Source organism: Methylorubrum zatmanii (assembly GCF_014845115.1).
GTDB classification, from domain to species: domain Bacteria; phylum Pseudomonadota; class Alphaproteobacteria; order Rhizobiales; family Beijerinckiaceae; genus Methylobacterium; species Methylobacterium zatmanii.
Genome location: NZ_NKUI01000112.1, coordinates 1 through 52,312, shown reverse-complemented (window position 1 = coordinate 52,312; position 52,312 = coordinate 1). Strand labels below are relative to the sequence as shown.

At 70.6% G+C, this 52,312-nt stretch carries 44 protein-coding genes and 1 pseudogene; 29 read left to right on the top strand and 16 right to left on the bottom strand.

The window, feature by feature from the left end; genetic code table 11:
- Positions 1-246 precede the first annotated feature (246 nt).
- From MZTS_RS14570 to guaD, 3 genes are read left to right on the top strand one after another with little or no spacing between them, the layout of a single operon-like run.
- A complete protein-coding gene (locus MZTS_RS14570) occupies positions 247-1,062 on the top strand; it encodes an FAD binding domain-containing protein (RefSeq protein WP_192284393.1) in 816 nt (271 codons plus the stop codon).
- A complete protein-coding gene (locus tag MZTS_RS14565; RefSeq protein ID WP_192284392.1) occupies positions 1,059-3,824 on the top strand; it encodes a molybdopterin-dependent oxidoreductase in 2,766 nt (921 codons plus the stop codon). The genes MZTS_RS14570 and MZTS_RS14565 overlap by 4 nt, the downstream gene beginning before the upstream one ends.
- Positions 3,821-5,194 carry a guanine deaminase gene (guaD, locus tag MZTS_RS14560; protein ID WP_192284391.1) on the top strand — a complete coding sequence of 458 codons (1,374 nt, stop codon included), beginning with the start codon at positions 3,821-3,823 and terminating at the stop codon, positions 5,192-5,194. Before MZTS_RS14565 ends, guaD begins: the two co-directional genes overlap by 4 nt.
- A 167-nt stretch (positions 5,195-5,361) precedes the next feature.
- On the opposite strand, the gene MZTS_RS14555 is transcribed toward guaD, so the two are convergent.
- The 5 genes from MZTS_RS14555 to MZTS_RS14535 all read right to left on the bottom strand — a co-directional run bounded on the left by MZTS_RS14555 (position 5,362) and on the right by MZTS_RS14535 (position 9,765).
- Complete coding sequence (locus tag MZTS_RS14555) at positions 5,362-6,285, bottom strand: LysR family transcriptional regulator (protein WP_192284390.1); 924 nt, start codon at positions 6,283-6,285, stop codon at positions 5,362-5,364.
- A gap of 70 nt (positions 6,286-6,355) precedes the next feature.
- On the bottom strand, positions 6,356-6,604 hold the full coding sequence (locus tag MZTS_RS14550; protein WP_192284389.1) for a hypothetical protein: 249 nt from the start codon (positions 6,602-6,604) through the stop codon (positions 6,356-6,358).
- 245 nt (positions 6,605-6,849) lie between these two features.
- Entirely contained in the window at positions 6,850-7,098 is a 249-nt protein-coding gene (locus MZTS_RS14545) for a hypothetical protein (protein ID WP_192284388.1), read from the bottom strand.
- Positions 7,099-7,391: 293 nt separating this feature from the next.
- Complete coding sequence (locus MZTS_RS14540; RefSeq protein ID WP_192284387.1) at positions 7,392-8,765, bottom strand: cytosine deaminase; 1,374 nt, start codon at positions 8,763-8,765, stop codon at positions 7,392-7,394.
- Positions 8,766-8,859: 94 nt separating this feature from the next.
- Positions 8,860-9,765 carry a LysR family transcriptional regulator gene (locus MZTS_RS14535; RefSeq protein WP_009866091.1) on the bottom strand — a complete coding sequence of 302 codons (906 nt, stop codon included), beginning with the start codon at positions 9,763-9,765 and terminating at the stop codon, positions 8,860-8,862.
- Positions 9,766-10,127: 362 nt separating this feature from the next.
- On the opposite strand from MZTS_RS14535, the gene MZTS_RS14530 reads away from it, so the two are divergent.
- The 12 genes from MZTS_RS14530 (at position 10,128) to MZTS_RS14475 (ending at position 22,040) form a co-directional block, all read left to right on the top strand.
- Positions 10,128-11,105, top strand: a complete 978-nt coding sequence (locus tag MZTS_RS14530) for an ABC transporter substrate-binding protein (protein ID WP_192284386.1) — start codon at positions 10,128-10,130, stop codon at positions 11,103-11,105.
- A 7-nt stretch (positions 11,106-11,112) separates the two neighbouring features.
- Complete coding sequence (locus MZTS_RS14525; RefSeq protein WP_192284385.1) at positions 11,113-12,015, top strand: ABC transporter ATP-binding protein; 903 nt, start codon at positions 11,113-11,115, stop codon at positions 12,013-12,015.
- Positions 12,012-12,806 carry an ABC transporter permease subunit gene (locus MZTS_RS14520; protein WP_009864746.1) on the top strand — a complete coding sequence of 265 codons (795 nt, stop codon included), beginning with the start codon at positions 12,012-12,014 and terminating at the stop codon, positions 12,804-12,806. The genes MZTS_RS14525 and MZTS_RS14520 overlap by 4 nt, the downstream gene beginning before the upstream one ends.
- A 60-nt stretch (positions 12,807-12,866) precedes the next feature.
- On the top strand, positions 12,867-13,940 hold the full coding sequence (locus MZTS_RS14515) for an aromatic ring-hydroxylating dioxygenase subunit alpha (RefSeq protein WP_192284384.1): 1,074 nt from the start codon (positions 12,867-12,869) through the stop codon (positions 13,938-13,940).
- 83 nt (positions 13,941-14,023) lie between these two features.
- The gene (locus tag MZTS_RS14510; protein ID WP_192284383.1) at positions 14,024-15,034 is read left to right on the top strand and encodes an ABC transporter substrate-binding protein; all 1,011 of its coding nucleotides are present in this window, start codon (positions 14,024-14,026) and stop codon (positions 15,032-15,034) included.
- Between the two features lie 128 nt (positions 15,035-15,162).
- Positions 15,163-16,533, top strand: coding sequence for an FAD-binding oxidoreductase (locus tag MZTS_RS14505; protein WP_192284382.1), 1,371 nt, complete (start codon positions 15,163-15,165; stop codon positions 16,531-16,533).
- 5 nt (positions 16,534-16,538) lie between these two features.
- Positions 16,539-17,126 carry an NAD(P)H-dependent oxidoreductase gene (locus MZTS_RS14500; RefSeq protein ID WP_192284381.1) on the top strand — a complete coding sequence of 196 codons (588 nt, stop codon included), beginning with the start codon at positions 16,539-16,541 and terminating at the stop codon, positions 17,124-17,126.
- 48 nt (positions 17,127-17,174) lie between these two features.
- Positions 17,175-18,725 (top strand): class I adenylate-forming enzyme family protein, encoded by a 1,551-nt coding sequence (locus tag MZTS_RS14495; protein WP_009865734.1) that lies wholly within the window; start codon positions 17,175-17,177, stop codon positions 18,723-18,725.
- Complete coding sequence (locus MZTS_RS14490) at positions 18,725-19,543, top strand: creatininase family protein (RefSeq protein ID WP_192284380.1); 819 nt, start codon at positions 18,725-18,727, stop codon at positions 19,541-19,543. The genes MZTS_RS14495 and MZTS_RS14490 overlap by 1 nt, the downstream gene beginning before the upstream one ends.
- Positions 19,533-21,179 carry a CocE/NonD family hydrolase gene (locus MZTS_RS14485; protein WP_192284379.1) on the top strand — a complete coding sequence of 549 codons (1,647 nt, stop codon included), beginning with the start codon at positions 19,533-19,535 and terminating at the stop codon, positions 21,177-21,179. Before MZTS_RS14490 ends, MZTS_RS14485 begins: the two co-directional genes overlap by 11 nt.
- Before the next feature lie 195 nt (positions 21,180-21,374).
- On the top strand, positions 21,375-21,581 hold the full coding sequence (locus MZTS_RS14480) for a hypothetical protein (RefSeq protein ID WP_192284378.1): 207 nt from the start codon (positions 21,375-21,377) through the stop codon (positions 21,579-21,581).
- Between the two features lie 180 nt (positions 21,582-21,761).
- Entirely contained in the window at positions 21,762-22,040 is a 279-nt protein-coding gene (locus MZTS_RS14475; protein WP_192284377.1) for a hypothetical protein, read from the top strand.
- An 81-nt stretch (positions 22,041-22,121) separates the two neighbouring features.
- Here MZTS_RS14475 and MZTS_RS14470 read toward each other — a convergent pair whose 3' ends face one another.
- From MZTS_RS14470 to MZTS_RS14450, 5 genes are all read right to left on the bottom strand, one after another.
- Positions 22,122-23,195, bottom strand: a complete 1,074-nt coding sequence (locus tag MZTS_RS14470; RefSeq protein WP_192284376.1) for a BMP family ABC transporter substrate-binding protein — start codon at positions 23,193-23,195, stop codon at positions 22,122-22,124.
- Between the two features lie 516 nt (positions 23,196-23,711).
- On the bottom strand, positions 23,712-24,638 hold the full coding sequence (locus tag MZTS_RS14465) for an ABC transporter permease (protein ID WP_192284375.1): 927 nt from the start codon (positions 24,636-24,638) through the stop codon (positions 23,712-23,714).
- 94 nt (positions 24,639-24,732) lie between these two features.
- Positions 24,733-25,824: an ABC transporter permease subunit gene (locus tag MZTS_RS14460; protein ID WP_192284374.1), complete on the bottom strand. Its 1,092-nt coding sequence runs from the start codon at positions 25,822-25,824 to the stop codon at positions 24,733-24,735.
- Between the two features lie 98 nt (positions 25,825-25,922).
- On the bottom strand, positions 25,923-27,527 hold the full coding sequence (locus tag MZTS_RS14455) for an ABC transporter ATP-binding protein (protein WP_192284373.1): 1,605 nt from the start codon (positions 27,525-27,527) through the stop codon (positions 25,923-25,925).
- Positions 27,528-27,608: 81 nt separating this feature from the next.
- A complete protein-coding gene (locus tag MZTS_RS14450) occupies positions 27,609-28,619 on the bottom strand; it encodes a hypothetical protein (RefSeq protein WP_192284372.1) in 1,011 nt (336 codons plus the stop codon).
- Between the two features lie 539 nt (positions 28,620-29,158).
- On the opposite strand from MZTS_RS14450, the pseudogene MZTS_RS14445 reads away from it, so the two are divergent.
- The 4 genes and pseudogenes from MZTS_RS14445 to hpxZ form a co-directional block, all read left to right on the top strand.
- A pseudogene (locus MZTS_RS14445) lies at positions 29,159-29,335 on the top strand (cysteine hydrolase); the annotation flags it as partial.
- Between the two features lie 95 nt (positions 29,336-29,430).
- Entirely contained in the window at positions 29,431-29,634 is a 204-nt protein-coding gene (locus MZTS_RS14440) for a DUF4089 domain-containing protein (RefSeq protein ID WP_009866714.1), read from the top strand.
- On the top strand, positions 29,631-31,046 hold the full coding sequence (locus tag MZTS_RS14435) for an AtzE family amidohydrolase (RefSeq protein WP_192284371.1): 1,416 nt from the start codon (positions 29,631-29,633) through the stop codon (positions 31,044-31,046). Before MZTS_RS14440 ends, MZTS_RS14435 begins: the two co-directional genes overlap by 4 nt.
- The gene (gene hpxZ / locus MZTS_RS14430; protein WP_192284370.1) at positions 31,043-31,444 is read left to right on the top strand and encodes an oxalurate catabolism protein HpxZ; all 402 of its coding nucleotides are present in this window, start codon (positions 31,043-31,045) and stop codon (positions 31,442-31,444) included. The genes MZTS_RS14435 and hpxZ overlap by 4 nt, the downstream gene beginning before the upstream one ends.
- Before the next feature lie 122 nt (positions 31,445-31,566).
- Here hpxZ and uraD read toward each other — a convergent pair whose 3' ends face one another.
- A complete protein-coding gene (uraD, locus tag MZTS_RS14425; protein ID WP_009865882.1) occupies positions 31,567-32,451 on the bottom strand; it encodes a 2-oxo-4-hydroxy-4-carboxy-5-ureidoimidazoline decarboxylase in 885 nt (294 codons plus the stop codon).
- A gap of 183 nt (positions 32,452-32,634) precedes the next feature.
- Here uraD and MZTS_RS14420 point away from each other — a divergent pair, with 183 nt between their 5' ends.
- Positions 32,635-34,020 (top strand): nucleobase:cation symporter-2 family protein, encoded by a 1,386-nt coding sequence (locus tag MZTS_RS14420; protein ID WP_192284369.1) that lies wholly within the window; start codon positions 32,635-32,637, stop codon positions 34,018-34,020.
- 149 nt (positions 34,021-34,169) lie between these two features.
- Here the strand turns inward: MZTS_RS14420 and MZTS_RS14415 are convergent, their stop codons facing one another.
- Positions 34,170-34,391, bottom strand: coding sequence for a hypothetical protein (locus MZTS_RS14415; protein ID WP_192284368.1), 222 nt, complete (start codon positions 34,389-34,391; stop codon positions 34,170-34,172).
- Positions 34,392-35,142: 751 nt separating this feature from the next.
- On the opposite strand from MZTS_RS14415, the gene MZTS_RS14410 reads away from it, so the two are divergent.
- The 9 genes from MZTS_RS14410 (at position 35,143) to MZTS_RS14370 (ending at position 46,377) form a co-directional block, all read left to right on the top strand.
- Positions 35,143-36,000, top strand: a complete 858-nt coding sequence (locus MZTS_RS14410) for an FAD binding domain-containing protein (RefSeq protein WP_192284367.1) — start codon at positions 35,143-35,145, stop codon at positions 35,998-36,000.
- Between the two features lie 12 nt (positions 36,001-36,012).
- Entirely contained in the window at positions 36,013-36,555 is a 543-nt protein-coding gene (locus MZTS_RS14405) for a (2Fe-2S)-binding protein (RefSeq protein WP_192284366.1), read from the top strand.
- Between the two features lie 14 nt (positions 36,556-36,569).
- Positions 36,570-38,957: an aerobic carbon-monoxide dehydrogenase large subunit gene (gene cutA / locus MZTS_RS14400; RefSeq protein WP_192284365.1), complete on the top strand. Its 2,388-nt coding sequence runs from the start codon at positions 36,570-36,572 to the stop codon at positions 38,955-38,957.
- A gap of 221 nt (positions 38,958-39,178) precedes the next feature.
- Entirely contained in the window at positions 39,179-40,264 is a 1,086-nt protein-coding gene (locus tag MZTS_RS14395; RefSeq protein WP_192284364.1) for a BMP family ABC transporter substrate-binding protein, read from the top strand.
- A gap of 229 nt (positions 40,265-40,493) precedes the next feature.
- Positions 40,494-41,606 carry a BMP family ABC transporter substrate-binding protein gene (locus MZTS_RS14390; protein ID WP_192284363.1) on the top strand — a complete coding sequence of 371 codons (1,113 nt, stop codon included), beginning with the start codon at positions 40,494-40,496 and terminating at the stop codon, positions 41,604-41,606.
- 70 nt (positions 41,607-41,676) lie between these two features.
- A complete protein-coding gene (locus MZTS_RS14385; protein WP_192284362.1) occupies positions 41,677-43,197 on the top strand; it encodes an ABC transporter ATP-binding protein in 1,521 nt (506 codons plus the stop codon).
- Positions 43,190-44,335 (top strand): ABC transporter permease, encoded by a 1,146-nt coding sequence (locus tag MZTS_RS14380; RefSeq protein ID WP_192284361.1) that lies wholly within the window; start codon positions 43,190-43,192, stop codon positions 44,333-44,335. Before MZTS_RS14385 ends, MZTS_RS14380 begins: the two co-directional genes overlap by 8 nt.
- A gap of 127 nt (positions 44,336-44,462) precedes the next feature.
- On the top strand, positions 44,463-45,398 hold the full coding sequence (locus MZTS_RS14375) for an ABC transporter permease (protein ID WP_192284360.1): 936 nt from the start codon (positions 44,463-44,465) through the stop codon (positions 45,396-45,398).
- Between the two features lie 121 nt (positions 45,399-45,519).
- A complete protein-coding gene (locus MZTS_RS14370) occupies positions 45,520-46,377 on the top strand; it encodes an IclR family transcriptional regulator (protein WP_009865516.1) in 858 nt (285 codons plus the stop codon).
- A gap of 157 nt (positions 46,378-46,534) precedes the next feature.
- On the opposite strand, the gene MZTS_RS14365 is transcribed toward MZTS_RS14370, so the two are convergent.
- The 4 genes from MZTS_RS14365 to MZTS_RS14350 all read right to left on the bottom strand — a co-directional run bounded on the left by MZTS_RS14365 (position 46,535) and on the right by MZTS_RS14350 (position 51,966).
- Positions 46,535-47,350 (bottom strand): creatininase family protein, encoded by an 816-nt coding sequence (locus MZTS_RS14365; protein ID WP_192284359.1) that lies wholly within the window; start codon positions 47,348-47,350, stop codon positions 46,535-46,537.
- Positions 47,343-47,945 carry an SRPBCC family protein gene (locus MZTS_RS14360; protein ID WP_192284358.1) on the bottom strand — a complete coding sequence of 201 codons (603 nt, stop codon included), beginning with the start codon at positions 47,943-47,945 and terminating at the stop codon, positions 47,343-47,345. The genes MZTS_RS14365 and MZTS_RS14360 overlap by 8 nt, the downstream gene beginning before the upstream one ends.
- A gap of 65 nt (positions 47,946-48,010) precedes the next feature.
- Positions 48,011-49,903, bottom strand: coding sequence for a hydantoinase B/oxoprolinase family protein (locus MZTS_RS14355; protein ID WP_192284357.1), 1,893 nt, complete (start codon positions 49,901-49,903; stop codon positions 48,011-48,013).
- 11 nt (positions 49,904-49,914) lie between these two features.
- Positions 49,915-51,966 (bottom strand): hydantoinase/oxoprolinase family protein, encoded by a 2,052-nt coding sequence (locus tag MZTS_RS14350; RefSeq protein ID WP_192284356.1) that lies wholly within the window; start codon positions 51,964-51,966, stop codon positions 49,915-49,917.
- Between the last annotated feature and the right edge of the window lie 346 nt (positions 51,967-52,312).

Genomic DNA, 52,312 nt, shown 5'->3' with positions numbered 1-52,312 from the left:
CGGCGGCCAGAAAAAGGCTCAACCCGGACCCTCAACGATCCCCGCCGTCGCGTTTGTCACGCCTCCCGAATGCATGATGACCGAGACCGCCCCGCCGCTCGCCCCCTCCGGCGGCCCCGACCAGCCCGTCATCGCCCGCAGGCCCGAAAGGACCGGCGAGAGGACCAGCGAGGGAATCTGTGAGGGGATCTGGACGCAGGCCGTGACGGCGGCCGAAGGTCGGTAGAACGCACGAGCGGCCTCCCCATGGATCTCGACACGATCACCGCCGTCCTGAGACCGCGCAGCCTGGACGCGCTGCCCGAGTGGCGCGCGGGCGATGCCTGGCTCGCGGGCGGCACGTGGCTGTTCTCCGAGCCGCAGCCCGCCCTCGCCCGGTTGATCGACCTGTCCGCCCTCGGCTGGCCGGCGGCCGAGCTGTCGGAGGCGGGCCTGCGCCTTTCGGCGACGGGCACCATCGCCGAACTCGACCGGCTCGCCCTGCCGAAGGAGTGGATCGCCGCGCCGCTCGTCGGACAATGCTGCCGGGCGCTGCTGGGCTCGTTCAAGATCTGGAATCGGGCGAGCGTCGGCGGCAATCTCTGCATGGCCCTGCCGGCCGGCCCGATGATCGCGCTGACGGCGGCGCTCGACGGCGCCTGCGTGGTGCGCCGGCCCGATGGCGGCGAGCGCCGCCTGCCTGTCACCGCATTCGTGCTCGGGCCGCAGCGGACGGCGCTTGCCCCCGGCGAGATCCTGCTCGGCATCGACCTGCCGGCGGCGGCCCTGCGGCGGCGCACGGCCTTCCGCCGCATCGCCCTCTCCCCCGAGGGTCGCTCCGGGGCGCTGGTGATCGGGACGCGCGACCGCGCGGGGGGCTTCACCCTGACGATCACGGCCGCGACGCCGCGCCCGGTGCAACTGCCCTTCGCGACCGTGCCGGCCGCGGCGGCGCTGCGGCAGGCGATCGCGGCGGCGATCCCCGAGGATGGCTGGTACGACGACGTCCACGGCGCGCCGGACTGGCGCCGGCACGTGACCGGGCTGCTCGCCGAAGAGATCCGAGAGGAGCTGGCCCGATGAGGCTGACCGTCAACGGCCAGATCCAGGAGGCCGCGCCGCGCCCCGGCCAGTGCCTGCGCACGCTGCTGCGGGATCTCGGCTGGTTCGGGGTCAAGAAGGGCTGCGATGCGGGCGATTGCGGCGCCTGCACCGTCCATCTCGACGGGGAGCCGGTGCATGCCTGCCTGCTGCCCGCCTTCCAGGCGGAGGGGCGCGCGATCACCACCATCGAAGGCCTCGCCGGCCCCTGCGCCCCCGGCGACGGGCCTCCCGAACGGCTTCACCCGATGCAGGAGGCCTTCTGCGCGGCCCAGGGCTTCCAATGCGGCTTCTGCACCCCCGGCATGATCATGACGGCCGCAGCCCTCGACCAGGGCCAGCGGCAGGATCTCGGCACGGCGCTCAAGGGCAATCTGTGCCGCTGCACCGGCTACCGGGCGATCCGCGACGCGGTGGCCGGGATCGCTCACACCGACTTGGCCGACGGGGCGGAGGCCGGTCCGGTCGGGCGCAGCCTGCCCGCTCCGGCGAGCCGGGCCGTCGTCTCCGGCCGGGCGGCCTATACCTTCGACGAAGCGGTGCCGGGCCTGCTGCACCTGAAGGTCTTGCGCGCGCCCCATGCCCATGCCCGGATCCTTCGCATCGACCGGGCCGAGGCCCTCGCCGTGCCGGGCGTGGTCGCGGTGCTGACCCACGCGGACGCGCCGCGCCGCCGCTTCTCGACCGGGCGGCACGAGAACCCGCTGGACGACGCCGCCGACACCGCGGTGCTCGACCCGGTCATCCGCTTCCACGGCCAGCGGGTCGCGGCGGTGGTCGCCGAGAGCGAGGCGGCGGCCTTGGCCGGCCTGCGGGCGCTGCGGGTGGAGTACGAGATCCGGCCCGCCGTCCTCGATCCCGAAGCGGCGTTGGGGGCCGACGCGCCCCTCGTCCACGATCCCGCCGACCGGGAGCCGCCCCGGCCGGGCGAGGATGCGCCGCCGCTCCTGTCGCATCCGAACCTCGCCGCCGAGGCCCATGGCGCCATCGGCGATGTCGAGGCGGGTTTTCGCGAGGCCGACCGCATCCACGAGGCCGAGTATGTCTCGCAGCGGGTGCAGCACGTCCATCTCGAGACGCACGGCGCCCTCGGCTGGCTCGATGCCGAGGGCCGGCTGACCCTGCGCTCCTCGACCCAGGTGCCCTTCCTCACCCGCGACGCCCTGTGTCGCCTGTTCGATCTCGGCCGCGACCGGGTGCGGGTGCTGTGCGGACGGGTCGGCGGCGGCTTCGGCGGCAAGCAGGAGACGCTGACCGAGGATCTGGTGGCGCTGGCGGTGCTGCGCACCGGGCGGCCGGTCAAATACGAGATGACCCGCGAGGAGAATTTTTCGGCCGCCACGACGCGCCACCCGATGCGGGTGCGGGTGAAGGTCGGGGCGCGGGCGGACGGGCGCCTCACCGCGCTCTCGCTTCGGGTTCTCTCGAATACCGGCGCCTACGGCAACCATGCCGGCGGCGTGCTGCACCACGGCTGCAACGAGAGCATCGCCGCCTATGCCTGCCCCAACAAGCGGGTGGAGGGCTATGCCGTCTACACCCATACCCTGCCGGCCGGGGCCTTTCGCGGCTACGGCTTGAGCCAGACGATCTTCGCCGTGGAATCGGCGCTGGACGAACTGGCGCGGGATCTCGGGATCGATCCGTTCGCGATGCGCCGCCTCAACGCCGTGCGGCCGGGCGATCCGATGGTCTCGACCAGCCTGGAGCCGCACGACGTGGTCTACGGCTCCTACGGGCTCGACCAATGCCTCGATCTCGCCCAGGCCGCCCTCGCCCACGGCAGCGGCGAGGCGCCGCCGGGCCCCGACTGGCGGGTCGGCCAGGGCATGGCGCTCGGCATGATCGACACGATCCCGCCGCGCGGCCACGTCGCCCATGCCCGCATCCGCCTGGAACCGGACGGGGCCTACGCCCTCTCGGTCGGCACCGCCGAGTTCGGCAACGGCACCAGCACCGTGCACGGGCAGATCGCCGCCGAGGTCCTCGGCACCACACCCGACCGCATCCGTCTGATCCAGGCCGACACCGATGCCGTCCCCCACGATACCGGCGCCTATGGCAGCACCGGCACCGTGGTGGCGGGTCAGGCGAATTTTCGCGCGGCCACGGCGCTGGCGCAGCGGATCCGCGCGGCGGCGGCGGAGCGGGCCGGCGTCGCGCCGGCCGAGTGCCGCCTGACCCGCGACGGGGTCGAGACCCCGGCCGGGCTCATCCCCCTTGCCGTCCTCGCCGAAGCGGCGGCGTTCGAGGCCGTGGGCGAGGCCGATGGCAGCCCGCGCTCGGTCGCCTTCAACGTCCAGGCCTTTCGCGTCGCCGTGCATCCGCCGACCGGTGCGATCCGCATCCTCAAGAGCATCCAGGCGGCGGATGCCGGCGTCGTCATCAACCCGATGCAGTGCCGGGGGCAGATCGAGGGCGGCGTGGCGCAGGCGCTCGGTGCGGCCCTCTACGAGGATGTCCGCTTCGACGAAGCGGGCGGGGTGGTCACGCGGACCCTGCGCAACTACCACATCCCGGCCATGGCCGACGTGCCGCTGACCCAGGTGCTGTTCGCCGACACCCACGACACGGTCGGGCCCATGGGCGCCAAATCGATGAGCGAAGCCCCCTACAACCCCGTCGCCGCCGCCCTGGGCAATGCGATCCGCGACGCCACCGGCGTGCGGCTGACCGCGACGCCGTTCGCCCCCGACCGGATCTTTCAAAAGCTCGCGGCCGTCCCGGAGAAGGCGGGCGCATGACCGGGGCAGCGGCCCGGATACGGGCGATCCGCGGCCAGGCGGTGAGCCTGACCGGCAACCCGTTCCTGGCGGAGGGCTGCCTCCAGCACGTGGCCGACGCCCTGATCCTGATCGAGGACGGGCGCATCGCCGCCTTCGGCGACTTTTCGGACCTGTCGGATAGGATCCCGGCCGGCGTCGCGGTCACGGCCTACGACAATGCGCTGATCCTGCCCGGCCTGATCGACACCCATGTCCACTACCCGCAATTGCAGATGATCGCCTCCTACGGCGAGCAATTGCTGGCTTGGCTCGAGAAATACACCTTTCCCGCCGAGTTGCAGTTCGCCGACCAGGGCCATGCCGAGCGGGTGGCCAGGCTGTTCTTCCGCGAGATCCTGGGGGCGGGCACCACCACGGCGGTGGTCTATTGCACGGTCCATCCCGGCTCGGTCGAGGCGTTCTTCGCCGAGTCGGCGCGGTTCAACACCCGGATGATCGCCGGCAAGGTGCTGATGGACCGCAACGCCCCGGCCGGCCTGCTCGACACGGCGCAACGTGGCTACGACGAGAGCAAGGCCCTGATCGCCCGCTGGCATGGGCGCGGCCGCCAGCATTACTGCGTCACCCCGCGCTTCGCCCCCTCCTGCACGCAAGGGCAGCTCGATGCCGCCGGCACGCTGATGCGGGAGCATGACGACCTCTTCCTCCAGACCCATCTGTGCGAGAACACCGACGAGATCGCCTGGGTGCGCGAGCTGTTCCCCGAGCGGGCGAGCTATCTCGACGTCTACGCGCAATCCGGATTGGTCGGCCCGCGCACGGTGTTCGGCCATGCGATCCACATGTCGGAGGAGGATTTCTGCACCTGCCACACGAGCGGGGCGGCGATCGCCCATTGCCCGACCTCGAACGGGTTCCTCGGCAGCGGCCTGTTCCGGCTGTTCGACGCCCTCGATCCGCGCCGTCCGGTGCGGGTCGGACTCGGGACCGATGTCGGCGCCGGCACGACCCTGTCGCTGCTCAAGACGCTCGGCGAATCCTACAAGGTCGCGGCCCTGCGCGGCACCAAGCTCGACGCGGTGCGGGCGTTCTGGCTCGCGACGTTGGGCGGGGCCGAGGCCCTGCGGCTCGACGACCGGATCGGGCGGATCGCGCCGGGCCATGACGCCGATCTCTGCGTCCTCGACCTCGCGGCCACGCCGCTGCTCGGCTTCCGCACCGCCACCTGCGGCGGCATCGAGGAATTGCTGTTCGTGCTGATGACCCTCGGCGACCACCGCACCGTGCGCGCCACCTGGGTCGCGGGCGAGCTGGTCTACGACAACCGGCGGGCGGGCGATCCGCTGCGCTACCCGGAGACGGAGGGAACGGTCGGCCCTGGCGTCTGAGCGAGGTCCAAATCCGTCATCCCGGAGGGATCGACAGGATTTGGTCTGATACGGATCCCGCTTGATCGGAGCGGGCTCCGTATCGGCAAGCCCGCGCGGCGTCTGAGCGAGGTTCAAATCCGCCATCCCGGAGGGATCGACCGGATTTGGTCTGAGTCCCTCGCCGCTCAGGCCGCCCGTGCCGCGGCCTCGCGCTCCGCCTGCTCGACGAAGCGCCGGATCAGCCAGCGTCCGGCCGGGCCCGGAGGATGGTCGGTGCGATGGATCATGGTCAGGGGTAGCCGGCGGCGCGTGGCTTCGGGGAGGTTCAGCTCGACGAGGCGGCCGGCGGCGAGGTCCGCCTCGACCATGTGCGCGGGCATGCTGCCCCAGCCGATCCCGGCCAGCAGCAGCGTGTGCTTGGTGCTGAGATCCGACAGCCGCCACGTACGGTTGGCGATGACGCCGAATTCCTGATCCTGCGACAGCGGCGAGCGATCGGTGATGACGAGCTGAACATGCTCGCGCGCCGCGCCCGGGACGAGGCCGCCGGCCCCGGCGAGGGGATGGCCCGGCGCGGCGACGGGCAGCATCTCGACCTCGCCGATGGCGATGAGTTCGAGCGGGTCGCTGTCGCGGGTCCAGAGTTCGACGGTGATTCCGAGATCGGCCCGGCCATCGCTGATGGATTGCTGCGCCGCCCCGAGCGCCTCGACGTTGAGGCGCAGGGACACGGTCGGGAACTCGGCCTGGAACGCGGTGAGGGCATCGACGAGCCGCGCGCCGGGCATCAGCACGCTCGACACGAAAGAGAGTTCGGCTTCGAGGCCGCCGAGCAGGCCGCTGACCTTGGCCCGCAGCGTGTCGATGCCGTGGGCGACGGTCCGCGCCTCCGTCAGCACGGCGCGGCCGGCTTGTGTGAGCTGGGGCCGGCGCGTCGCCTCGCGATCGAACAGCGGCAGCCCGAGCTGAAGCTCGAGATTAGCGATCGTGTAGCTGATCACCGAGGTCGCGCGGTTGAGCCGGCGCCCGGCCGCCGCGAAGCTGCCGGCCTCGACCACGGTGAGGAAGACCCGGAGCTGGTCGAGTGTCGGCGTTCCCGGTCCTTGCATCGCTTGGCTCCCCCACGCGGCACATCCGGGCCGCGTGGGGTCGACAAGCAAGCCCGAAGCCGGCCCGAGATCAGCGGGCGCTGCGGCGGTGGTGGATCGAACCGGTCGCCTCGACGCCCTCGGCCGCGACGGCGGCGGACTGGCCGGCGCGCTCGGCGCGATACCGCACGGTGTCGGACCCGGCGGTGGCGTTCAGGCCGCCGGGTGCGGCCACGGCGGGGATGCCGGCGGGAGCGTTGTAGCTTTGGGCGGAGGCGGCCCCGGTCAGGCCGGCGGCGAGGGAGAGGGCGAGGGCGGACACGGTGAGGATGCGGGACATGGGATGCTCCATCGGTTGCTTGCGGTGACGGCCGGTGCGTCCGTCATCTGATGAAAGGAAGATGGCCCCGCCTGAGCTTTCCGAAAACTGGAATAAGATCGAACGAAACGTTCGATGAAATCGAAAAGCTGGCGGCAGGGATCGTGCGATGGGTCCGGGCGAAACGAAGAAGGCCGGCCGCGTCGCGACGCGGCCGGCCTTCCCTGGTCGTCGCCGGATGTCGGCCGGCAGGCCGACGCCCGGATTTAGCGCCCGCGCTCGGTGCGCGGCGCGCGAGCGGCCGATCCGGTGGTGTAGACGCCCTCGACCGAGACGGTGCCGTAGCGGCTGTCGCCGTCCATGTAGCGCTGCACGTTGCCCGGGCCGGCGAGGCCGGTGAGGCCGCCCGGAGCGGTGACGGCGGGGATGCCGGCCGGCGCGTTGTAGCTCTGGGCCGAAGCGGCGCCGGACAGGCCGAGGGCGAGAATCGTGCCCGTGGCGATGCGTGAAATCATGACGTCAATCTCCGAGACTTGCGTCGGCGTCGCGGTCGGAACGGCGACGCCGCATGTCCCACAAACTGAGCATCGATGCCGCGCGAAACAACAGGTGCTGCTCGGGGCCTGTGCATATAGATACGGCACGACGACAATGCGCGTCAGGGGGCTGCCGCTTTCGTGTCCGGGAAATAGCAATATTCGCTGATAGTTAGCGCCCCTTTGTCGAATTTTTCGACAAAATCGAGGTCTTGGCACGTCTCTTTCGCGGCGGGTGCCTTTGCGCACCCGCCGCGTCGGTTGGCGGGCGCCTACCAGGGGGCCGTCTCGCCGGTCAGGGCCTCGTAGGCCGGCACCCGCGCCGCGACGGGCCGGCCCGCGACCAGGACGAGTCGATCCGCGTGGGCGCGCGCAACAACCTCGTTGAGGCTGCGCGCGGGCAGGAGGATCAGGTCGGCGGGCGCGCCCTCGCGGATCGTGCCGGCATGGGGAAGGCCCATCATCGCCGCCGGGACCGGCCCGGCGAGGGCGGGCGCGCCCGCCAGGGGATGATCGAGATGGAGGATGCGCACCGCGGCCCGGATGGTGTCGAGCATGTCGTGGTCGCCGTAGGCGTAGAAGGCGTCGCGGCAATTGTCCCCCGCCACCGCCACCGGGATGCCCGCCGCCATCAGCTCCTGCACCGGCGCGACGCCGCGCCAGCGCGGGGTGCGCCCCCGCTGCCGGTCCTGGAGGTACATGTTGACGGTGGGCAGCGTCACGATGCGGATCCCCGCCTGCTTCACCCGGGCGATGGTGGCGGTTGCCTGCGCCTCCGGCTGGAGCGCGAGGCTGCAGCAATGCCCGCAGGTGACGCGGCCCTCGTAGCCGTGGCGCAGGGTGGCGCGGGCGACCGCGTCGAGGGAGGTCGCGGCGGGGTCGCCGGTCTCGTCGACATGCAGGTCCACGTCGAGATTCCGGTCCCGGGCAAGGCCGAACAGGCGGTCGAGCAGGGCGTCGATCTCGGCGAGCGCGCCGCCATGCAGGCCGCCGGTCGGCCGTGTGACGCCGCCGATCAGGCCGTCCGAATCCGCGATCAGGTCGGCGAGCCGGCGCCCGTAATCGGTGGCATAGGCGTCGATCGGCGTCAGGCCGACGCCCTGCAGCGTGATCCGCCCGGCCCAGGCCTCGCGCATCTCGCGGAACACCCCCCAACTGGTCGCCGCCTGATCGCGCTGCGACCCGCCCTCGGGCCCGCTCTCCTGGCTGTCGAGATGGGTGCGGATCGCCCCCGTGCCGTGCGCCCAGGCGCAGGCGAGGCCGAAGGCCATGCGGCGGCGCAGATCCTCCGCGTCCCAGTAGCGCGTCCGGTCGGCGCTGGTCGCATCGCGGGCGCCGGCGAAGTCGCCGTCCGGATTGGGGGTGCGGGCGACGGTGTGGCCCTTGTCGAGATGGGTGTGCCCGTCGACGAGGCGCGGCCATGCCTGCCGCCCGGCCAGATCGGCGGCCGGCAATTCCTGCGGGGAGGATCCGGCCGGCCGAAGCGGGCCGAAGCGGCCATCCGCGATCACGATGTCGATGGCGGCGCAGCCCTCCGCATCGAGGAGCGCGCCGGCGGGCACGCCATCCGTCAGGAAGGCGGCGGGGACGCGGGCATTGCGCAGGACGAAGGCGCTGGCCTCGGGCAGGAACGGCGAATCGGGCATGGTTCGGTCCTTCAAGGAAAACCCGGCCGTTGGAGCCGGGAGAGGGATTGGGACGGGGCGGCGTCTTCGCCCGGACGCCGCGTGGAATTCCTGATCAGTCGATGGTGCTCTGGCGCTCGAACTCCGCCTGGATCCGCAGGGCGAGGAGGTGGGCGGGCCCGTCGAGGGCCGAGCGGGCGCGCTGCATCAGCGAGGCCCTCTGGATGATGGCGCTGGCATCGGACAGGGGCGTGAAGGCCAGCACGCCGCGGCGGATCTCCTCGCCGACATCCGAGAGGTTGATGAAGGTGAGGTGCGGCGATGTCTGCGCGAGGCGCTTCATCAGCTCGATCGAGTTCGTCTCGACCACGGGCGTGAAGCTCGTTCCCTCGGGCACGAGGAGTTCGAGCACGTCGCGCAGCGTCATCGAGCGGTCGGCGACGACGAGGGGATAGGCGAGGCAATCGGCCATCCGCACGTGATAGCGGCCGTTGAGGGGATGGTCGGGGGCCATCACCGCGCCGAGCCGATGCTCGAACTCGGCGATGCAGCGCATGCGCGGGTCGGGTGGAAGCCGGTAGGCCAGCGCGAGATCGGCCTCGCCCGCGAGCAGGGCGGCGGCGATCTGGTCGACCGGCAGGACCAGAACCTTGACGACGATGCGCGGATGGGTCTCGCGGAAGGTGCGGATCACTCCGGGCAGCACCCCGGCGGCGATGCTCGCCATCGTCGCGATCGTCACCTCGCCCCGGGTCAGGCCCTTGAGCGAGGCGACCTGCGCCAGCATGCGCTCGTGGCCGTTCAGCGTGTCGCGCACGTGCCGCACCAGCACCTCGCCCGCCGCCGTCAGGCGCAGGCCCCGCGGCAGCCGCTCGAACAGCGGTGTGCCCATCTCCTCCTCGAGCGAGAGGATCTGGCGGTTGACCGCGCTCGACGCGACGTTGAGGCGCGTGGCCGCCCGACGGATCGAGCCGCTGCGGGCCACCTCGTCGAGATAGCTCAACAGGCGATGATGCAGCATGGGGAAGCGGCCTCCGCGCCGTTTGGCCGTCGCGCCGGTCCGGCGCCACGCATCGGCCGCGTCTGCACGGAGCTTGCCAACTGGCCCCTCCGGTCGCGCGCGCGACCCCTGAAGCGGGCCGGCACGGTGCGGCGCCCGTCAGGGCACAAATTCTACCTGCGCGGGAGGACGCCGAACGCATAGCCAAGCGCACAGTCATGGGGCAGCGCGCGCATTTTGCGAGCGTTCCGCGCGGAAAACGATGCTTTTCGCGCAGCACTGCATCCGCTTTCCTGCGGTCCGAGGAGCCGGACGGATCCGACGCGGCACGACCTATGCGTCGCGAAAACCGTTCTGGGACAGCGCGGCAGGGGGCTTTATCGATGCGACCGATCCGGTTCGAGACGAAGGCGTGCGGTGTGCTGGCGGCGCTGATCCTGGCCGGACCGGCCCAGGCAGCGGACAAGATCGTGTTCCTGACCAGCTGGTACGCCCAGGCCGAGCATGGCGGCTTCTACCAAGCCAAGGCGGCCGGTCTCTACGAGAAGGCTGGGCTCGACGTCGAGATCCGCATGGGCGGGCCGCAGGTCAACGGCATGCAGCTCCTGCTTGCGGGCGAGGCCGACGCGATCATGGGCTTCGATTTCCAGGTTCTGCAGGCGGTCGAGAAGGGCCTGCCGGCGGTCACGGTCGCCGCCTCCTTCCAGTACGACCTCCAGGGCATGATGACCCACGAGGACGTGAAGAGCCTCGCCGGGGTCAAGGACAAGACCATCCTGGTCGCGGGCTCGGGCATGACCTCGTGGTGGCCCTGGCTGAAGAAGAAGTACGCGCTCTCCGATTCCCAGGTGAAGGCCTACACCTTCAACCTGCAGCCCTTCTTCGCCGACAAGACCATCGTCCAGCAGGCCTATCCCTCCTCCGAGCCGTTCCAGGCGCAGGAGAAGGGCGTGCCGGTGAACTTCTACCTCTTCGCCAAGGACGGCTACCCGCCCTACGGCACCACGATCGTCACCACCCGCAGGATGATCGAGACCAAGCCCGACGCGATGCGCAAGTTCGTGGCCGCCTCGATGGAGGGCTGGAAGAGCTACATGGCCGATCCGGCGCCGGGCAACGCGCTGATCAAGAAGGACAACCCGAAGATGACCGATGGCCAGATCGCCTTCGGCATCGCCAAGCTGAAGCAACTCAAGGTGCTCGGCGGCGACGCCAACGTCCCGATCGGCACCATGACCGAGGCTCATTGGAGGGCGAGCTACGACTATCTCGTCGAAGCCGGCCTGCTGAAGCCCGAGACCGACTGGAAGAAGGCCTACAGCCTCGAATTCATGCCCGTGCTGACGGCGAAGGCGGAGTGAGGACGAGATGGCGGCGCTCGCGCAACCGGCCTATCCACGGGCGATGCAGGGGGAGTCTGCCTGTCCCGCACCGGAACGGGTGCCGGAGCGGATGACCCGGCCGGCCGCCAACGCGGCGCCGGCCATCGAGGTCCTGTCCGCCGAGAAGGTGTTCGCGGACGGCACCCGCGGCCTCGCGCCCGTCGACCTGACGGTGCGCGAGGGCGAGTTCTTGTCGCTGATCGGCCCCTCGGGCTGCGGCAAGAGCACCCTGCTCTCGCTCATCGCCAACCTCGCCGAACCGAGCGACGGCCGCCTGCTGTGGTGGCGCGGCGGCTTCGAGGGCGTCGGCGCCGAGGGCCGGCGCATGTCGGTGGTGTTTCAGGACGCGACGCTGATGCCCTGGCTGCGCATCGCCGCGAATGTGCGCCTGCCCCTCGATCTCGCGGGGGTGAAGAAGGTGCAGGCCGCGCCCCGCGTCCAGGCGGCGCTGGATCTGGTCGGCCTCGGCGAGAAGGGGCGAAGCTACCCGCGCCAGCTCTCGGGCGGCATGCGCATGCGCGCGGCCATCGCCCGCGGTCTCGTCACCGAGCCGAACCTCCTGCTCATGGACGAGCCGTTCGGCGCGCTGGACGAATTCACCCGCAACAAGCTCGATGCCGACCTCGTCGACCTGTGGTGGCGGCGCTCGCTCACGGTGCTGTTCGTGACCCATTCGATCTACGAAGCGGTGTTCCTCTCGACCCGCATCGTCGTGATGGCGGCCCGACCGGGCCGGATCTTCGCCGAGCTGGCCATCGACGAGCCGCATCCGCGCGGCGACGCCTTCCGCCGCTCCCCACGCTTCGCCGACTATTGCCAGCGTCTCTCGGCGCTTCTCACCGAGGCCTCGCTCGCGAGCGATCCCTCCAACGCGGAGGCGCATCCGTGAAGACGCCGCTGATCCAGGATCCCCGCGTCCAGGCGGCGCTGCCGCCGCTCCTCGTCGGGATCGCGGTGCTGAGCCTCTGGGAGGTCGCCTGCCGCGGCTTCGCCATCCCCGACTACCTGTTCCCGGCCCCTTCCGTGATCGCCGCCTCGCTGGTGCAGAACGGGCCGGACCTGATGCGCGCCCTGTGGAGCACGATCCGCGTGACGCTGATCGCCTTCGCCCTCTCCACGGTGCTCGGCACGGCCGTCGCCTTCCTGTTCGTGCAGAGCCGCTTCATCGAGCGCGGCTTCTTCCCCTACGCGGTGATGCTGCAGGTCACCCCCGTGGTGGCGGTGGCCCCGCTCATCATTATCCTGGTGCGGGACACCCAGATCGCCCTGGTGATCTGCGCCACCATCATCGCGATCTTCCCCGTCATCTCGAACACCACGGTCGGCCTGCGCAGCGTCGATCCGGGCCTCGTCAACCTGATGCGGGTCTACCGCGCCAGCCGCCTGCAGACGCTGCTGCGCCTGCGCATCCCGAGCGCGCTGGGTTACTTCTTCGCCGGCCTGCGCATCTCCTCGGGGCTCGCCCTGATCGGCGCGGTGGTGGCGGAGTTCGTGGCCGGGACCGGCGGGCGCAGCGCGGGACTGGCCTACGAGATCCTCCAGGCCGGGTTCCAGCTCGACATCCCGCGGATGTTCGCGGCGCTCTCGCTGATCACCGCCGCCGGCATCCTGCTGTTCCTCGCCATGAGCGGCCTCAGCCGCCTCGCGCTCGGCTCCTGGGGCGATCCCGAGCGGGCCTGAACGCCTCATCCCCAACCATGCCGGAGGGCTTCACGCCGGGCATTCCTTCGGAGAGCTTTCATGCTGACGACCCGACAGAAGCTGTGGCGCCACTACTGGTACGCGACTCTACGCCTGACCGACCTCGCGGACGGCCCCAAGCCCTTCACCCTGATGGGCGAGAAGATCGTGCTGTTCCTCGACGGCGAGGGCGAGCCCGCCGCGATGATGGACCGCTGCTGCCACCGCACGGCCAAGCTCTCCAAGGGCTGGTGCGAGGACGGTCTGATCGTCTGCGGCTATCACGGCTGGGCCTATGACCGGCACGGCGCGCTCGCCCGCATCCCGCAATTCAGCCCGGAGCAGGTGGTGCCGCGGCTCGCGGTGAAGGCCTATCACTGCACCGCGAAGTACGGTTACGCCTGGGTCTGCCTGGAGGAGCCCTACGCGCCGATCCCCGAGATCCCCGAGGACACGATGCCCGGCTACCGGCGCATCCAGCAATTCCACGACGTGTGGAAGACCTCGCCGCTGCGCCTGATGGAGAATTCCTTCGACAACGCGCATTTCGCCTTCGTGCACCAGAACACGTTCGGGCAGATCGACCAGCCGATCCCGGAGAAATACGAGATCACCGAGACCGATGACGGCTTCGAGGCGGAGACGATCGTCACCATCGCCAACCCGCCGATGGCCCACCGCATCACCGGCACCACCGAGCCGACCACCAAGCGCCACATGCGCAACAAGTGGTTCATGCCGTTCTGTCGCCGGCTCGACATCGAGTATCCGTCGGGGCTGCGCCACATCATCTTCAATTCGGCGACGCCGATCGACGACGGCACGATCCGGCTGGCGCAGATCCTCTATCGCAACGACGTGGAAGAGGAATGCTCGGCGGAAGAGCTGATCGCCTGGGACGCGGTGATCGTCGAGGAGGATCGCGACATCCTCGAATCGACCGACCCGGACGCGACCATCGACATGAGCCGCAAGGTCGAGAGCCACATGCCCTCCGACCGCCCCGGCATGATCATGCGCCGCCGCCTGCTCACGCTGCTGCGCGAGCACGGCGAGGAGGAGGTTTCGGAAGCGGTGCCGGCGGTCTCGGTGCCGGTGGCGCCGACCCTGATGCCGCACGAGCGGGTGGCCTGACGCCCCTTCCCGGCAGTTCCCGAAGCCCGGCCCGTGCGGGGCTTCTCCCGCACGAGATCCCTTCCCCCCTGGAGACCACCGCCATGCCTGCTGCCGTCCCCTCCGCCGCGCGCCGCTCCTGGCGACCGGGCCGCCTGCTCGCGGCAATGGCGGCGGCGGCGGGGCTGGCCGCCTCCCCCGCCCGCGCCCTGGAAAAGGTCAGCTTCGGCCTCAACTGGGTGCCGGAGGCGGAGCATTGCGGCTTCTTCCAGGCCAAGGCCCGGGGCCATTACGAGGCGGCGGGGCTCGATGTGGAGCTGAAGCCCGGCAACCCGAACGTGAACATGCCGCTCCTCGTCGCCTCGGGCGAGATGAACATGGGCATGGGCTCGAGCTTCACCACGCTCAACCTCGTCGCCAAGGGCGTGAAGGCGCGCACCGTCGCCTCGTTCTTCCAGAAGGACCCGCAGACGCTCGTCGCCCATGCCGGCCAGGGCGTGGCGACGCTGCAGGATCTCAAGGGCAAGCCGATCATGATCGGCGGGTTCTCGCGCAACGAGTTCTGGCAGTTCCTGAAGGTGGCCTACGGCTTCGACGACGGGCAGCTGCGGCCCTACGCCTATTCCGCCGCGCCCTTCCTGGCCGACAAGAAGGCGGTGCAGCAGGGCTACATCACCGACGACGCGGCGACGCTCGGCAAGGTCCTGCCCGAGCCGCCGGTCTCGATCCTGCTCGCCGATTACGGCTACGACAATTACGCGACCACGGTCTTCGCCACCGACGCCTATCTCGACGCCCACACGAAGACCGTGCAGGCCTTCCTGGACGCCAGCCGCAAGGGCTGGGCCGAGTGCATGAGCGGCGACTACGCGCCGGCCATGAAGGCGGTGCTCGACCTCGTGCCGACCGGCGGCGAGGAGCTGTTCCACTTCAAGATGGACCAGATGAAGAAGCGCGGCCTCGTCGAGGGGGGCGACGCGGAGACCCTCGGCATCGGCGCCATGACCGATGCGCGCTGGAAGTCCTTCTTCGACGTGATGGTCAAAGCCGGCATCTACCCGGCCTCCCTCGATTTTACCCAGGCCTACACCCTCGCCTTCATCGGCAAGAAATAGCCCCGGAGAGGCCGGGGATGGACCTGCCGACCGCCGCCATCGTCCCCCCTCCCCCAGGGACGCCGCCCGGCACGAGCCGGTGGAGGCCTGAGCCCGATGCGCATCCTGAGACGACGAGCCAAAGCCGCATGACCCGCCATCCCTCGCCCGAAGCCCTGGCCGCGCTCCGCAGCGACCTTGACGGCCGCGTCGCCCTCGTCGAGGAGCCCGCCCGGGTCCGGAAGCGCTCGCGGGACTTCTTCTGGTACTCGCCGGTGCTCAACGCCCAGCTCAACGGCCTGTCCGGCGATCTCGTCGCCGAGCCCGCGAGCGAGGCCGAGGTGATGGCGGTGGCCTCTTCCTGCGCCCGGCACGGCGTGCCGCTCACCGTGCGCGGCGGCGGCACCGGCAATTACGGGCAGGCGGTGCCGCTGCAGGGCGGCGTGGTGCTCGATGTCTCCGGGCTCGACCGGATTGCGTGGCAGCGCGACGGCGCGGTGCGCACCGGCCCCGGCCTGCGCATGAACCGCCTCGACGCCCTCCTCGCGGCGGGGGGCGAGGAACTGCGGATGCATCCCTCGACGAAGCGCACGGCGACCATCGGCGGTTTCGTCGCCGGCGGCTCGGGCGGCATCGGCTCGGTCAATTACGGCCAGCTGCGCGAGCGCGGCAACATCCGCGCCGCCCGCGTGGTGACGCTGGAGGCGGAGCCGCGGGTGCTGGAACTGACCGGCGATGCGGTCAACGGCATCGCGCATGCCTACGGCACCACCGGCATCGTCACGGAGCTGGAGATGCCGCTCGCGCCCGTCCACCCTTGGATCGACGTCATCGTCGCCTTCGACGACTTCCTCACCGCCGCCGAATGCGGGCTGGCGGTCGGCCGGGATGGCGCGGTCACCAAGAAGCTGATCACGCCGATCGCCTGGCCGCTGCCGCAATGGTTCACCCCGCTCAAGGCGCATTGCCCCGCGGGTCGGGCGATCCTGATCGCGATGATCTCGGAGGCGACGCTGCCGGCCTTCCGGGCGCAGGTGGCGCGGGCCGGCGGCACGATCACCCTGGAGACGCCGCTGGACGAATCTCCGGGCCATACCCCGCTCTACGAGTACAGCTGGAACCACACCACGCTGCAGGTGCTCAAGACCGACCGGAGCTGGACCTATCTCCAGAGCCTGCACCCGGCCGACCGGCTGATGGAGAGCGTCGCCGAGATGGCCGCCCTCTTCCCCGACGAGATCGTGCCGCATCTCGAATTGATCGAGTTCGCCGGCCGGCTCACCTATGCCGGCATCCCGCTCCTGAAATTCACCGACGCGGACCGGCTGAACCACATCATCGCCGCGCATGAGGCGCGCGGCGTCTTCATCGCCAATCCCCACGTCTACACCCTGGAGGACGGCACCCGGCACAAGCGGGCCGAGACCGACCAGCTCGGCTTCAAGCGCCTCACCGATCCGCTGGGCCTGATGAATCCCGGCAAGATGCGGAGTTTCACGCCCGCCGCCCCGCAGGCGTGACCGCCGTGAAGCGCATCCTCTACGTCTATTGCCACCCGCTGCCGGAGAGCTTCCACGGGGCCATCCGCGCCGCCGCCCTCGACGGGTTGAGGCAAGCCGGCCACCAAGTCGACCTGCTCGACCTCTACGCGGAGGGCTTCGATCCGGTCCTGACCGCGGACGGGCGGCGCAACTATCACGACGTCACCGTGAACCAGCGGGGGCTCGAGGAGTACGTCGCCCGCCTGCGGGCGGCCCAGGTGCTGGTCGTGCAGTTTCCGACCTGGTGCTTCGGCCCGCCCGCCATGCTCAAGGGCTTCATCGACCGGCTGATGATGCCGGGCGTGGCCTTCGACCTGTCGGATCCGAAGCATGTCCGGCCGATTCTCGATTCGCTCGAGCAGATCGTCGGAATCGTCACCTATGGCCGTCCGCGCTGGATGGCGCTGGCGATGCAGGACCCGCCCCGCCGGATGGTGACGCGCTATCTCCGCTGGTTCGCGGCGCGCCGGGCCTCCGCCGCCTATCTCGCGCTCTACCACCTCAACATCGCCTCCGACGCCCGCCGCAGCGCCTTCCTGGAGAAGGTGCGCCGGCGGATGGCGCGGCTGTGACCTCGGACCGCGCCTGCCTCGCCCCTCTCTCCGGACTGGAGTCCCGCCATGCTGATGCATCGTCTTCTCACGCTCGGCGCCGAGCGCCATCCCGACCGGCCCGCCTTCCATTGGGTCGACCGCGACCGGGGCCTCACCTATGCCGGCGCGGTGGACGCGATGGAGCGCATGGCGGGCGCCCTGCATGATCTGGGCGTGGGCAAGGGCGAGCGCGTCACGATCTTCGCCCATAACGGGCTCGACTACATCGTGGCGATGCTGGGGGCGTGGCGGATCGGCGCCGTCGCGGCCCTGGTGAACGTGAAATTCGCCGACGACCTCACCGATTACATCGCCGACCATACGCCGAGCGCGGTGGTCTATACCCACGACATGGAGGCGCAGGTGGCCGCGGCCTGCGCCGCCATCGGCACGGTCCGCGCCCGCCTGTGCATGGACGGGGCGCAGGACGGCGCCCTGTCCCTGCCGGAGATGCTGGCGGCGGGCCTGCCGGCCCCGCCCGATCCCGGCGACGAGAGCGCGATCGCCCATCTCTCCTACACCTCCGGCACGACCGGCAAGCCGAAGGGCGCCTGCCTGCGCCACGAGCCGACCGTGCGCGCCTGCCGCTGCATCGGCGAGCGCCTGCGGCTGCGGCCGGGCGACGTGTCGTTCGGGCCCTCGGCGCTCTCCAGCTCCTACCAGCTCGTCGCCAACCTGCTGCCGCCGCTGGCGGTCGGCGCGTCCGTGAACGTGATGCGGTTCTGGACGCGGGAGGGCGGCTACGACGCGCTCACGGCCCGCGGGGCGACCAGCTTGGTGGCCAATCCGCCGATCCTCGACGATCTGCTGCAGGAATCCCGCCGCCGCGGCGCCCCGCCCCCCGGCCTGCGCCTCGGCATATCCGGCGGCGGCCCGGTGCCGCCGACCCTCAAGGCGGCTTGGCGCGACGAACTTGGCCTGCCGCTCGTCGAGAGCTACGGCCAGAGCGAGCTCGGCGGCTTCGTCGGTCTCGGCTACCCGGAGCTGGAGCCCGACGACGCCAAGCTCGGGCGGGTCGGACCGCCGCTGCCCGACAAGGAGGTGTTCATCCTCGGGCCCGACGACCGCGTCCTGCCGCCGGGCGAGATCGGCGAGATCGCCCTGACGGGCGGCTTCATGGCCGGTTACTGGAACAGGCCGGAGAAGACCGAGGAGGCGACCCGCGGCGGCTATCTGCGCACCGGCGATCTCGGGCTCCTCGATGCCGATGGCTGCGTCACCCTGCGCAGCCGCCGGGCGGAGCTGGTCGAGGTGGCGGGGCGCCTGTGGTACCCCCGCGACGTGGAAGAGGCGCTGATGGCGCAGGCCGGCGTCGCCCAGGCCGCCCTCGTCGGCGTCGCCGAGGCCGGGCTCGGCCAACGGCCGGTGGCCTTCGCGCAGGCCCAGCCCGGTGCCGCGCTCGATGCGGCGGCGCTGAAGCGCGCGATCGCCGGAGCGGTCCCCTACGACCTCGGCCCCCTCGTCGTCGTGCCGGTGCCGGAGATGCCGATGACCCCGACCGGCAAGATCGCCAAGGCGGAGCTGGCCCGGTCGGACCTCGCCCTGAAGGCGGCCCAAAGCGCGGCGGAGGCGGCGTGATGCACTCTCTCTCGCGCTGGTGGTGGGATCTGACCACGGAGGAGTTTTCACGCCTCGATTGGGACGGGCTCGTCGCGATCCTGCCGGTGGCGGCGGTCGAGCAGCACGGGCCGCACCTGCCGGTGCGGGTCGATGCGGCGATCAATGCCGGCATCCTCGCCCGGGCCGTGGCGCTGATGCCCGACGATCTGCCGGCCCTCGTCCTGCCGATGCTGCCCATCGGCAAGTCGAACGAGCACCATGCCTTCCCCGGCACGCTCAGCCTGTCCTACGAGACCCTGGCGCGCCTCTGGATCGAGACGGCGGAAAGCGTGCACCGCGCCGGTTGCCGCCGCCTCCTCATCCTCAACAGCCATGGCGGGCAGCCGCAGGTGATGGAGATCGTGACCCGCGAACTGCGCGTCCGGCTCGGCATGCTCGCGGTCGGCTGCGGCTGGAGCGGGATCACGCCGATGGACGACCTGTTCTCCCAGGCCGAGCGGCGCCACGGCATCCATGGCGGCGAGATCGAGACCAGCGCGATGCTGGCGCTCCACCCCGACCTCGTCCGCATGGAACGGGCGCAGGATTTCGTGCCGCTCTCGGTCGCGATGGAGCGGAGCGGCGGCTTGCTGACCCCGGAGGGGCGGGTCGGCTTCGGCTGGATGGCGCAGGATCTCCACCCCGCCGGCGTCAGCGGCGATGCGGCGGCGGCGGATGCCCGGCGCGGGGCCGAACTCGTGGAGCGCGCCGCCTCGGGCGTGGTGCGATTGGTGCGCGAGATCTCGGACTTCCCCCTCGAACGCCTCGGCTCCGGGACCGCCTTCGATGTCCGCTGAGACCCTCCTGCCGGTCGCCGAGCCCGAGACGGCGCGGCTGACGCTGCCGGACGGGATCGGGCTCGTCGCCGATCTCTGGCGTCCCGCCGGACCGGGCCGCCATCCGGTCCTGCTGATGCGCCAGCCCTATGGCCGCGCCATCGCCTCGACGCTGACGCTCGCGCATCCGGCCTGGTACGCCGCCCGCGGCTACCTCGTCGTGGTCCAGGACGTGCGCGGTCGCGGCGGCAGCGGCGGCGCGTTCCGCCTGTTCGAGAACGAGGCCACGGACGGTGCGGCGACGCTGGCCTGGGCGGCGGACCTTCCCGGATCGGACGGCCGGGTCGCGACCTACGGCTTCAGCTATCAGGCGGTGACGCAGTTCCTGGCGCTGGCGGGCGCCCTGCGCGCGGGCACCAAGCGGCCCGACGCGATCGTGCCGGCGATGGGCGGATGGGACATCCGCGACGACTGGGCCTTCACCGGCGGCGCCTTCGGGCTCGCGGGCAATCTCGGTTGGGCCGGCCAGATGGGCGCGGAGGTCGCACGCCTGCGGGGCGACGCGCCCGCCTTCGAAGCACTGGCCGGGATCGCGCGCGGCACGCCCTGGAACGGCCCGGTCGCGGCCCGGCCCGATGGGCTCGCGCGCTACGCCGCCGATCACCATTACGGCGACTGGATCGGCGACGATCCGGCCTACTGGGACCGGATCGCGCCGGCCCGCCTCCTCGCCGGGAGCGCGCCGGCCGTGCCCGGCCTGCATGTCGGCGGCTGGCAGGACTTCCTGCTCGACGGCACGCTCGGCGCCTACGACGCCTTCCGGGCCGGGCCGTCACCGCAGCGCCTTCTCGTCGGTCCCTGGACGCACGCCCCGTGGGGCCGCCGGGTCGGCTGCCTGGATCTCGGGCCGGAGGCCGTCACGCCGGTCGACCGCGCCACCCTCGCCTTCCTCGATCACGTGCTGCACGGGCGCGGGGATCCCGGAGCGCCCGTGCGCCTGTTCGATGTCGGGGCCCGCGGCTGGATCGGCTTTCCCGCCTGGCCCGAGCCGGAGCCGACCGCCCTCTATCTGGCCTCGGACGGTCTCGCGGCGACCGCCGCGAGCGGTCGCCTCGCGACCGAGCCGGCGGATTCGGGCGAGGACCGTCTCGTGCACGATCCCTGGCGCCCGGCACCGATCCTCGGGGGGGCATGGGGGACGCCCCCCGGCTATCAGGACCGCGCCGCCCTGGACGACCGTGCCGATGTCGCGGTCTATGACGGCCCGATCCTCGCGAAGAGTCTGCGGCTGGCCGGACGCGTCGCGGCGGAGCTGTTCGTCGAGACCGCGGCGGCGAGCCACGACCTGCACGCGACACTCTCCCTCGTCGAGCCGGATGGACGCGCCATCACCCTGACCGCCGGTCATCTGCGGGTGGCGGATGCGGCGGCGCCGGGACCGCGGCGCATCGCCATGCGGGCGGTGTGCTGCACGCTGCAACCGGGCCAGCGCCTGCGTCTCTCGCTCCAGGCCGCCGCCTGGCCGGCCTTCGCGGTCAATCCGGGCACCGGTCACAGCCCGGAGGCGGCCGGGACGATGCAGGCGCACATCATCGTGCTCGCCCTGCGTCACGGCGCCGGGCGAGCGTCGCGGTTGCTGCTGCCGGCCCTCGATTGATCCCGCTTCCGGTCAATCCGACCGCATGCGGGATCAGCGAGCCCGCGGGGTGCCTGAACGAAGCCCAGAGCCGCCATCCCGAAGGGATCAATCGGATGTGATCGGACTGAGTCCCTCCGCCTCGGCGGCGGCATGGCCCTTGCTGCCGCGGATCGTGGAAGCGGTGGCCATCGCGGTCCCGCGGGAGTGTCCACGATGCGCGCGAAACGGGCCGGTCTCGGCCTCAGCCTTCCCCTCCTTGCTTGGATCGTCGCCGCCTTCTGCCTCGGCAGCGGCGTCGCGACGGCGCCCGGTGCCCGTGCCCAGGGGACGGTGACGCCGCCGGCGGGCCAATCGCGCGTGACCGCTCCGGGCGGGCGGCGCGGCAAGGCCGCTCGATCCCACAGGAAGCGGCATCGCTGAGACGGGCTCCGCTTGCCTCAAGCGGTCCCGGATCGGCCAGCCCGCGCGGCGCCTGAGGAGGGCCCCCATCGCGCCGGCGCGATGGGATCAACCGGATTTGGTACGAGTCCGGGAAGGCCCACGGCCCAGGCGGCCCGACGACGCGCTCATTCCCTCGTCGCAACCGGAAAGTCAGTCCCCATGCGCCTCATCACGACAGCTACGCTCGCCCTGTGCGCCCTCGCCGGTCTCGGCCATGCCGCCTTCGCCCAGGGATCGACCGGCGCCCCGGCCGGAACCCCGGGGGCGACCGCCCCGGGCGGTACGGAAGGGGCGGCTGCCCTCCCGAACGAGCGGGAGGCGATCCGCTCCGGCGATGCCCTTCCGGCGGCACCCGGCATCGGCATCCCGGCCGAGACGCCGCCCCCGCCGCCGGCCGATGCACGCACCCTGCCGCCCGCGCCGCCGCCGCGTCCCTGATCGGCCTCGCAACGCGAAGAGGCGCCGCCGGATCGCTCCGGCGGCGCCTCTCTTCTCGGGAAGCGTGGTTCCGCCCCGCCTCTACTGGGTCAGCTTGTCGTCGATCCCCTTCACGTACCAGTTCATGCCGAGGATCATCGGATCGGGCGCCTGCTCGCCCTCCTTCACGGCGACCGAGCCGTCCTGCTTGATCACCGGTCCCTGGAACGGGTGGATCCTGCCCTCGGCGATGCCCTTCTTGGTCTCCTCGGCGAGCGCCTTCACGTCGTCGGGCATGTTGGTGAAGGGCGCCAGCACGACCATGCCGTCCTTGATGCCGCCCCAGCTGTCATGGCTCTTCCACGTGCCGTCGAGCACGGCCTTGGCCTCCCCGATCACGTAGCCGTTCCAGTCGTCGACGATCGAGGTGAGCTGGGCCTTCGGGGCGAAGCGGTACTGGTCGGAGGACTGGCCGAAGGCGAGCTTGCCCGCCTTCTCCGCCTCCTGCAGCGGCGCGGCGGAATCGGTGTGCTGCGTGAGGATGTCGGCGCCCTGCGCCAGCAGCGCCTTGGCGGCCTCCGCTTCCTTGCCGGGGTCGAACCACGTGTTCACCCAGACGATCTTGACCTTGATGTTCGGATTGACCGACTGCGCGCCGAGCATGAACGCGTTGATGCCGCTCACGACCTCGGGGATCGGGAAGGAGGCGATGTAGCCGACGGTGCCCGATTTCGACAGCTTGCCCGCGATCTTTCCGCAGATGTAGCGGCCCTCGTAGAAGCGCGCCGAGTAGGTGGAGACGTTGTCGGCCCGCTTGAAGCCGGTGGCGTGCTCGAACTTCACCTTCGGAAACTTCTTGGCGACCTTCAGGGTCGGCTCCATGAAGCCGAAGGAGGTCGTGAAGATCAGGCCGGCGCCCGAGCGGGCGAGCTTCTCGATGGCGCGTTCGCTGTCGGCCTCGGGCACGTTCTCGACAAACGTCGTCTCGACCTTGTCGGGCAGCGCCTCGGCCAGCGCCTTGCGGCTGAGATCGTGCTGGTAGGAGTAGCCGTAATCGGCGATAGGGCCGACATAGACGAAGCCGACCTTGAGCTTGTCCGCCGCCCGTGCCGGAGCCAGCGCGCATGTCGCGCACAGGAGCGCCCCGGCCAATCGCGTGACGATGCTGCCCATCATGGATGTTGCCCCTTTTCGGCGGCGTTGCCCGCCGCGATTTGTCGGCGCCGCGCGCGGTCGCCCCGGGATGTCCGGAGCAAGACCAGGGCCAGGACGGCCACAGGGATCGTCCCTTCGGCGGGGGGGCGGGCGCAAGCCCGACATTTCCAGGGCTTTGCCCCGGACCCACGAAGGGCTTGCCCTTCGAACCCTACATGTTCGGCGGGACGGTTCGTTCGTGATGCCCGGCCTGTAGCGGCCGATCACGCCGGCCTCGGCCGTGGCGGCCGCCCGCGCTGCCGAGAAGATGGCTGCGAGAGCAAGAGGGGGCTGGCGCGGAAGGCGGTCCGTCTTGTCGGGGCGGCTTCAAGCTTTGTTGGGATTGGACCTGTCCAATCCTCAAGAGGAGGCCAACGTTTCGGCACCGACCGGAGGCGGTTTTACCTTCGAAAATTCGGGATCGGCGGCGCGGGCGCCCAAAAAGACATCCGCGCCTGCACGCTTTCGCGTCATGCCCCGACCCCTCTCGGTAGGGCCTCACCGGCTCGGGGCGAAGACGCGGCCGAGGGCGGCCGGTGCCGGCGAACCGCCCCGGCGGCGCCCGAGCGACAGCAGCACCAGGGCCAGGATGGTGGCGAGATAGGGCATGGCCGAGAGCAGCTGGCCGGGCAGGCCGAGCCCCGCCGCCTGGGCGTGAAGCTGGAGGACGGTGGCCCCGCCGAAGAGCAGCGCCCCGGCGGCGACCCGCAGGGGCTGCCAGGAGGCGAAGACCACGAGCGCCAGGGCGATCCAGCCGCGTCCGGCGGTCATCGCGGGTGCCCAGAACGGGGTGTAGGCGAGGGAGAGATACGCGCCCGCGAGCCCGGCGCAGGCGCCGCCGAACAGCACGGCGAGGAAGCGGATTCTGCGCACCTTGAGCCCGAGGGCATGGGTCGCGGTGTGGTCGTCCCCGATGGCCCGCAGGCTCAGCCCGGCGCGGCTGCGCCACAGGAACCACCAGGTTCCGGCCACGAGCAGGAGGGCCGCGTAGACGAAGGCGTCGTGCCCGAACAGCAAGTGCCCGATCCCCGGCAGGTCGGTGAGGCCGGGCAGGTGGAGATGCGGCGCCGGATCGCGCTTCATCCCGACATAGCCGGCGCCGACGAGACCCGAGAGGCCGAGGCCGAGGATGGTCAGGGCCAGCCCCGCGGCGACTTGGTTGGCCGCCAACCCCACGGTGAGCAGGCCGAACAGGGCCGCGAGCAGCAGGCCCGACCCGGCTCCGCCGAGGGCGCCGAGCAGGGTCGATCCGGTCTCGGTGGCGACGGCGAAGCCCGCGGCCGCGCCGAGCACCATCATGCCCTCGACCCCGAGATTGAGCACGCCGGAGCGTTCGACGACGAGTTCGCCGATGGCGGCCAGGATCAGCGGCGTCGCCGCCGTCAGCACCGTGACGAGCACCATCTGGAGGATGTCGAGGCTCATGGCGGCGCTCTCCGGCCTTGTCTCGGGGGCAGGGTCTTGAAGGTCGAGATCTTGGATGTCGGGGGCTGGGTGGCGGAATGCCGGGCCGGGGCGCTCACGGCAGCGCCCCGCCGCCCGCGCCGCCCGGCACGATCCGGATGTGGTAGCGCGTGAGCACATCGGCCCCGAGCACGAGGCAGAGCAGCAGGCCCTGGAAGGCGCGGGTCAGATCGAGCGGCAGCTTCAGGTCGATCTGCGCCCCCTCCCCACCGATCGTCGTCACCGCGATCACGAGGGCCGCGAGGAGAATGCCGGGCGGGCTGAGGCGGCCGAGGAAGGCGACGATGATCGCGGTGAAGCCGTAGCCGGGGGAGATCTCGGGTTGGAGCTGGCCGATCCGGCCGGCCACCTCACAGATGCCGGCGAGCCCCGCCGCCCCGCCGGAGATCGCGAAGACCGCGAGGGTCAGGCGCGCGTCCGAGAAGCCGGCGAAGCGCGCCGCCCGCGGGCTCGCGCCGACGGCGCGCACCTCGAAGCCGAACAGGGTGCGGGCCAGGACCAGTGTCGCCAGCAGGACCGCCAGGAGGGCGATCGGCGCCCCCGCATGGAGCGATTCGCCGGTCATCAGGGCGGGCAGCCGGGCCGCCTCGTCGAAGCCGACGCTCTGCGGGAAATTGTAGCCCTGCGGATCGCGCAAGGGGCCGCGCACCATGTAGTCGAGCAGCAGCTGCGCGACGTAGACGAGCATCAGGCTGGTCAGGATCTCCGAGACGCCGAGCTTCACCCGCAGCAGCGCCGGGATCATCGCGTAAGCGAGGCCGGCCGTCGTGCCGGCGAGCAGCATCGCCGGCAGGATCCAGACGGTGGCGCCCTCGCTGCCATGGGCGGCGATGGCGACCCAGCCGCCGGCGAGGCCGCCGATCACGACCTGGCCCTCCGCCCCGATGTTCCAGAGGTTGGCACGGTAGCAGAAGGCGAGGCCCGTCGCGATCAGCGCCAGCGGCGCGGCCTTCAGCGCGACCTCCTGCAGCGACCACGCCTCGCTCAGGGGGGCGACGAAATAGGCGAGGAAGGCCTGTCCCGGCGGGACGCCGAAGGCGGCCACCGCCAGCCCGCCGATCAGGACCGCGGCGGCGAAGGCGAGGGCGGGCGAGAGCAGGTCGAGCCAGGGCGACCGGCGCGCACGGGGGAGAAGATCAAGGCGCACCGCGCATTCCTTTCGTTCCTGTTTCCCAATCGCAGCTCACGCGCAGCGCCTTCCGGGTCCGTTCGAATCCGGCGCAAGGGCACCGCTCAAGGCACCGCTCAAGGCACCTGCACGAGGGCTCGGCGCGCCGGAGCGGCCGGGGTTTCGCCGGCCTCCGCCCCGGTCTCCTCGGCCCCGCCCATCAGGAGACCCACCGCCGCGCGGCTGGTGGCGCCGGCCGGCACGGGCGGCGAGAGCAGGCCGTCATGCAGGACGGCGATGGAATCGGCGATCTCGAACAGCTCGTCGAGATCCTGGCTGATCACGACCACCGCGCAGCCCCGCCCGGCGAGGTCGAGCACCGCCTGCCGGAGCTGGGCGGCGGCGGCGGCATCGACGCCCCAGGTCGGCTGGTTGATGACGAGGATGCCCGGCTCGGCAAGGATCTCCCGCCCGACCACGAATTTCTGCAGGTTGCCCCCCGAGAGCGTGCCGGCGGCCGGGTCGGGACCTGCCTTGCGCACGTCGAAGGCCTCGATCACGCGCCGCGCGAGCTCCCGCGCCCGCGCCCGCCGCAACAGGCCGAAGCGGCTGAGCGGGGCCGTGGCATGGCGGGAGAGCAGCGCATTGTCCGACAGGCTCATCTGCGGAATCGCGGCATGGCCGTTGCGCTCCTCGGGCACGAAACCGGCCCCGAGCCGGCGCCGGGCGTTGATGCCGAGATGGCCGACGGGCCGGCCGTCGAGGCGGACGGCCTCAGGCACGGGGGCCTGGCTCTCGCCCGACAGGGCGTCGAACAGCTCCGGTTGGCCGTTGCCGGCGATTCCCGCGATCCCCAGGATCTCGCCGCCCGCGACGGACAGCGAGATGTCCCGCAACGGCGTGGCATGCAGGCCCGGCGCGGGCAGCGACAGGCGGTCGAGCACGAGGCGCACCGCGCCGGCCCTGCGGGCTGCCCTCGGCTGCACCTCGTTCACCTGGGTGCCGACCATCATCGCGGCGAGCGAGCGGGCCGTCTCCGCGCGGGGGTTGCAGCTGCCGACGACCCGGCCGGCGCGCAGGATCGTGGCCCGGCTGCAGAGGCGGCGCACCTCGTCGAGCCGGTGCGAGATGTAGAGCAGCGCCCGGCCCTCGTCGCGCAGGCGCTCCAGCACCGAGAACAGCGCCTCCGCCTCGCCCGGCGTCAGCACCGAGGTCGGCTCGTCGAGGATCACCAGCTTGGGATCCTGGAGCAGGCAGCGCACGATCTCGATGCGTTGGCGCTCGCCCGCCGAGAGCGACCAGACCGGCCGCGCCGGATCGAGATGCAGGCCGTAATCCTGCCCGAGCCGGGCGATGCGCTCCGCCAGCGCCCGGCCGGTCAGCGCGGCCGGCATCACGAGGGCGATGTTCTCGGCCACCGTCAGGTTCTCGCACAGCGAGAAATGCTGGAAGACCATGCCGATGCCGAGCGCCCGCGCGGCTTCCGGATTGGCCAGCCGCACGATGTCGCCCTGATGCGTGACGACGCCCTCGGTCGGCTCCAGCAGGCCGTAGAGGATCTTCATCAGGGTCGATTTGCCGGCGCCGTTCTCACCGAGCAGGGCGTGGATCTCGCCCGCGCGGATCTCCAGATCGATGCGGTCGTTGGCGGTGAAGTCGCCGAAGCGCTTGACGATGCCGTAGGCGCCGAAGAGCGGCGTCGGCCCCTCCCGGGGGCCCGGCGGAGCGGGAGCGGCGTCCATCGGGTCGATTTCACACTCCTCTCGATGGAGCCCGTGCTGCGGGTCGGCAGCACGGGCGGCCTGGCGAATCCGGCCGGGTGATCAGAAGATATGGAAGGCGACGCCGGCGAGGAAGCTCTTCTCCTCGGTGCCCTTGAAGGTCGCGGTTTCCTGGTTACCGAATTTGTTGAGCCAGTACTGGAAGCCGATGAAGACATCGACCTTGTTGGGCTGATCGTAGACGAGCTTGCCCAGATCGAGCACGAGGTTGGTGCGCGAGAGGAATTCGAGCCCGCGCGGCGGGTTGAAGGCGTAGGCCGCCGGATTGCCGCTGATGCCGCGGCCCTTGGGCAGGACGATGTTGTTGAAGCCCGCCAGCGTCAGCGGCAGCCCGGTGAAGGTCAGCGGGAGGCTGTAGACGATCTCGAACTCGGGCACCGTGTTGAAGCTCTGGTCGCGGTCGGGCTGCGTGTTGAAGCCGTTGCGGTTCCATTCCTTGTAGGCGTGCACCGAGAGGTTGAGGAAGCCGGCGGGCACATCGAACGCGAAGTTGAGGCCGCCGACGACATCGCGCTTCTTCGAGCCGAAGGCGTCGTTCTGCGAGTTGGCGTCGAAGCCGAAGGCGAGGGAGATCTCCTTGACGATGCCGGGCAGGGTGAAGGCCTTGGTTCCGGTGAGGGCGTTGAGGCTCAGGGTGCCGCGATAGAGGCCGTAGGCTTCGGTGTTGCCGTAATCGCGAGAGACCGGCACCCCGCCGGGGGTGTTGGTGGTGCCGGCCGGGAATTGCGAACCGGATTGCAGGATGTCGAGGGAGAAGAAGTTGGTGCCGTAGGCCCAGGCATCGGCATGCGAGATGTTGAGGATGTTCTTGGGCGCCTCACGGGAGCGGAAGCTGCCGTCCGGCCGCTGGATCTGGATGCCGGGCGTGACGGTGGGGAACTGGTAGCGGTAACTGATCTGCGTATCGGCGAACAGGAAGAACGGCACGTCCTTGGCGACCACCTCCTCCGGTGCCTTGGTCTGCTGGATCTTGTCCATACCGAGATCTGCCGCGGCCGCCGTACCGACCGTGAAAAGCGACAGCGCGACCGCCGCAAGCCCCCGAACCGACATTCTTGTTCTCTCCAAGCGTTCGTGTGGCAAGGGAGCAGCAACGGGAATGCCAACCTCGATGGGTTGGTAGGTTTCCGGTGCTCGGACAACAGCGTACGTCACAAATCTGCAACACATTTCCGGCGCAGCGCATGTGGTCTCCATGTAAAACGGTGATGGATCGCCGGTAAGATCGCTGGATATGGAAGTTGAGTCTTCGCTGCGGCCGGATAAATCTTTGAAATTCCTGCGCGGTAGCCTGCCGTTTGGCCACGCTGCGTATTTCATGGACAGGGTGCCGGAAATGCCTCGGGGTGAGGACGCTTTGCGAGCGCTGGCGGAGCCGGGGCCGGACGCACCTCGCCGGGCGCACCTTGCCGGGGGCTTGGCCGGATGCTTGGCCGGATGCCTGGACAGGCGTCAGTTGGCGACACTTCGTGCATCGGTCGACGGGATCGGGCAGGATTTCCGGCGAGGGCGGTCCGTCATCGCGGCGGCCCGGACGATCCCGCGCCCGGTCCCGCGAGAGCGCTCCGAGCTTGCCCATTCCCGCCCAGCGGTTGCCCGTCCAGCGGCCCCTTCTCGGTGCCGAGCCGTCTCCCCTGGCGTTCGATCCGGTCGCGACGGACTTGATCGTCATCGACAGGCCGCGCGACTTCCTCGAGCCCGGCGGCTTCGGCGAGAGCCTCGGCAACGGCGTCTCCTTGCTCGCCGCCCTCGGCCAACCGTGGCGCGCGTCCGGCCGCCACCGGCATCCCGCCCTCCGACGGCCGGCCCTGGCCCGGCGGTTGCACCTGGCCGGCCGCGAAGCACCCGATCCCTAGGGGACAGAATGACCGATCACGCCGCCGACATGCCGATGCCCGATCTCGACGCCTATGCCGCGAGCGCGGCGAGCGTGCTCGGCCTCGCCCTCGACCCGGCCTGGACCGAGGCGGTCGTCGCCAATCTGCGGGTGCTGCACGCGGCGGCGGCACTCGTCGGCGGCTTCCCGCTGCCCGACGCGACCGAGGCCGCCCCGGTCTACGCGGCGTGAGCGCTTTGCCGGATTGGAGCCTCGCCCCGGCGGCCGACATCGCCCGGGCCGTATCGGACGGGACGGTCGAGGTCCGCGAGGTGGTGGCCGCCGCCCTCGCCCGCATCGCCCGCATCGACCCGGCGGTGAACAGCTTCACCGATATCCTCGGCGCGCGCGCCATCGCCCGCGCCGCCGCCCTCGACGCGGCACGGGCGCGCGGCGAGGCACTCGGCCCCCTGGCCGGGGTCCCCTTCGCGGTCAAGAACCTGTTCGACGTCGCCGGGCTCCCGACGCGGGCGGGCTCGCGGATCAACCGCGAGCGAGCGCCGGCCGCCCGCGACGCCGCCCTGGTTCGGCGCCTGGAGGCGGCGGGGGCCGTCCTGGTCGGTGCCCTCGCCATGGGCGAATACGCCTACGACTTCACCGGCGAGAACGTCCACGACGGCAACACCCGCAACCCGCACGCCCTCGGCCACATGTCAGGCGGCTCCTCGGGCGGCTCGGGTGCGGCGGTGGCTGCGGGCCTGGTGCCGGTCGCGCTCGCCTCCGACACCAACGGCTCGATCCGCGTGCCCTCCGCTTTCTGCGGCTGCTTCGGCCTCAAGCCGACCTACGGACGGCTGAGCCGGGCCGGCAGTTTCCCCTTCGTCGGAAGCCTCGACCATCTCGGGCCGATGGCGCGCTCGAGCCGCGACCTCGCTTTGGCCTACGACGCCTTGCAGGGCCCCGATCCCGAGGATCCCGCCGCCACGTCCCGCCCGGCCGAGCCCGCGCTTCCGGACCTCGACCGGGGCATCGCCGACCTCCGCATCGCCGTCGCCGGAGGCTATTTCGCCAACCGGGGCGATCCGGAGGCCTTCGCCGCCGTCGCGCGCGTCGCCGGGGCCCTGGGCGTGACCGGCAGCGTCGAGATCCCGGAGGCGGCCCGCGCCCGGGCGGCGGCCTATCTGATCACCGCGGCCGAAGGCGCCGCGCTGCATCTCGACCGGCTGCGGGAGCGCGCGGGCGATTTCGATCCGGCGGTGCGCGACCGGCTCCTCGCCGGGGCGATGCTGCCCGCGCCCTTCGTCGAGCGGGCGCAGCGTTTCCGCCGCTGGTACCGCGACGCCGTGCTCGACCTGTTCCGCGAGGTCGACGTGATCCTGGCGCCCGCCACGCCCTGCCGGGCGCCGCGCTCCGGCCAGACGAGCTTCGTCCTCGACGGCGTCGCCTTGCCGGTGCGGGCCAATCTCGGCCTGTTCACGCAGCCGCTCTCGTTCATCGGCCTGCCCGTGGTCGCGGTGCCGGTCTGGCTCGATGACGGCCTGCCGCTCGGGGTGCAGGTCGTCGCCGCGCCCTGGAACGAGTCGCTCTGCCTGCGCGTCGCGCATCACCTCGAGCGCGCGGGCGCGGTCCGGGCGCCGGTCGCCGCCCTGGAGGGCGCGCCATGATCATCGACGATCCCGAGGTGAAGGCCGAGGTCGAGCGGGTCTTCGCGACCTACGAGGCGGCCCTGGTGGGCAACGACGTCGCGACCCTCGAACGGCTGTTCCACGACGATTCCCGCACCATCCGCTACGGCGCGGCGGAGAACCTCTACGGCATGGAGGCGATCCGCGCCTTCCGCCGGGCCCGCCCGGCGCAGGGCCTCGCGCGCGACCTCGCCCGCACCGTCATCACCACCTTCGGCCGCGACCACGCCGTGGCGATGACGCTGTTCCGGCGCGAGGCCGCCCCCGGCCGGATCGGGCGCCAGAGCCAGACCTGGGTGCGCTTTCCCGATGGCTGGAAGGTGGTGGCCGCCCATGTCAGCGTCATCGATGGCGATGAGGAGGGCGGCGGCGCCTGATCCGGGAACCGCTTGCCTCAAGCGGTTCCCGGATCGGCAAGCCCGCGCGGCGTCTGAGCGGAGCCCCAATCCGCCATCCCGAAGGGATCAACCGGATTGGGTATGAGGCGCTGCGGGTCCGGTCAGCTTCCGCGATAGGTCTGGAAGCTCCACGGCGTGGCGACCAGGGGCACGTGGTAATGGCCCTCCGGCTCGCTCACGCCGAAGCGCAGCGGCACGATGTCGAGGAAGGGCGGATCGGGCAGGTCGAGCCCGAGGCGGCGGTGATAATCGCCGAGCCGGACGCGAAGTTCGTAGGTCGCGACCGGCACCGGCCGCCCGTGCACCAGCGGCGCATCGGTACGCCCGTCGGCATTGGTCACCGCGCGGGCGACGAGGGCCGCTTCCGTCGCGGAGACGATCTCGTAGAGCTCCAGCGCGACGCCGGCGGCGGGACGGCCCAGCGCCGTATCCAGCACATGCGTCGAGATCCGGCCCTTGGTCTGCAAGGGCCCCTCCCCGGTCACCAGGGCATCGAGGCGGATCGCGGCGATGCGCATCACCTCGTCCTCCGCCACGCGCCGCTCGATCTCGGGGCTCGATCCGAGCCGCCGCTCGAAGGTCGCGAGCAGCGAGGCGCGTCCGTGCCGCTTGACGCACAGGATGAAGGGAATGCCGAATTTTTCACGATAGGCGGCGTTGAGCGCCGCGAAGCGCGCGAACTCGGCCTCCGACAGCCGGTCGAGGCCCGCCGCCGCCTGCTCGGCGATGGAATCGGGCGCGATCCTGCCCGCCCGCGCGGCCCGTCCGGCCAGTTCGGGATGCCCGGCGAGCAGGGCGAGCCGCCGCCCCTCCTCCGCCCTCTGCACGGTCGCGCGCATGGCCGCGAACAGGGCCTCGACCGTCGGATAGGGACGGCCCGCCGCGGCGCCTTCCGCGACCCACGGCGCGTGCTCGAACACGGCGCCGAGCGTCTCGACGAAGACCGCCGACGGTGCGGCGTTGAGGGTGGAAAGGGTGACGGTCATCGTGCGCTCATCGGCCGGATCCGCCCGCCCCGGTCGCGCGGCGGGCCGCGCCGACCGTAGCAGGCTCCGGGCCACGGCCGTCCATCGATCGCGCGTCGCCGCCGCGCACCGGCTGGCACACGCCTTGCGGTCGGGGCTCGGCCCGGACGTCGCGTTCCGGAGAAGACCAGGAGGATACCGCGCATGGATGGGCGTGCAGCGAGCGCGGCGCCGGCCGCGTCTGAGGAACCGGTGCCCGGGACGAAGATCCGTCCGTCCGCCCTGGGCCTGCTCGGCCTGCAGCACGTCCTGGTGATGTATGCCGGCGCGGTGGCCGTGCCGCTGATCGTCGGACGGGCCCTGAAGCTGTCGCCGGAGGAGGTCGCGATCCTGGTCAGCGCCGATCTGTTCGCCTGCGGCATCGCCACCCTGATCCAGAGCTGGGGCCTGCCGGGGATCGGCATCCGCATGCCGGTGATGATGGGAGTGACCTTCGCCTCGGTCACGCCGATGATCGCGATCGGCACCAATCCCGCGCTCGGCCTGACGACGATCTACGGCTCGGTCATCGTGGCCGGATTGTTCGGCCTCCTGGCCGCGCCGCTGGTCGGACGGCTGCTCCCGCTCTTCCCGCCGGTCGTCACCGGCACCATCATCCTGGTGATCGGCATCTCGCTGATGCGGGTCGGCGTGAACTGGGCGGCGGGCGGCGTCGGCAGCCCGCATTACGGCGCGCCGCTCAATCTCGGCATCAGCGCCTTCGTCCTGCTCACGATCCTCGCCCTCACCCGCTTCACGACCGGCTTCGTCTCCTCGGCGTCCGTCCTGATCGGCATCGTCCTCGGCATGCTCGTCGCCGCGATGGCCGGGCTCGTCGATCCGGCGAAGGTCGTCGCGGCCCCGTGGCTCGACGTGGTCAAGCCGTTCCACTTCGGCTGGCCGACCTTCGATCCCGTCTCGGCGGCGACGCTCTGCATCGTGATGATCGTGGTGATGATCGAGTCGACCGGCATGTTCCTGGCGCTCTCGGCCATCACCGGCGATCCGGTCGGCGAGGAGCGCCTGACCCGGGGCCTGCGCGCGGACGGGCTCGGCACGCTGCTCGGCGGCGTCTTCAACACCTTTCCCTACACCTCGTTCTCGCAGAATGTCGGCCTCGTGGGCGTCACCGGCGTGCGCTCGCGCCTCGTCACCGTGGTCGGCGGCGTCATCATGCTGGGGCTCGGCCTGATCCCGAAGCTCGCCGCCCTCGTCGAGGCGGTCCCGCCCTGCGTGCTCGGCGGCGCCGGGCTCGTGATGTTCGGCATGGTGGGGGCGACGGGCGTGCGCATCCTCGGCGCCGTCGATTTTGCCGGCAACCGCAACAACCTGTTCATCGTCGCCGTCGCGGTCGGCTTCGGCATGATCCCCCTCGTCGCGCCGACCTTCTTCAAGCAGATGCCGCCCGCGCTGCATCCGTTGCTGGAATCGGGCATCCTGCTGGCCGCGATCGCGGCGGTCCTGCTCAATCTGTTCTTCAACGGGCGCGGCAGCGCCGCACAGGCCCGCGACGCGGCCCTGCGTCAGGCCAGGACGGCCGACGCGCATTGACGCCGACGGGGTGTGAAGGATCGGCCCTGGGTCGATCCGGGTCGGAAGCCTGCGCAGGCGGCGTCCGGTGGCGCGATGCACCGCAAGTGCACGATCTCAGCGGCCGGCGTGCTGGCGAAGCCATTCCTATCGCGCTCGGAGGTCTCCCCTCAGGTCATGTGAAGGGAGAGCCGAACGGTGGCTGCGCATCGCCCCGGGGCGGCGCCGTTCGTGTCGATGTGTACGGCGATCCCGAGGCCTGTCACGTCATCGAGTTCGCCGGGCGTCTTGTGGTCCGCGAACGGAAGGTCGCCGCTATAGTCGGTGAACATCCAGGTGATTTTGCCGGACGGGACCAAGTGCTCGATGTCGTCTTCGATCGCCGGCGACATGCGGTGAGCGCGTTTGCGTCAATGCCAGTTTTCATCGATCTGCTGCCGGGGAGCAACGGCCGGTATCTGTGATTTTTCGCGGTAGCGTGTTGGAAAAATAGCTTTGCGGGCCGTTTCGGAGGCACGCGCAACAAAAGACTGCCCGGCAGCCCCATCGTGCCCCTGTCCTGCCTCCGGTCCGATCGACCGGAGACAGGATCAGGTGTTTGGTCCCGGCAGTGCGGATCGGGTCGGCCTTGCATCGAGCGGATCCACGCCGTGCTCCGAGTGGCCGTGCTCCGAGCGCAAGGTGAGCGCAGGATGGGAGCATCGCCCCGAAAGGTGGCCTCCGGCTCTCGGAAAAATCAATTCAAAACAATGGCTTGGCGTGGCAGCCCGGATCCGGTTTTCGGAACGGTGCGCCAATGCGTCTCCGAGCCCCGAGCGGCCCCACTCTTGCTTGCCAGGGCGCGTGTCGTCGACCGAGCGCCTGTTCGGTGCGCGCGCCACTCTGGCTCGGGAATACGATCCGCCCGCCCGATGCCGCCGAAGAAAAATTACTTCCTCGAAGGATTGAGAGATTGACAGACAAACGCGGCAACGTATCGTAATGAAGGATACGATATCCACTGAATGGATATAGAGATGGGCAGTACTGCTCTGGTTTTGGGCATTTTGCTCATTTGAAGGCAATGCGGTTTCGCAGGTCTGGCCTCCGCGCGAAAGCTTGGGAGGACTGTCGATCCATGCCGCGAGGGAACCGGAAAAGACCATGAAACCGTCTCTGTTCGCGTATGACGCGCCGAGAACACTCGACGAAGCTGTCGCCCTGTTGGCCGGCGATCCGAGCGCAATGGTGCTCGCCGGCGGCCAGAGCCTCGTTCCGGCGATGAACCTGCGGCTCGCCGCGCCGGGGCGCCTCGTCGATATCCAGCATGTCGAGGGCCTGAGGGGGATCACGGTGGCCGAGGGCCGGATCGCGGTCCGCGCCATGGTGCGCCATCGGGAGCTGGAGCTCAGCGCCGAGGCCCATCGTGCGAACCCGCTCATCCGCGCGGTGATGGCGCATGTCGCCCATATCCCGATCCGCAACCGCGGCACCGTGGTGGGCAGCCTCTGCCACGCCGATGCCGCCGCCGAGATGCCGATGCTGCTCCTGCTCACCGACGGCAGCGTGATCGCGCAGGGGCCGGAGGGACGGCGCGAGATCCCGGCACGGGACTTCTTCGCGTTCCACATGACCACCACCCGCCGCCAGGACGAGATCGTCACGGAGGCGCGCTTCCCTGTCCTGCCCGAGGGCGCCGGCTGGGCCTTCGAGGAATTCGCCCGCCGCCGGGGCGATTACGCGATCGCCGCGGTCGGCGCGGTGATCCGGCGCGGCACGGTCCGGCACGCGATCTCGCTCGCCGCCTGCGGCATCGCCGCCCGCCCCGTCCGGCTGGAGGCGGCGGAGGCGCTCCTGTCGGGCAGCGACCTCTCCGAGGGGGCGATCCGCGCCGCGGCCGAGGCGGCCAAGGCGGCGGTCACCGCCCCCGACGATCTCCACGCCACCACCGGGTATCGCCGCCACCTCCTCGCCGGCCTCGTCCGGCGGGCCGTGGCGAGCGCCCTCGCCCGCGCTTCCTGAGGCACGATTCCCATGCCCCGCCCCATCTCCCGCGCAAAAGCCCGGCGCCCGCTTCCCGTCACCTCGGACGATCCCAAGGTCCGCGTCGCCCTCACCGTCAACGGCGAGGCGGTCGAGCGCGAGGTCAGCCTGCGCCTGCTGCTCTCGGATTTCCTGCGGCACGAGCTCGGGCTCACCGGCACCCATGTCGGCTGCGAGCACGGTGTCTGCGGCGCCTGCACCGTGATGATCGACGGCAAGTCGGCCCGCTCCTGCCTCACCCTGGCCGTGCAGGCCAACGGAACGGAGCTGCGCACCATCGAGTCGGTCGCCGCCGAGGACGGTACCCTGCACCCGCTGCAGGAGGCCTTCCGCGACTGCCATGCCCTGCAATGCGGCTACTGCACGCCGGGCTTCATCATGAACATCCTGAGCCACTTCGAATCCGGGCAGCCCGTCGACCTCTCCGAGGAGGGCATCCGGGACGTGCTCTCCGGCAATCTCTGCCGCTGCACCGGCTACCAGAACATCGTCGCCGCCTATCGCCAGGCGGCCGAACGCCTCGCGATCCGCTGAGGGGAGGCCCGATCATGTCGACCCGCACCTTCGGCTCCCGGATCAAGCGCAACATCGATCCCAAGCTCCTGCGCGGCGAAGGCTCCTTCGTCGACGACATCCCGCTCGCCCATCCGCTGCACGTCGCCTTCGTGCGCAGCCCCTTCGCCCGGGCGAAGATCCTGTCGGTCGACACGGCGGAGGCGAAGGCCATGCCGGGCGTCTGCGCGGTCTATACCTGCGACGACATCGGCGCCCTCGATCTGGAGCTGCCGCAGCTCATCCCGCATCCCTCGATGACGGATCCGCGTACGCAGCGGCCGCTCGCCCGGGAGGACGTGTTCCATGTCGGCCAGCCGGTGGCGATGGTGGTGGCCGTCGACCGCTACACGGCGGAGGATGCCGCCACCCTGGTCTGGGTCGAGTACGACCCGCTGCCCGTCGAGCTCGATCTGGAGCGGGCGGTGGCGGACGGGGCGCCGCTGGTCCATGCCGGGCACCCCAACAACGTCGCCGCCGATTTCCGCCAGATCTGCGGGGATCCGGCCACGGCTTTCGTGCAGGCGGAGCACGTCACCCGCATCCGCGTGCAGGTCGACCGCTCCACCGCCGCGCCGATGGAATGCCGCGCCGTCGCGGCGGTCCACGACCCGGTCACCGGCGAGCTGACGGTCTGGGACGGCACCCAGGCGCCGATCTCCGTGCGCGGGGCGCTGGCCTCGATCCTCGGGATCGACGAGGACAAGGTCCGGGTCATCGCCCCCGATGTCGGCGGCGGCTTCGGCCAGAAGGTCTACCAGTTCTATCCCGACGAGCTGCTGGTGCCGATGGCCGCGCGCCAGCTCGGCCGCCCGGTCAAGTACATCGAGGACCGGCGCGAGAACTTCATCGGCTCCTCGCAGGAGCGCACGCAGATCCACGAGATCGAGCTGTTCGCCCGCAAGGACGGCACGATCCTCGGCCTGCGCGACGTCTTCCTGCACGATACCGGCGCCTTCATCCCCTACGGCATCGCGATCCCCCAGGTCGCCTCGACCTCGATCGCCGGCCCCTACCGGATCCCGAACATCGACGTGGCCTTCCGCTGCGTCTACACGCCGACGGTCCCGGTCACGCCCTATCGCGGCTGCGGCCGGCCCCAGGCGAACTTCGCCATCGAGCGGGCGATCGACCAGCTCGCCGACGAACTCGGCCTCGACCGTTTCGAGGTGCGCCGCCGCAACCTCGTCGCCGACCACGAATTCCCGGTCCTGCGCGAGGGCCTGCTCTTCGCCGACGGCCTCCCGGTCAGCCTCGACAGCGGCCAGTACCACCGGGCGCTCGCCATGCTGGAGGACAGGCTCGGCGTCGCCGCCTTCCGGGCGGAGCAGGAGCGGGCGCGGGCCCAGGGCCGTTATCTCGGCCTGGGCCTCGCCTTCTATGTCGAGGGCACCGGCCTCGGCCCCTACGAGGGCGGCCATGTCCGCATCCAGCCGATCACCGGCAAGGTCTACGTCAATACCGGACTCACCTCCCAGGGGCAGGGGCACGACACGGTCTTCGCCCAGATCGTGGCCGACCAGCTCGGCGTCGCCGTCGAGGACGTGATCGTCGTGGAGGGCGACACCAAGGCCTATGACTGGGGAGTGGCCACCTTCGCGAGCCGGGCGGCGGTGGTCTCCGGCAACGCCATCCACCAATCGGCGGCGATCGTGCGGGCCAAGACCATCGAGGCCGCCGCCAACATGCTGGAAGTGGACCGCGAGGACATCGACCTGCGCGACGGCGCCGCCTGGGCGCGGGGCACCAACCGCAGCGTGTCGCTGGCGGCGATCGCCACGGCGACCAATCCCCTGCGCTACGCCTTCAACGAGGCGGCCAAGGCGGCGACCCAGTTCGCCCCGGCGAGCCGGCACGACGGCCCGGCGCTCCGCCCGGGCGAGCATCCGGGCCTGGAGGCGACGGATTATTACAGCCCGCCCTGCGCCACCTGGGCCTACGGCGTCCATGGCGGCCTCTTCGAGGTCGATCCCGAGACCTGCGCGGTGAAGGTGCTGCGCTACGTCTGCGTCCACGATTGCGGCACCATGATCAACCCGACCATCGTCGAGGGCCAGGTCATGGGCGGGATCGCCCAGGGTTTCGGCGGCGCCCTCTACGAGCGCATCGAGTTCGATGCGGAGGGCAATCCGGTCAACGCCAACTTCGTCGACTTCCTGGTGCCCTACGCCACCGAGGTGCCGCCGGTGGAGATCCTGCATCTCGAGACCCCCTCTCCCCTCAACCCCCTGGGCGTGAAGGGCGTGGGCGAGGCGGGCTGCATCCCGGTCGGTTCGGTGGTCGCCTCCGCCATCGAGGACGCGCTGCGGCCCCTCGGGGCCGGGCCGTTCCGCCACGTGCCGATCACGCCGAGCATGATCCACGCCGCCCTCGCGGGGGCTTGAGCCGTGTCTCGCCCGCGTTCCGTTGCCGTGGCCGGCGCCCCAAGACGATGCCGGCCAAGCATTGCCCGTGGCTCCGACGGTATTGGGCGGCCCTGGAGGGCAGCCGGTAGAATGTCTGCGGTCCCGGTCCATTGTCGAGAGAGCGGCCGCACGCCGTGGCAGCGCTCCCATTCCTTGAAGATCGAGGCCGTCCCCCGCCGGCGAAGACAAGAGATGTCCGCATGATCCGATCCATTGCCACCTGCGCCGCCCTCGGCCTGGCCGTTGCCGGGCAGGCTCCGGCCGCCTTCGCTGCCCCGTTCAAGCTGGAGGGCGAGCCCAAGGTCGCCATGATCCTGTTCGGCCCGAAGAACGACGGCGGCTGGTCCCAGGCCATGGACGAGGCCCGCCAGCGCACGGAAAAGGCGCTCGGCATCTCGATTCCGGTGGCGGAGAACATCCAAGAGACCGCCACCTCGATCCGTCCGGCCGCCGAGCTGTTCATCAAGCGCGGCTACAACATCATCATCGGCACCGCCTACGCCTTCTCCGATACCTTCAAGGAATTGTCGGAGAAATATCCGAAGGTCGCCTTCGTGAACGGCTCGGGCACGACCACCGGCCCGAACCTCGAATCCTTCTACGGCCGCACCTACGAGACCCATTATCTCTGCGGCATGGCCGCCGGCGCGGCCTCGAAGAGCGGCCGGATCGGCTTCGTGGCCGCCAATCCGTTCGGCATCGTCAACTGGACGATCAATGCCTACGAGCTCGGTGCGCGGCAGATGAACCCCGCCGCGGTGACCACCGCCGTCTATACCGGCGCCTGGAAGGATCCCGTGAAGGAGCGGGCCGCCGCCGCCGCCCTGATCGGCCAGGGCATGGACGTGATCGGCCAGCACGTCGACACCCCGACCCCCCAGATCGTCGCCCAGGAAAAAGGCATCCTCGCCACCGGACATCACCGTGACATGCGCGAATTCGCGCCAGCGGCGACGCAATGTTCCTCGGTCTGGTACTGGGACCGCTACTTCGTGCCGACCATCCGGAAGATCCAGGCCGGCACCTGGGAGCCCAGGCCCTACGGCGCCTTCCTCTCGATCAAGGAGGGCGGGCCGGACATCGTCTGCTGCGGCCCGGCCGTGCCCAAGGAGGCCGCCGACCGGATCATGTCCGAGCGCCAGGCGCTCATCGACGGCAAGCAGATCTTCGCCGGCCCGCTCAAGGATCGGGACGGGATCGAGCGGGTCGTCGACGGGGCGATCTTCGGCGATGCCGAACTCTGGAAGATGGACTGGTTCGTGCAAGGCGTCGTCACGCAGCGCTGACGGCCTGCGCCGGCGCCGCCGGGGGCCGGTCGATGCCGCGGTTTTCCGGGCAGGCGGACCGGCCCGAGGCAAGGCGGGTTCCGCTTCCCGAAAGCAGGCGATGCGGAACGAGAATCCGGGGCATCGAGGTCGGCCGTCGGCCCGGCGCGTCGGGAAGCCCGCGGGCAACGCGGGATCCACCAGGAGCGGCCGCGGCGCGGCACGCGACAACAGGGGCTGAGCGAGGACGATGATCGAAAGATTTGTCACCAGGAAAGCGGCTGTCGCCGCGCTCGCGCTGTCCTGCGCGGCGGGATGGGGGCCGGCCGTGACGAGCCCGGCGGCGGCGGCCCCGTTCAAGCTCGAAGGCGAGCCGAAGGCCGCCATGGTCCTGTTCGGCCCGAAGAACGACGGCGGCTGGTCCCAGGCCTTCGAGGAGAGCCGGGTGCGAACCGAGCAGGCGCTCGGCATCAAGATCCCCGTCGTCGAGAACATCAAGGAATCGGCGACCGCGATCCGGCCGGCGGTCGAACTGTTCATCAAGCGCGGCTACAACATCATCATCGGCACCGCCTTCGGCTATTCGGACACCTTCAAGGAGCTCGCCGAGAAATATCCGAAGGTCGCCTTCGTGAACGGCTCGGGCACGACCAACGGCCCGAACCTCGAATCCTTCTACGGCCGCTCCTACGAGCCGCATTACCTCTGCGGCATGGCCGCGGCCGCCGTCTCGAAGGAGGGCAAACTCGGCTTCGTCGCCGCCAACCCGTTCGGCGTCGTCAACTGGACGGTCAACGCCTACGAACTCGGCGCCCGGCAGATCAACCCGAAGGCGACGACCACCGCGATCTATACCGGCGCCTGGAACGACCCGGTCAAGGAGCGCGCGGCGGCCGAGGCGCTCGCCGGCCAGGGCATCGACGTGATCGGCCAGCATGTCGACACGCCGACCGCGCAGATCGTCGCCCAGGAGAAGGGCATCTTCGGCACCGGCCACCACCGCGACATGAAGGAATTCGCGCCCAAGGCCACGGTCTGCTCGCTGGTCTGGTTCTGGGACCGCTACCTCATCCCGACCATCCGGAAGATCCAGGCCGGCACCTGGGAGCCCGGGCCCTACGGCGCCTTCGTCTCGATCAAGGATGGCGGACCGGACATCGCCTGCTGCGGCCCGGCCGTGCCCAAGGAGGCGGTCGCCAAGATCATGTCCGAGCGCCAGGCCATCATCGACGGCAAGAAGATCTATGCCGGCCCGCTCACCGACCGGGAGGGCAAGGAGCGCGTGCCCGCCGGCGGCGTGCTCTCCGATGGCGATCTCTGGAAGATGGACTGGTTCGTGCCCGGGGTCGTCACCCAGAAATAGCCCTCACCGCCGCCGCCGGCCTCCGGCGGCGGCTCCCGGCACGTTCTTCGAGACTCCGAAAGGACGCCTGATGTCTCAGGCCTCAGCCCTGCCGCCCGCCCTCGAGATGACGATGGTGTCGAAATCCTTCGACGGATTTCGCGCGCTCTCCGAGGCGAGCTTCGCCGCCCATGCGGGCGAGGTGCACGCCCTTCTCGGTGAGAACGGCGCCGGCAAATCGACCCTGATGAACGTCGCCATCGGGCTCTACCGGCCGGATTCCGGGGTGGTCCGCGTTCGGGGCGAGGCGGTCGTGATCGACGGCCCCCTCGCCGCCAAGCGGCTCGACATCGGCATGGTCCACCAGCATTACAAGCTGGTCAAAGCCTTCACGGCACTCGAGAACATCCTTCTCGCCTGCGGCGGCCCCTCCTATGGACGTGGCCTCAGGGAGGTCGAGGCGGCGGTGCGCCGGCATTGCGCGGCGCTGGGCTTCACCGTGCCGCTCGACCGGCCGGTCGGGATGCTGTCGGTGGCCGAGCAGCAGCGCGTCGAGATCCTGAAGGTGCTCGTCGAGGGTGCGCGCATCCTGATCCTCGACGAGCCGACCGCCGTGCTCACCGATCGCGAGGCGGAGCAGATGCTCCTGACCATGCGGCGGCTCGCCGACGAGGGCCGCACGGTGATCCTCGTCACGCACAAGCTCGGCGAGGTGAAGCGCTACGCCGACCGCGTCACCGTGATGCGCGGCGGCCGCACGGTGGCGAGCGCGGATCCCGACAGCCTGTCCCTCTCCGAATTGACCACTCTGGTCGTCGGCGCTCCGGTGGAGCGGGAGCGGGCCCCCTCCCCCGCCATCGGCAAGACGATGCTGCGCATTGCCGGGCTTTCCGGCGCCCGGGCCGACGGCCTCACCGTGCTCTCCGACGCGACCCTGATCGTGCGCGCGGGCGAGATCTACGGCATCGCCGGCGTGGGCGGGAACGGCCAGACCGAGCTCGCCGAGATCCTGATGGGCGTGCGCGCGCCGCTCTCGGGCAGCATCGAGCTCGAGGGCGTGGGCGATCTCTGCGCGGGGGATGCCGGCCTGCGTCGCGAACTCGGGCTCGCCGCCATTCCCGCCGACCGCTCCGCCTACGGGCTCGCCGGCGGCCTGTCCGTCGCCGAAAACTACGCGGTCGGCGGCGTGCTCGCCGGCCGGTTCGGGAGTTGGTTCCGCCTCGACCGCAAGGCCATGAACAGGGCGACCGAGGCGGCGGTGTCCGCCTTCGACATCCATGGCGTCCGGTCGCCGCGGCAGAAGGTCAGCCTGCTCTCGGGCGGGAATGCGCAGAAACTGGTGGTCGCCCGGGAATTCGCACGGCCTCCCCGCGCCGTGCTGGCCCACAGCCCGTCCCGCGGCCTCGACGTGCGCGCGGCCGGCGCCGTGCATCAGCGCCTGCGGGCCGCCCGCGATGCGGGCGCGGCCATCCTCCTGATCAGCGAGGATCTCGACGAGGTCCTGCTCCTGTCCGACCGCGTCGGCGTGATGTCGCGCGGGAAGATCGTCGCCGAATTCGACGCGCCCGCCGACCGCAACGCGGTGGGAGCCGCCATGGTGCACCATGCCTGAGACTGCGCCCGCCGCCATGATCCTCACATCCCGCACGGATACGAAGCCGGCGCCGAAGCCGGATCCCGCGGCTCCGGGACGCCGGACACGCCGTCTCTCGGTCGAGATTCGGCAGCACGCCCCCGGCTGGCTCCAGGCTGCGGCGCTTGCCGGTGGTCTCGTCGTCGGCCTGATCTGCGCCGCCGCGCTCCTGGTGGCGGCCGGGGTCAGCCTGTCCGATCTCGCCCAGGAATTCGTGGTTTCGATCCTCACCAGCCCCGAGAGCCTCGCGGCCGTGCTCACCCAGGCCGCGCCGCTGTCCATCATCGGACTCGCCGCCGCGATCGCCTTCCGGGTGCGCTTCTGGAACGTCGGCATCGAGGGACAGATGATCGGCGGCGCCATCGCCGCGACCGCGGTGGCGCTGGCCGATCTCGGGCCGGAGCCGCTCCGCCTCGTCCTGATGGGGCTCGCCGCTGCCCTCGGAGGCGCCCTGTGGATGCTCGGGCCGACCCTGCTGCGGCTCCGGCTCGGGCTCAACGAGATCATCTCGACGCTGCTTCTGAACTACGTCGCGTTCAACGGCCTCCTGCACCTCCTCTACGGGCCCTGGCGCGACCCCGAGAGCAACTTCCCGAACTCGGCCCTGTTCTCGTCCCCGGAGCGCCTCGCCGATCTCGGCTGGCAGAACCTCACCTACGCCCTGCCCCTCGCCGTCGTGCTGATGCTCGCCGGCTGGTGGCTGATCAACCTGAGCCGCTTCGGCTTCCTGATGCGCGTCGCCGAGGCCAATCCACGGCTCGGCCGGGCCCAGGGCCTGCCGATGACCGGCGTGGTCCTGGCCGCGACCCTGCTCTCGGGGGCGCTCGCCGGAGTGGCGGGGTTCGCGATCTGCGCCGGCGTCGAGCACCGGCTCACCCAGTCCTTCGCCGCCGGCTACGGCTTCTCCGGCATCCTGATCGCGTTCCTAGCCCGCAACAATCCGCTCGCGGTGCTGGTGGTGGCCTTCGCCGTCGGCATGCTGTTCGTGGCCGGGCAGAGCCTGCAGGTCTTCTATCAGATCCCCAGCTCCGCGGTGCAGCTCGTCCAGGCACTGATCGTCCTGTGCGTGGCGGCCTCGGACTTCTTCATTCGCCACCGGCTCCGCTGGATCGACTGATACGGGCTCCGCTGAACAAAGCGGTCCCGTATCAGCGAGCCCGCGCGGCGTTTGAGCGAAGCCAATCCGCCATCCCGAAGGGATCGACCGGATTTGGTATGACCCCTTTCCGATTGGAGCCGACGCGATGTTTGCCGATTTCCTGCTCGACTGGCTCTCCGCGGTGCCAGGTTTCGCCGTCCCCTTCGCGCTGGCCGCCCTCGGCCTGCTCGTCATCGAGAAGGCCGGCGTGCTCTCGCTCGGGGCCGAGGGCTTCATGCTGGTGGGGGCCCTCTCCGGCATCGGGGCGATCCTCGGCCTGGGGAGCCAGCCGCTTCCGGCCCTGGCGGTCTCGGCCGCCGCCGCCGCGCTCCTGTCGGTGCTGTTCTCCTTCCTCGTGGTCAGCCTCCGGGTGAACCAAGTCATCGCGGGCCTGAGCTTCGTGTTTCTGGCCCAGGGCCTGACCGGGCTCATCGGCACCACCGAGGGCTGGGTCAACCGGCCGGTCGAGGGGCTGCGCAGCCTGTCGCTGATCCCCCTGGTCGATATCCCCGTGATCGGTCCGGTGCTGTTCCGGCAGGACGTGGTCGTGTTCCTGACCGTCCCCGCCTTCGCGGTGGTGGCCTGGTTCCTGACCCGCACCCTCACGGGGCTGCGGCTGCGCGCCGTCGGCGACGGGCCGGATGCGGCGGATGCGGCCGGCATTGGGGTCGCGCGCATGCGCTACGGCGCCGTGGCGGCGGGCGCGGCGCTGGTCGGGATCGCCGGCGGCTATCTGTCCGTCGGCACCGCCCGGATCTGGGTCGAGGGCATGACGGGCGGCCGCGGCTGGATCGCCATCGCGCTGGTCATCTTCGCCCGCTGGCAGCCCTGGCGGGCCCTGGCCGGCGCGCTCCTGTTCGGGGCGATCGAGGCCCTGATCCCGCGCATCGCCGCCGTCGGCGTCCAGGTGCCGCAATATTTCATCGCCATGATCCCCTACCTCGCCACCCTCGGCGTGATGATCTGGACCTGCCTGCGCGGCAACGGAGGATCCCTCGAGCCCCGCGCCCTCGGTGTCGCCCATCTCAGGGAGGATCGCTGAGAGCGTGGCGGATCCCCGGAGCGCGGCTTCACGGCCGTGTCCATTTGTCGGATATTCATTCCACGCGTGCCTGACGGCGCAGTATGCCATGAGCGCCTGAGGGCGCGGCTCGAAGGATTCCATGACGGCACAGAGCAAGCAGCGGGGGCGCAAGGCCGCCATGGACGAGGCTGCCTCGGAGGCGGCCGCGCACCGGGGCAACCTCCCCTCGGCCATCGATCCCGGTTCCCTGCGCGGCATGGACCGGTCCTTCGCCGTGCTGGAACTGCTCGCCCAGGCGCCGGCCCGCGTCGTCGACGTCACCCGGGCCCTCGACCTGCCCTGGGCCACCGTTCACCGCACGATCGTGCAGCTCGAGAAGGCGCAGTTCCTGCGCCGCGATCCCGAGACCAGCCGCTACCAGATCGGGCCGCGGCTCTGGCATATCGGCTCGGCCTACCTGTCGAACCACCGCGTGCTGACCGCGGCGATGCCCTATCTCGCCAAGCTCTCCGAACTGGACGGGATCGCCCTGCAGGTGGTCGAGCGGATCGGTTGGCAATCGGTGGTGATCTACTCGCATCAGCATGTCGATGAGGACATCACCAAGGCGCATTACGGCTATCACTTCCCGCTGCACTGCGCCTCGAAGGGGCATGTGCTGCTGGCCAACGAGCCGCCCGCCTTCATCGATGCCTATCTCGCCCGGCCCCTGGAGCGGATGACCCCGGAGACGGTGACGGATCCGGTCCGCCTGCGGGAGATCCTGAACGAGGTGCGGGCCTCGGATTTCGCCCTCACCGTCGGCGACGTCCAGCTCTTCGCCGCTTCGATGGCCGCGCCGATCCGGGACGCCACCGGGCACACCGTGGCGACGCTCTGCTTCGTCTTCCGCAAGAACCTCCTCAAGAGCGACGCCCGCCGGGAGACCCTGCGGGAGCAGATCGGCCACGCCGCCCACTCGATCTCCCTCGATCTCGGCTGGCGCCACGGCCGCTGAGGCGGGGGGTGGAGGGGCGTTCCGCCCCTGGTGCCCTCTCCCCGCAAGCGGGGCGAGGGCTACCCCAACCCGACCCGTTCGACCCGAAACGCAGCCGGCCCGGGACGTGGGGACGTCCCGGGCCGGGCTTCGGTCAGCTGCGCATGCGGTGGCGCGATCAGCGCCGCTCCTCGTAGGAGCCGCGCAGGGTGCGGAAGGTTTGTTCGAGCACCTCGACCACGGTGTCGATGAAGACCTGTCCGGCCTCCGCCGTGGCGCTGGAGGGATCGCCGAAGATCGCGGCATGGCCGGCGGCGGGGCGCGGGCGGCGCATATAGGTGCGCACCGGCTCCGTCGGCGCCACGAGATCCCAGCCGACCGGGCCGTAATGGGCGCCCGCGAGGCGCTCCATCTTCACGAGTTCGGGCCGGGTGGCGAGCTGGAAGCCGGTCTCGAACTCGCAGCCATGGCCCATGCCCCCCGGCACCGACCGGCGCAGGGCGTGGATCTTCTCCGCCGCCGGCTCCCAGTAGCTCACGGCGGAGACCTTGAAGGTGTGAGCCGCGTCGAGCTCGTCGACGAGGTGGCGGGCGACGGCGTCGTTGGCGGTGCCGTTCGGCCGGTTGCCGTTGAGGATGATCAGGTGCTCGAAGCCCTGCCGGACCAGGGCCGCGCCGATCTCGAACAGCATCGCCTGGTAGGTCGGGATCGAGAGCGAGATCGTGCCGGGGAAGAACTCGAAGGTCTTGGAGATGCCGTAGGCGACGGGGGGGGCCACCAGGGCGTCGATCCGCTGGGCCAGGAGCCAGGCGATGTGTTCGACTTGGTGCGTGTCCGTGTCGGTCGGCATGTGGGGGCCGTGCGCCTCCGTGGCCCCCGTCGGCAGGATCACGGCACGCTTCTGCGCGATCGCCTCCGCGATCTCCATCTGCGTCATGAAGGACATGCGCCGTTCCCCGCCGGCGGCGGGGGCGGCGGAGTCGGGATCAGCCATGGGTCGATTCCTTCTGCCGTTTCCTGAACAGGGAGGCGATCAGCCGGACGAGCAGGCCGAGCACGCTGATCTGCGTGGTCTGCGTCGGCGCGGCCGCCGCAGCGGGCTGGGGGGATGACGCGCCGGCTGCGTCACTCACAGCCGGGATGGCCGCGAGCTGGGCTTCGACGTTCTTCACGAATTGCCCGATCAGCACCGAGGCGGTCTCGTTGACGAGGCCGGTGCGGCCGAACTGGGCGATGGGGCCGGCGAGCTGCACGTCCGCGTCGATGTCGACGCGGGTGGCGCGGCCGGAAAGATCGGTCAGGCGGTAATCGAGGGAGAGTTTGGAGCGGCTGCCGCCGCGCTTGTCGGTGCCCCGGCCCTCGGCATGCCCGCTCCTGCTGATAGGGTCGGCCGTCACCGTCGCCTCCCCGTCGAAGGAGGCCCCGAACGGCCCGAGCTTGATGCCGACCTTGCCGGCATAGACCCCGTTGCCCCTGTCCTCGGTCAGCTCGGCGCCGGGCATGCAGCGGGCGACGGTGGGAATGTCCTGGAACAGGTCCCAGACGGCCGGCAGCGGTCTCGGCACCTCGAAGGATTGGGTGATCTTCATGGTCTCGGCCCCCAGAGAGACAATGCGTGCCGCGCCCGATCCGGCCGGGCGCGGCACCCGGATTCTTACAGTACCGGCCGGGCGTGCCAGCCCTCGTCCGGGTCGGCCACGCCCTCCGGCCGGGTGATCCGGCCGGCCGCCTTGAGGGCGGCGAAATAGGGGCCGCGGTCGAACATCGGCGGCGTGCCGCGCTCCTTGGCGAGGCGGGCCCGCAGGGCTTCCGTGCCGGCGAGGTCGGCGGCCCATCTACGGCCGGCGCGCGTCAGCACCACGCCGTAATCGTCCCGCGCCGAGGCCTCCGAGACGAGGCCGCATTGCACGTCGGCCACCACCCGTTCCACCGGGCGCGCCAGGGGATCGCCCCAGCCGCCGCCGCCGGTCGTGACGATGCGGATCACCGAGCCCGGCGCGACCGTGACCGTGTCGCTCATGCCGGGATGCACCGTCTCGCGGTTCTCGCCGTCGATCACCGAGACTTGGTAGTTCTCGCCGGCCTTGCCGCCGTTGACGCCGTAGCAGCCGAGCAGGGAGCGGTCGGCGTTGGAGATCAGGCGGCATTCCTGCAGGGCGCGGATGCGCTTGTCGTAGCCGAATCCGCCGCGATGGTAGCCCGGCCCGCCGGAGCCCTGCTTCAGGCCGAGCTCCTCCACCAGGATCGGGTAGCGGGTCTCGGAGAACTCCGCCGGCAGGTTCTTGGAGTTCGGCACGATGTGCACGACGTCCGAGCCGTCGGCCCAGGGGCGTCCGGGGCTGCCGCCGCCCAGCACCTCGCGGAACAGGTAGAAATCCTCCTGCGTCTTGCCGCCGGTGACGCCCCAGATGCGGATGGTTTCGTGGTCGGCGGGCATCTTGCCCCCCGTCGCCTTGGACAGGCAGGCGGCAAACGAGCCCAGCGTGCGCAGCATCAGGAAGAAGCGCATGCCGGTGGGCTTGCCGAAGGTCGGGGTGATCAGCGTGCCCTTCTGCGGGAAGACCACGTCGATGACGTCGAGCACGCCCTCGTTCGAGTCGATCTCGGCGGCCCGCTCGGGGGAGCTCGCGAGCGAGCGGAGCGTCGGGGCGAGCCACTTGCGGAAGTAGCGGCCCTCCGCTTCGTCGAGCGCCCAGTTGATCGGGCCCTTCGCCTCCGGATCGGTGCCGGTGAAGTCGAGGACGATCTTCTCCGGAGTCTTGATCATCTTCACGCGCAGGGCGTGGAGCTTGTCCTTCTCGACGCCGTCGTTCTCGATGAAGTCCTCGAAGGTGTACTCGCCGTCGGCGATCTGCGGCAGGATCTCCCGGCGGAAGACCTCGGCGGTGTTCTTCAGGATCTGGTCGAAGGCGGCCTCCAGCGTGTCGGCGCCGTAGCGCTCGGCCAGGGCCACGACCCGGCGGGAGCCGAGCTTGGCCGCGCCGATCTCCGCGTCGAGATCGCCGGCGAGATGCTCGGACAGGCGGGAATTGCGCACGATGATGCGGAAGGCCGCCTCGTTGCGCTTGCCCCGCTCGTAGAGCTTGATCGGCGGGATCATCACGCCCTCCATCCACGAATCCGTGGCGTGGACGGGCAGGCTGCCGGGCACGGCGCCGCCGATGTCGTCGTGGTGGCCGAAGACCTGGCTGAAGCCGATCAGCCGCTCGCCCAGGAAGATCGGCACGGTGGTGCAGAGATCCGGTACGTGGCCGATGCCGCCGCAGGAATTGTAGGGGTCGTTCCAGAAGAACACGTCCCCGGGATGGATGTCGTCGGCGCCGAAATACTCGAAGACCGGCTCGACGATGGCCGAGTAGGAGCGGCCGGTGAGCTTGCGGCCCTTGGCATCGAACAGCGCGACCCGGTAGTCGTGCTGGTCGCGGATCATCGGCGAGCGGGCGGTGCGCTCCACCGCCGCCTCGATCTCGAGCTCGGCCGCGCGGATGGTGCCGTGGATGACCTCGAGCTCGATCGGGCCGAGGGTGGTGCGGGTCTCTTGCGTCATGGTCGCCTCCCTCACAGGCTCTTCTCGAGGATCAGGTTGCCGTAGGCATCCGCGCGGACGCTCCAGCGCGTTGGCACCACCACCGTCGAGCCGTATTCCTCGACGATGGCCGGGCCGGGAACCGTCTGCGCGACGGCGAGTTCGGTGCGGCGGTAGAGCGGGCAGTCGATCCAGCCGGTCTGGCGCCAATAGGCGCGGCGCGTGGCGAAGGGCGCGGCCGGCGCCCGCTCGACGGTGTCGGCGGCGATGCTCGGCCGGTTCTGCTCGCCCACGGCCTGGATGCGCAGGTTGACGAGCTCGACGTCCTGCTTGCCCTCGTAGTGGAAGCCGAAGGTCTGGTCGTGGACGCGGTGGAAGTCCGACCAGAGGTGGTCGAGGATCGCCTCGTCGGAGAGGCCGGCGGGGATCGTCACCTGCACCTCGTGCCCCTCGCCGAAATAGCGGACATCGGCGATGCGGCGGATCTCGATGCGCTCGGCCGGGATGCCCTCCGCCTCGATATCGGCGAGGCCGTTCGCGGCGAGCTCGTTCCAGGCGGTCAGGATCTCGGCGCCGTCGACGGTCGATTGCTGGCGCACCAGGGTGCGGATGTAATCCCGGCGCACGTCGGAGACGTGCAGGCCGAAGGCGCAGAGATTGCCGGGATTGGGCGGCGAGATCACCGTGCGGATGTCGAGGAAGTCGGCGACCTCGGTGGCGAACAGGCCGCCCGCGCCGCCGAAGGCGACCATGGCATAGGCGCCGGGATCGCGGCCGCGGGTCGTGGTGACCTGGCGGATGCCGAAGACCTGGTTGACCGCGGCGATCTCCAGGGCGCCGGCGGCCACCTCCTCGGCGGACATGCCGAAGCTCTCGCCGAGTTCCGTATAGGCCTTGCGCGCGGCCGCGTCGTCGAGGTGGATCGCGCCGCCGATCAGTGAGGCGGGCAGGCGCCCGAGGGTGATCGCCGCGTCGGTGACGGTGGGCTTGGTGCCGCCGCGGCCGTAGCAGATCGGGCCCGGATCGGCGCCGGCGCTGCGGGGGCCGACCTTGAGCTGGCCGTAAGGGTCGGTCCAGGCGATGGAGCCGCCGCCGGAGCCCACGGTGACGATGTCGAGCATCGGCGTCTTGACCGGGTAGCTCTCGACCATCGAGGACGAGGTGTACATCGGGGTGAAGTCCTCGATGATCGCCACGTCCGTGGAGGTGCCGCCGACATCCACCGTGAGGATGTCCTTGTAGCCGGCGAGCCGCGCCATGTGGATCGAGCCGAGCAGGCCCGCGGCCGGGCCCGAGAGCAGCATGGTCACCGGCTTCTCGCCGGCGGTCGAATGCTTCACCACGCCGCCGTTCGACTGCATGATCAGGAACGGGATGTCGCCGGACTTGGCGCGGATCGCGTCGGCGGCGTTCTGCAGGTAGGTCTTGCAGTAGGGCTTCACGAGCACGTCGATCAGCGTCGTCATGGCCCGCTCGTATTCGCGGTACTCGGGCAGCACGACCGAGGAGAGCGAGACGAAGACGTCGGGGAATTCGGCGCGGATCAGCTCGCCGATGCGCTGCTCGTGCGCGCCGTTGGCATAGGCGTGGAGCAGGCAGACGCCGATGCAGCGCACGCCGTCCTCGACGAGTTCGCGCACCGCCTGCAGGGTCGCCGCCTCGTCGAGGGGCTCGATCTCACGTCCCTCGAAGGTCAGGCGGCCGGGTACCTCGCGCACGAGGTGGAGCGGCACCAGGCGCGGCGGCTTCACCCAGAAGAACGAGTTGCCGTAGCCGTCCGGCACCGATTGCCGGGCGATCTCGATCATGTGACGGAAGCCGCGAGTCACGATCAGGCCGAGGCCGGCGAATTTGTGCTCCAGCACCGCATTCGTTGCCACGGTCGAGCCGTGCAGCAGCATGCGCAGGTCGGCATCCGTGCCGCCGGCTTCGGCGAGCACCTTCCGCACGCCCTCGATCAGCCCGATGCTCGGGTCGGAAGGGGTCGACGGCGTCTTCACCGCGGTAATCTGCCCGGTGGCATCGTCGATGGCGACGACGTCGGTGAAGGTGCCCCCGGTGTCGATGGCGATCTGCAGGCCCATGCCCCTGACTTTCTATCCGCTATATGGATACGATGTCCAAATGATGCATATGAAACGGCGCTGCGACAAGCACCTTGCCTGCTGAAATTTCCGACGTTTTGCCGTGGCGACGTGATGCGGTTTTGATCAGATCGATGGCGTGTGCGGCAGTGAGCCGACCGGCTGGCTTGGGGCCGGGCCGATCGAGACGCTACGGCCTCGCGGGGGGGCCGGCGCACCGATTCGGCCCTGCCGGATATTCCGGGGACGTTCACGGCTGTTCGCTGCGCCCGCTGGAGCATTTTCCATGATCCTTGGATCGCGAGAATGCTCTAGGAACCACTCCACCTAGAGCCGTGCCCGAGCG

Coding starts and splice junctions, on each gene's coding strand:
- MZTS_RS14555 (WP_192284390.1), bottom strand. CDS start 6,285: ATGCAAGGACCGGGAACGCCGACACTCGACCAGCTCCGGGTCTTCCTC.
- MZTS_RS14545 (WP_192284388.1), bottom strand. CDS start 7,098: ATGATTTCACGCATCGCCACGGGCACGATTCTCGCCCTCGGCCTGTCC.
- MZTS_RS14360 (WP_192284358.1), bottom strand. CDS start 47,945: ATGAAGATCACCCAATCCTTCGAGGTGCCGAGACCGCTGCCGGCCGTC.
- MZTS_RS14405 (WP_192284366.1), top strand. CDS start 36,013: ATGCCCCGCCCCATCTCCCGCGCAAAAGCCCGGCGCCCGCTTCCCGTC.
- MZTS_RS14455 (WP_192284373.1), bottom strand. CDS start 27,527: ATGGACGCCGCTCCCGCTCCGCCGGGCCCCCGGGAGGGGCCGACGCCG.
- hpxZ (WP_192284370.1), top strand. CDS start 31,043: ATGATCATCGACGATCCCGAGGTGAAGGCCGAGGTCGAGCGGGTCTTC.
- MZTS_RS14375 (WP_192284360.1), top strand. CDS start 44,463: ATGTTTGCCGATTTCCTGCTCGACTGGCTCTCCGCGGTGCCAGGTTTC.
- MZTS_RS14410 (WP_192284367.1), top strand. CDS start 35,143: ATGAAACCGTCTCTGTTCGCGTATGACGCGCCGAGAACACTCGACGAA.
- MZTS_RS14470 (WP_192284376.1), bottom strand. CDS start 23,195: ATGATGGGCAGCATCGTCACGCGATTGGCCGGGGCGCTCCTGTGCGCG.
- MZTS_RS14365 (WP_192284359.1), bottom strand. CDS start 47,350: ATGGCTGATCCCGACTCCGCCGCCCCCGCCGCCGGCGGGGAACGGCGC.
- MZTS_RS14395 (WP_192284364.1), top strand. CDS start 39,179: ATGATCCGATCCATTGCCACCTGCGCCGCCCTCGGCCTGGCCGTTGCC.
- MZTS_RS14380 (WP_192284361.1), top strand. CDS start 43,190: ATGCCTGAGACTGCGCCCGCCGCCATGATCCTCACATCCCGCACGGAT.
- MZTS_RS14540 (WP_192284387.1), bottom strand. CDS start 8,765: ATGCCCGATTCGCCGTTCCTGCCCGAGGCCAGCGCCTTCGTCCTGCGC.
- MZTS_RS14415 (WP_192284368.1), bottom strand. CDS start 34,391: ATGTCGCCGGCGATCGAAGACGACATCGAGCACTTGGTCCCGTCCGGC.
- MZTS_RS14390 (WP_192284363.1), top strand. CDS start 40,494: ATGATCGAAAGATTTGTCACCAGGAAAGCGGCTGTCGCCGCGCTCGCG.
- MZTS_RS14485 (WP_192284379.1), top strand. CDS start 19,533: ATGTCCGCTGAGACCCTCCTGCCGGTCGCCGAGCCCGAGACGGCGCGG.
- MZTS_RS14480 (WP_192284378.1), top strand. CDS start 21,375: ATGCGCGCGAAACGGGCCGGTCTCGGCCTCAGCCTTCCCCTCCTTGCT.
- MZTS_RS14535 (WP_009866091.1), bottom strand. CDS start 9,765: ATGCTGCATCATCGCCTGTTGAGCTATCTCGACGAGGTGGCCCGCAGC.
- guaD (WP_192284391.1), top strand. CDS start 3,821: ATGACCGGGGCAGCGGCCCGGATACGGGCGATCCGCGGCCAGGCGGTG.
- MZTS_RS14385 (WP_192284362.1), top strand. CDS start 41,677: ATGTCTCAGGCCTCAGCCCTGCCGCCCGCCCTCGAGATGACGATGGTG.
- MZTS_RS14570 (WP_192284393.1), top strand. CDS start 247: ATGGATCTCGACACGATCACCGCCGTCCTGAGACCGCGCAGCCTGGAC.
- uraD (WP_009865882.1), bottom strand. CDS start 32,451: ATGACCGTCACCCTTTCCACCCTCAACGCCGCACCGTCGGCGGTCTTC.
- MZTS_RS14490 (WP_192284380.1), top strand. CDS start 18,725: ATGCACTCTCTCTCGCGCTGGTGGTGGGATCTGACCACGGAGGAGTTT.
- MZTS_RS14420 (WP_192284369.1), top strand. CDS start 32,635: ATGGATGGGCGTGCAGCGAGCGCGGCGCCGGCCGCGTCTGAGGAACCG.
- MZTS_RS14525 (WP_192284385.1), top strand. CDS start 11,113: ATGGCGGCGCTCGCGCAACCGGCCTATCCACGGGCGATGCAGGGGGAG.
- MZTS_RS14465 (WP_192284375.1), bottom strand. CDS start 24,638: ATGAGCCTCGACATCCTCCAGATGGTGCTCGTCACGGTGCTGACGGCG.
- cutA (WP_192284365.1), top strand. CDS start 36,570: ATGTCGACCCGCACCTTCGGCTCCCGGATCAAGCGCAACATCGATCCC.
- MZTS_RS14355 (WP_192284357.1), bottom strand. CDS start 49,903: ATGACGCAAGAGACCCGCACCACCCTCGGCCCGATCGAGCTCGAGGTC.
- MZTS_RS14505 (WP_192284382.1), top strand. CDS start 15,163: ATGACCCGCCATCCCTCGCCCGAAGCCCTGGCCGCGCTCCGCAGCGAC.
- MZTS_RS14370 (WP_009865516.1), top strand. CDS start 45,520: ATGACGGCACAGAGCAAGCAGCGGGGGCGCAAGGCCGCCATGGACGAG.
- MZTS_RS14530 (WP_192284386.1), top strand. CDS start 10,128: ATGCGACCGATCCGGTTCGAGACGAAGGCGTGCGGTGTGCTGGCGGCG.
- MZTS_RS14565 (WP_192284392.1), top strand. CDS start 1,059: ATGAGGCTGACCGTCAACGGCCAGATCCAGGAGGCCGCGCCGCGCCCC.
- MZTS_RS14495 (WP_009865734.1), top strand. CDS start 17,175: ATGCTGATGCATCGTCTTCTCACGCTCGGCGCCGAGCGCCATCCCGAC.
- MZTS_RS14510 (WP_192284383.1), top strand. CDS start 14,024: ATGCCTGCTGCCGTCCCCTCCGCCGCGCGCCGCTCCTGGCGACCGGGC.
- MZTS_RS14450 (WP_192284372.1), bottom strand. CDS start 28,619: ATGTCGGTTCGGGGGCTTGCGGCGGTCGCGCTGTCGCTTTTCACGGTC.
- MZTS_RS14550 (WP_192284389.1), bottom strand. CDS start 6,604: ATGTCCCGCATCCTCACCGTGTCCGCCCTCGCCCTCTCCCTCGCCGCC.
- MZTS_RS14515 (WP_192284384.1), top strand. CDS start 12,867: ATGCTGACGACCCGACAGAAGCTGTGGCGCCACTACTGGTACGCGACT.
- MZTS_RS14475 (WP_192284377.1), top strand. CDS start 21,762: ATGCGCCTCATCACGACAGCTACGCTCGCCCTGTGCGCCCTCGCCGGT.
- MZTS_RS14350 (WP_192284356.1), bottom strand. CDS start 51,966: ATGGGCCTGCAGATCGCCATCGACACCGGGGGCACCTTCACCGACGTC.
- MZTS_RS14440 (WP_009866714.1), top strand. CDS start 29,431: ATGACCGATCACGCCGCCGACATGCCGATGCCCGATCTCGACGCCTAT.